Source organism: Streptomyces sp. NPDC101237 (genome assembly GCF_044767465.1).
GTDB lineage: Bacteria > Actinomycetota > Actinomycetes > Streptomycetales > Streptomycetaceae > Streptomyces > Streptomyces gramineus.
Genome location: NZ_JBIWNY010000023.1, coordinates 56,427 through 113,935, shown reverse-complemented (window position 1 = coordinate 113,935; position 57,509 = coordinate 56,427). Strand labels below are relative to the sequence as shown.

Annotated in this window: 48 protein-coding genes (2 of these 48 cut by a window edge); 29 read left to right on the top strand and 19 right to left on the bottom strand. The window is 71.8% G+C overall.

The genetic code is table 11. The annotated features are described in order from the left end of the window. Positions 1-348, top strand: the 3' end of a protein-coding gene (gene recX / locus ACIRQ9_RS30155; RefSeq protein ID WP_404180326.1) for a recombination regulator RecX. Its footprint begins 558 nt before the window's first position; 348 of the gene's 906 nt are visible here — the last part of the coding sequence; the start codon falls outside the window, past its left edge; its stop codon occupies positions 346-348. Between the two features lie 85 nt (positions 349-433). Here recX and ACIRQ9_RS30150 read toward each other — a convergent pair whose 3' ends face one another. The 8 genes from ACIRQ9_RS30150 to ACIRQ9_RS30115 all read right to left on the bottom strand — a co-directional run bounded on the left by ACIRQ9_RS30150 (position 434) and on the right by ACIRQ9_RS30115 (position 6,878). Continuing rightward, positions 434-835 carry a rhodanese-like domain-containing protein gene (locus ACIRQ9_RS30150; RefSeq protein WP_404180323.1) on the bottom strand — a complete coding sequence of 134 codons (402 nt, stop codon included), beginning with the start codon at positions 833-835 and terminating at the stop codon, positions 434-436. Beyond that, positions 832-1,386 carry a cysteine dioxygenase gene (locus ACIRQ9_RS30145; RefSeq protein ID WP_404180320.1) on the bottom strand — a complete coding sequence of 185 codons (555 nt, stop codon included), beginning with the start codon at positions 1,384-1,386 and terminating at the stop codon, positions 832-834. The genes ACIRQ9_RS30150 and ACIRQ9_RS30145 overlap by 4 nt, the downstream gene beginning before the upstream one ends. Positions 1,387-1,461: 75 nt before the next feature. Continuing rightward, positions 1,462-1,533, bottom strand: a complete 72-nt coding sequence (locus ACIRQ9_RS30140) for a putative leader peptide (protein WP_311737274.1) — start codon at positions 1,531-1,533, stop codon at positions 1,462-1,464. 78 nt (positions 1,534-1,611) lie between these two features. Beyond that, complete coding sequence (locus ACIRQ9_RS30135) at positions 1,612-3,246, bottom strand: FAD-dependent monooxygenase (RefSeq protein WP_404180317.1); 1,635 nt, start codon at positions 3,244-3,246, stop codon at positions 1,612-1,614. A 235-nt stretch (positions 3,247-3,481) separates the two neighbouring features. Then, on the bottom strand, positions 3,482-4,393 hold the full coding sequence (locus ACIRQ9_RS30130; protein ID WP_404180314.1) for an amino acid ABC transporter permease: 912 nt from the start codon (positions 4,391-4,393) through the stop codon (positions 3,482-3,484). After that, positions 4,390-5,055: an amino acid ABC transporter permease gene (locus tag ACIRQ9_RS30125; RefSeq protein ID WP_404180311.1), complete on the bottom strand. Its 666-nt coding sequence runs from the start codon at positions 5,053-5,055 to the stop codon at positions 4,390-4,392. The genes ACIRQ9_RS30130 and ACIRQ9_RS30125 overlap by 4 nt, the downstream gene beginning before the upstream one ends. Before the next feature lie 150 nt (positions 5,056-5,205). Further along, positions 5,206-6,042, bottom strand: coding sequence for a glutamate ABC transporter substrate-binding protein (locus ACIRQ9_RS30120; RefSeq protein WP_404180308.1), 837 nt, complete (start codon positions 6,040-6,042; stop codon positions 5,206-5,208). A 59-nt stretch (positions 6,043-6,101) separates the two neighbouring features. Next, a complete protein-coding gene (locus tag ACIRQ9_RS30115; RefSeq protein ID WP_404180305.1) occupies positions 6,102-6,878 on the bottom strand; it encodes an amino acid ABC transporter ATP-binding protein in 777 nt (258 codons plus the stop codon). Between the two features lie 319 nt (positions 6,879-7,197). Between ACIRQ9_RS30115 and ACIRQ9_RS30110 the strand changes: the two genes are divergently transcribed. After that, the gene (locus tag ACIRQ9_RS30110; protein ID WP_404180302.1) at positions 7,198-7,884 is read left to right on the top strand and encodes a response regulator transcription factor; all 687 of its coding nucleotides are present in this window, start codon (positions 7,198-7,200) and stop codon (positions 7,882-7,884) included. A 9-nt stretch (positions 7,885-7,893) separates the two neighbouring features. After that, complete coding sequence (locus tag ACIRQ9_RS30105; RefSeq protein ID WP_404180299.1) at positions 7,894-9,291, top strand: ATP-binding protein; 1,398 nt, start codon at positions 7,894-7,896, stop codon at positions 9,289-9,291. 11 nt (positions 9,292-9,302) lie between these two features. On the opposite strand, the gene ACIRQ9_RS30100 is transcribed toward ACIRQ9_RS30105, so the two are convergent. Further along, positions 9,303-10,301, bottom strand: a complete 999-nt coding sequence (locus tag ACIRQ9_RS30100) for a TAXI family TRAP transporter solute-binding subunit (RefSeq protein ID WP_404180296.1) — start codon at positions 10,299-10,301, stop codon at positions 9,303-9,305. A 93-nt stretch (positions 10,302-10,394) separates the two neighbouring features. Between ACIRQ9_RS30100 and ACIRQ9_RS30095 the strand changes: the two genes are divergently transcribed. Further along, positions 10,395-10,802 carry a hypothetical protein gene (locus ACIRQ9_RS30095; protein WP_404180293.1) on the top strand — a complete coding sequence of 136 codons (408 nt, stop codon included), beginning with the start codon at positions 10,395-10,397 and terminating at the stop codon, positions 10,800-10,802. Positions 10,803-10,968: 166 nt separating this feature from the next. Here ACIRQ9_RS30095 and ACIRQ9_RS30090 read toward each other — a convergent pair whose 3' ends face one another. Further along, the gene (locus ACIRQ9_RS30090; protein WP_404180290.1) at positions 10,969-11,517 is read right to left on the bottom strand and encodes a histidine phosphatase family protein; all 549 of its coding nucleotides are present in this window, start codon (positions 11,515-11,517) and stop codon (positions 10,969-10,971) included. Positions 11,518-11,681: 164 nt separating this feature from the next. Here ACIRQ9_RS30090 and ACIRQ9_RS30085 point away from each other — a divergent pair, with 164 nt between their 5' ends. Beyond that, the gene (locus ACIRQ9_RS30085) at positions 11,682-12,539 is read left to right on the top strand and encodes an isocitrate lyase/phosphoenolpyruvate mutase family protein (RefSeq protein WP_404180287.1); all 858 of its coding nucleotides are present in this window, start codon (positions 11,682-11,684) and stop codon (positions 12,537-12,539) included. Positions 12,540-12,834: 295 nt separating this feature from the next. Here the strand turns inward: ACIRQ9_RS30085 and ACIRQ9_RS30080 are convergent, their stop codons facing one another. After that, positions 12,835-14,190: a beta-1,3-glucanase family protein gene (locus ACIRQ9_RS30080; RefSeq protein WP_404180284.1), complete on the bottom strand. Its 1,356-nt coding sequence runs from the start codon at positions 14,188-14,190 to the stop codon at positions 12,835-12,837. 499 nt (positions 14,191-14,689) lie between these two features. Between ACIRQ9_RS30080 and miaB the strand changes: the two genes are divergently transcribed. Both miaB and ACIRQ9_RS30070 read left to right on the top strand, forming a co-directional pair. Then, a complete protein-coding gene (gene miaB, locus ACIRQ9_RS30075; RefSeq protein ID WP_404180281.1) occupies positions 14,690-16,219 on the top strand; it encodes a tRNA (N6-isopentenyl adenosine(37)-C2)-methylthiotransferase MiaB in 1,530 nt (509 codons plus the stop codon). A 155-nt stretch (positions 16,220-16,374) separates the two neighbouring features. Continuing rightward, positions 16,375-17,082, top strand: a complete 708-nt coding sequence (locus tag ACIRQ9_RS30070; protein WP_404180278.1) for a class III extradiol dioxygenase subunit B-like domain-containing protein — start codon at positions 16,375-16,377, stop codon at positions 17,080-17,082. 237 nt (positions 17,083-17,319) lie between these two features. Here the strand turns inward: ACIRQ9_RS30070 and ACIRQ9_RS30065 are convergent, their stop codons facing one another. Together ACIRQ9_RS30065 and ACIRQ9_RS30060 are read right to left on the bottom strand one after the other, a co-directional pair. After that, complete coding sequence (locus tag ACIRQ9_RS30065; protein ID WP_404180275.1) at positions 17,320-17,592, bottom strand: antitoxin; 273 nt, start codon at positions 17,590-17,592, stop codon at positions 17,320-17,322. Positions 17,593-17,625: 33 nt separating this feature from the next. Next, positions 17,626-17,928 carry a hypothetical protein gene (locus ACIRQ9_RS30060; protein WP_404180272.1) on the bottom strand — a complete coding sequence of 101 codons (303 nt, stop codon included), beginning with the start codon at positions 17,926-17,928 and terminating at the stop codon, positions 17,626-17,628. Positions 17,929-18,107: 179 nt separating this feature from the next. On the opposite strand from ACIRQ9_RS30060, the gene miaA reads away from it, so the two are divergent. The 6 genes from miaA to hflX all read left to right on the top strand — a co-directional run bounded on the left by miaA (position 18,108) and on the right by hflX (position 26,357). After that, complete coding sequence (gene miaA / locus ACIRQ9_RS30055; RefSeq protein WP_404180269.1) at positions 18,108-19,046, top strand: tRNA (adenosine(37)-N6)-dimethylallyltransferase MiaA; 939 nt, start codon at positions 18,108-18,110, stop codon at positions 19,044-19,046. Between the two features lie 106 nt (positions 19,047-19,152). Next, positions 19,153-19,659 carry a hypothetical protein gene (locus ACIRQ9_RS30050; protein WP_404180404.1) on the top strand — a complete coding sequence of 169 codons (507 nt, stop codon included), beginning with the start codon at positions 19,153-19,155 and terminating at the stop codon, positions 19,657-19,659. Positions 19,660-19,876: 217 nt separating this feature from the next. Then, a complete protein-coding gene (gene dapF / locus ACIRQ9_RS30045; RefSeq protein ID WP_404180266.1) occupies positions 19,877-20,740 on the top strand; it encodes a diaminopimelate epimerase in 864 nt (287 codons plus the stop codon). Between the two features lie 295 nt (positions 20,741-21,035). Continuing rightward, a complete protein-coding gene (locus tag ACIRQ9_RS30040; RefSeq protein WP_404180263.1) occupies positions 21,036-23,153 on the top strand; it encodes a RelA/SpoT family protein in 2,118 nt (705 codons plus the stop codon). A gap of 68 nt (positions 23,154-23,221) precedes the next feature. Further along, positions 23,222-24,703 carry a M1 family metallopeptidase gene (locus ACIRQ9_RS30035; protein WP_404180260.1) on the top strand — a complete coding sequence of 494 codons (1,482 nt, stop codon included), beginning with the start codon at positions 23,222-23,224 and terminating at the stop codon, positions 24,701-24,703. A 160-nt stretch (positions 24,704-24,863) separates the two neighbouring features. Then, a complete protein-coding gene (gene hflX / locus ACIRQ9_RS30030; RefSeq protein WP_404180257.1) occupies positions 24,864-26,357 on the top strand; it encodes a GTPase HflX in 1,494 nt (497 codons plus the stop codon). 160 nt (positions 26,358-26,517) lie between these two features. Here hflX and ACIRQ9_RS30025 read toward each other — a convergent pair whose 3' ends face one another. Continuing rightward, a complete protein-coding gene (locus ACIRQ9_RS30025; protein ID WP_404180254.1) occupies positions 26,518-27,735 on the bottom strand; it encodes a trypsin-like serine peptidase in 1,218 nt (405 codons plus the stop codon). A gap of 441 nt (positions 27,736-28,176) precedes the next feature. Here ACIRQ9_RS30025 and ACIRQ9_RS30020 point away from each other — a divergent pair, with 441 nt between their 5' ends. The 4 genes from ACIRQ9_RS30020 to ACIRQ9_RS30005 all read left to right on the top strand — a co-directional run bounded on the left by ACIRQ9_RS30020 (position 28,177) and on the right by ACIRQ9_RS30005 (position 35,852). Further along, positions 28,177-29,829 (top strand): diaminobutyrate--2-oxoglutarate transaminase family protein, encoded by a 1,653-nt coding sequence (locus ACIRQ9_RS30020; RefSeq protein WP_404180251.1) that lies wholly within the window; start codon positions 28,177-28,179, stop codon positions 29,827-29,829. 401 nt (positions 29,830-30,230) lie between these two features. Further along, the gene (locus ACIRQ9_RS30015; RefSeq protein ID WP_404180248.1) at positions 30,231-32,462 is read left to right on the top strand and encodes an IucA/IucC family protein; all 2,232 of its coding nucleotides are present in this window, start codon (positions 30,231-30,233) and stop codon (positions 32,460-32,462) included. A gap of 197 nt (positions 32,463-32,659) precedes the next feature. Further along, the gene (locus ACIRQ9_RS30010) at positions 32,660-33,565 is read left to right on the top strand and encodes a GNAT family N-acetyltransferase (protein ID WP_404180245.1); all 906 of its coding nucleotides are present in this window, start codon (positions 32,660-32,662) and stop codon (positions 33,563-33,565) included. Between the two features lie 310 nt (positions 33,566-33,875). Further along, a complete protein-coding gene (locus ACIRQ9_RS30005; protein WP_404180242.1) occupies positions 33,876-35,852 on the top strand; it encodes an ATP-dependent DNA helicase in 1,977 nt (658 codons plus the stop codon). A gap of 178 nt (positions 35,853-36,030) precedes the next feature. On the opposite strand, the gene lexA is transcribed toward ACIRQ9_RS30005, so the two are convergent. After that, positions 36,031-36,810: a transcriptional repressor LexA gene (gene lexA / locus ACIRQ9_RS30000; protein ID WP_404180239.1), complete on the bottom strand. Its 780-nt coding sequence runs from the start codon at positions 36,808-36,810 to the stop codon at positions 36,031-36,033. A gap of 504 nt (positions 36,811-37,314) precedes the next feature. Here lexA and nrdR point away from each other — a divergent pair. Together nrdR and ACIRQ9_RS29990 are read left to right on the top strand one after the other, a co-directional pair. Beyond that, the gene (gene nrdR, locus ACIRQ9_RS29995; protein WP_404180236.1) at positions 37,315-37,866 is read left to right on the top strand and encodes a transcriptional regulator NrdR; all 552 of its coding nucleotides are present in this window, start codon (positions 37,315-37,317) and stop codon (positions 37,864-37,866) included. A gap of 164 nt (positions 37,867-38,030) precedes the next feature. After that, positions 38,031-40,931, top strand: a complete 2,901-nt coding sequence (locus ACIRQ9_RS29990; protein ID WP_404180232.1) for a vitamin B12-dependent ribonucleotide reductase — start codon at positions 38,031-38,033, stop codon at positions 40,929-40,931. A 75-nt stretch (positions 40,932-41,006) separates the two neighbouring features. Here the strand turns inward: ACIRQ9_RS29990 and ACIRQ9_RS29985 are convergent, their stop codons facing one another. Next, positions 41,007-41,540, bottom strand: a complete 534-nt coding sequence (locus tag ACIRQ9_RS29985; RefSeq protein ID WP_404180229.1) for a TerD family protein — start codon at positions 41,538-41,540, stop codon at positions 41,007-41,009. 151 nt (positions 41,541-41,691) lie between these two features. Between ACIRQ9_RS29985 and ACIRQ9_RS29980 the strand changes: the two genes are divergently transcribed. From ACIRQ9_RS29980 to ACIRQ9_RS29970, 3 genes are all read left to right on the top strand, one after another. Continuing rightward, the gene (locus ACIRQ9_RS29980; RefSeq protein ID WP_404180226.1) at positions 41,692-42,297 is read left to right on the top strand and encodes a YdbC family protein; all 606 of its coding nucleotides are present in this window, start codon (positions 41,692-41,694) and stop codon (positions 42,295-42,297) included. An 85-nt stretch (positions 42,298-42,382) separates the two neighbouring features. Continuing rightward, positions 42,383-43,042 carry a histidine phosphatase family protein gene (locus ACIRQ9_RS29975; RefSeq protein WP_404180223.1) on the top strand — a complete coding sequence of 220 codons (660 nt, stop codon included), beginning with the start codon at positions 42,383-42,385 and terminating at the stop codon, positions 43,040-43,042. Between the two features lie 10 nt (positions 43,043-43,052). Continuing rightward, positions 43,053-43,991, top strand: coding sequence for an ADP-ribosylglycohydrolase family protein (locus tag ACIRQ9_RS29970; protein ID WP_404180220.1), 939 nt, complete (start codon positions 43,053-43,055; stop codon positions 43,989-43,991). Positions 43,992-44,303: 312 nt separating this feature from the next. Here ACIRQ9_RS29970 and ACIRQ9_RS29965 read toward each other — a convergent pair whose 3' ends face one another. After that, positions 44,304-45,851 (bottom strand): MFS transporter, encoded by a 1,548-nt coding sequence (locus ACIRQ9_RS29965; RefSeq protein ID WP_404180217.1) that lies wholly within the window; start codon positions 45,849-45,851, stop codon positions 44,304-44,306. A gap of 191 nt (positions 45,852-46,042) precedes the next feature. On the opposite strand from ACIRQ9_RS29965, the gene ACIRQ9_RS29960 reads away from it, so the two are divergent. The 3 genes from ACIRQ9_RS29960 (at position 46,043) to ACIRQ9_RS29950 (ending at position 48,145) form a co-directional block, all read left to right on the top strand. Continuing rightward, positions 46,043-46,666 (top strand): TetR/AcrR family transcriptional regulator, encoded by a 624-nt coding sequence (locus ACIRQ9_RS29960; RefSeq protein ID WP_404180214.1) that lies wholly within the window; start codon positions 46,043-46,045, stop codon positions 46,664-46,666. Positions 46,667-46,748: 82 nt separating this feature from the next. Beyond that, on the top strand, positions 46,749-47,450 hold the full coding sequence (locus ACIRQ9_RS29955; protein ID WP_404180211.1) for a ribonuclease HII: 702 nt from the start codon (positions 46,749-46,751) through the stop codon (positions 47,448-47,450). Between the two features lie 68 nt (positions 47,451-47,518). Continuing rightward, on the top strand, positions 47,519-48,145 hold the full coding sequence (locus ACIRQ9_RS29950; protein WP_404180208.1) for a hypothetical protein: 627 nt from the start codon (positions 47,519-47,521) through the stop codon (positions 48,143-48,145). A 300-nt stretch (positions 48,146-48,445) separates the two neighbouring features. Here ACIRQ9_RS29950 and ACIRQ9_RS29945 read toward each other — a convergent pair whose 3' ends face one another. Together ACIRQ9_RS29945 and ACIRQ9_RS29940 are read right to left on the bottom strand one after the other, a co-directional pair. Further along, complete coding sequence (locus ACIRQ9_RS29945) at positions 48,446-49,066, bottom strand: hypothetical protein (protein WP_404180205.1); 621 nt, start codon at positions 49,064-49,066, stop codon at positions 48,446-48,448. 285 nt (positions 49,067-49,351) lie between these two features. Next, a complete protein-coding gene (locus ACIRQ9_RS29940; RefSeq protein ID WP_404180202.1) occupies positions 49,352-51,517 on the bottom strand; it encodes a RecQ family ATP-dependent DNA helicase in 2,166 nt (721 codons plus the stop codon). A 129-nt stretch (positions 51,518-51,646) separates the two neighbouring features. Between ACIRQ9_RS29940 and ACIRQ9_RS29935 the strand changes: the two genes are divergently transcribed. The 4 genes from ACIRQ9_RS29935 to ACIRQ9_RS29920 all read left to right on the top strand — a co-directional run. Next, a complete protein-coding gene (locus ACIRQ9_RS29935) occupies positions 51,647-53,206 on the top strand; it encodes a DUF4192 domain-containing protein (protein WP_404180199.1) in 1,560 nt (519 codons plus the stop codon). A 359-nt stretch (positions 53,207-53,565) separates the two neighbouring features. Next, positions 53,566-55,683: a glycogen debranching N-terminal domain-containing protein gene (locus ACIRQ9_RS29930; protein WP_404180196.1), complete on the top strand. Its 2,118-nt coding sequence runs from the start codon at positions 53,566-53,568 to the stop codon at positions 55,681-55,683. Between the two features lie 166 nt (positions 55,684-55,849). Further along, positions 55,850-56,608: an NUDIX domain-containing protein gene (locus ACIRQ9_RS29925; protein WP_404180193.1), complete on the top strand. Its 759-nt coding sequence runs from the start codon at positions 55,850-55,852 to the stop codon at positions 56,606-56,608. An 80-nt stretch (positions 56,609-56,688) separates the two neighbouring features. Then, a protein-coding gene (locus tag ACIRQ9_RS29920; protein WP_404180190.1) for an ATP-binding cassette domain-containing protein crosses the window boundary here: on the top strand, positions 56,689-57,509 show its 5' end (the start). 1,762 nt of this gene lie beyond the right edge of the window; 821 of the gene's 2,583 nt are visible here — the first part of the coding sequence; it begins with the start codon at positions 56,689-56,691; its stop codon lies beyond the right edge, outside the window.

The window sequence follows — 57,509 nt, the reverse complement described above, 5'->3', positions numbered from 1 at the left end:
ATCAACGACAGCGCGTTCGCGGACGCCTGGGTGGAGTCCCGCCATCACGGCCGGGGGCTGGCCCGGCGCGCACTCGCCCGGGAACTGCGGACCAAGGGGGTCGACTCGACGCTCATCGAGGAGGCCGTCGGGCAGCTCGACTCCGAGCAGGAGGAGGAGACGGCCCGCGAACTCGTCGCCCGCAAGCTCCGTACCACCCGGGGCCTCGACCGGGACCGCCGCCTGCGCCGCCTCGCCGGCATGCTCGCCCGCAAGGGATACCCCGAGGGCATGGCCCTCAGGGTCGTCCGGCGAGCCCTGGAGGAGGAGGGCGAGGACACGGACTTCTCTGAGGGCGGGGACTTCTGACGGACCGACGGATCCGGGGCCGTCCCGGATCCCGCACCGGACACACCGGCCGTCGGCACCGCCGTGGGCGCCGTCGGCGGGGGAGTCAGGGAGTGACCGGCAGTCCCGCGCCCTTCCAAGCCTGGAAGCCGCCGATCAGGTCCGTGGCCCGGTGCAGGCCCAGTTGGTGCAGGGAGGCCGCGGCCAGGCTGGACGCGTACCCCTCGTTGCAGATCACGACGACCTGGAGGTCGTGACCGGTGGCCTCGGGAACCTTGTGGCTGCCCTGGGGGTCCAGGCGCCACTCCAGTTCGTTGCGCTCTATGACGAGGGCGCCCGGGATCACGCCGTCCTGCTCGCGCAGCGCCGCGTACCGGATGTCGACCAGCAGAGCCTCTCCGGAGCGCGCCGCCTCGTACGCCTCCCGCGCCGCCACACGCCGGTAGCCGCCGCGGACCCGCTCCAGCAACTCGTCGATGCCCACGGGGTGTTCGGATGCGCCGCTCACTGCCAGTCCTCCGGTCGCTCGACCTGCTCCAGGCGCAGCACCGGCCCGCTGCGGCTGTAGCGGCGGATCCGCGGCAGCGGCGGGTAGTAGGCGTGGACGGAGACCGCATGGTGCTCGGTGGACTCGTTGAGCACCTCGTGGACGTGGTCGCGGCCGAAGGAGCGGCCCTTTCCGGCGGGCAGCCGGCGCTCCCGGTCGACGTCCTCGGAGAGTTCCAGGGTCTTCCAGCCGTCGGTGGGCAGCCGGGTGGCCAGCGAGTTCTCCCGCAGCTCACCCGCGGCGGTGAGGAAGGCGCCGACCGACTCGGCGTGGTCGTGCCAGCCGGTGCCGGATCCGGGCGGCCAGCCGATCAGCCAGGCCTCGCTGCCGCCGGGACCTTCGAGCCGCACCCAGGTGCGGCCCTCCGGGTCGAGCGGGAGCGAGGAGATCAGCTCGGTGTCCGCGGCCGTACGGCGGACGAAATCGAGGAGGTCCGCCTGGGTGGGCGCGGCGCCGGGCGCGGAGGCGGACGGGGAGACGGAGGACGACGGGGTGGAGAGAGAGGCAGACACGTGCACCGTTCCTGATGAAGATTCGCCGAAGGGGGGCGCCGACGGCGCCCCGCGAAGGAGGGAGAGAAAGCGAAATCAGCAGGACGGAAGACACACGCAGCCCGCATAGCGGACCAGGTCGACATGGACCTTCCGCCACAGGCGCACAGTGGTGTCGTTCACGTTGCGGAGTACACCACGCCGGTGTGGACGGGTCAACTCACCGTCAGCATGTGGACCGCATGGTCACCGGGCCCGGGATCCGGCCCCCGCTTCCGCCTCCGTTTCCGGCTCCGCCTCCGTCTTCTCCGGGTCCTTGCCGCCGAGCGTCGCCTCGGCCGCGGCGTACAGATCGGCCGGCCGGACGCCGCTCAGGGCGGTGACCAGATGGCCGTCGGGGCGCACGAGCAGCACGGAGTGCGCCGGGGCGCCCGGGTACTCCTCGGCGACCAGCAGCTCGGCGGGGTGCGGCAGCGCGGTCACGGCCGCGGCGAGCCGCGGCATGACACCGGCGGAGACCCAGTGCTTGCGGTCCCACACCCCCGTGCCGGGCGCGATGAGGACGACGAGCAGCGCACCGCGGCCGAGCCGTGAGCGCAGCTGCACGAAGGTGCCGTCCTCCGCGGTGACCCGGACGTCGGTCACGGGTGCCCCCGGCGGGGTGTCCACCGGGATCTCGTGCTCCAGGTGCCGGGGCGCGAGCGGCGAGCCGGCGTACGTCCCCGGCGCACCGAGCGGGCCGTGCCCCAGGTGACCGTCGGTGAGGAGCGCGTCGTGCCCGCGGGCCGTGCCGGGCACCATGCCGCGCAGCCCGCCGCCGCCGCGCAGCACCGGCAGCACCTGGTCGGCGGCGCGCAGCCGGGCGGCGACCACCGCGCGCCGTTCGGTCTGGTAGCTGTCCAGCAGGGCCTCGTGCGGGCCGTGGTGCCAGGACGGCGCCAGCTTCCAGGCGAGGTTGTCCACGTCGCGCAGGCCCTCCTCCAGCCCGTGCGTGCCGAACGCGCCGAGGAGGTGCGCCGCGTCCCCGGCGACGAACACCCGGCCCGCCCGCCACCGGCGGGCGAGCCGGTGGTGGACGGTGTGCACCCCGGTGTCGAGCAGGTCGTACGGCGGAGTGGTGCCGTCCGTCCAGCCCGCGAGGGTCTCCCGGATCCGGTTCACCAGGAGCTCGGGGGTGACGAGATCCTTCCCGGGCGGCAGCAGCCAGTCCAGGCGCCAGACGCCGTCCGGCAGAGGGCGGGCGGTCACCTCGGCGGCCGGGGGCCCGGACATCCGCCACGGCGGCGTCCGGTGCAGCAACGCCTGTCCGGGCCAGGGCAGTTCCGTGCGCAGGGCGGCGACCGCGTGCCGTTCCACCGCCGTACGGCCCGGGAAGCGGATGTCCAGGAGCTTGCGGACGGTCGAGCGGGGGCCGTCGCAGCCCACCAGGTAACTGCCGCGCCACCACGTGCCGTTGGAGCCACGGGTGTGCGCGGTGACGCCGGAGCGTTCCTGCTCGACGTCGTCGAGCCTGCTGTCCGTGGCGATCTCGACCAGCGGCTGGGCGGCGACGGCGGCGCGCAGCGCGTGGGTGAGCGTGTGCTGGGCGATGTGCAGCGGAGACGGCTCGCTGGCGTCGTCGAAGACGACCTCGCGCATCACCTGCTTGCGGCGCATCGAGCGCCACCCGGTCCAGCGGGTGCCCAGCTCGTCCAGCGGGGCGCCGGACAGCCGTGTCAGCAGGGCCGCGGTGTCCTCGCGCAGCACCACCGTGCGCGCCGGCCGCGGCTCGTCCTTGCCCGGCCCCTCGTCCAGGACGACGGAGGGCACCTCCTGGCGCGCGAGCGCCAGCGCCAGCGTGAGCCCCACGGGCCCCGCTCCTACGATGATCACCGGGTCCACGGCGCGACGCCCCCTGCCCGTACGCGAGTCCCGACGGAGACGGATGAACAGGTCGGTGGAGCAGGGTGCACGATCACAGAACGTATGCAACAGACTGGGCGGCACCCGGTCAAGCGGCGCACCCGGGGACACGTCAGCATGGCGGGCGCGCAGGCCCCGTGGGGCACGGGAAAACGGCGGAGGCGGTGACCGTACGGTCACCGCCTCCGGGCGCGTCGCGCGGGTTGACCCGACGTCAGTGGAGGTTCCCGCCCGCCCCGGTGGCGTAGCTGCCCGGGATCTCGGCCGCGTTCAGTTCGGTGACGTCCTCGGCGCCCAGGACGGCGCCGGTGCCGCGTGTGCTGCGGCGCAGTCGGCGCTCCAGCCAGGACGCGAACGTGGTGAGGGCCAGGTTCAGCAGGATGAAGACGATCGCTACGACGATGAAGCTCGGGATGACGTTGGCGTAGTTGGCGGCCAGGGTGCCGCGCGCGTTGAGCAGGTCGGTGAACTGGAGCATCACACCGCCCAGCGCGGTGTCCTTGACGATCACCACGAGCTGGCTGACGATGGCCGGCAGCATCACGGTGACCGCCTGCGGCAGCAGGATGCCGGCCATCGTCTGCCCCTTGCGCAGACCGATCGCGTAGGCCGCCTCCGTCTGTCCCCTGGGCAGGGCCAGGATGCCGGCCCGGACGACCTCGGCGAGCACCGAGGCGTTGTAGAGCACCAGGCCGGTCACGACCGCGTACAGCGGCCGGTCCTCGCTGGCGACGCCGGTGGAGCGGACGTAGAACTCCATGGCGAACAGCATGAGCAGCAGGACCGGGATCGCGCGGAAGAACTCCACGACGGCGCCGGCCGGGACGCGTATCCACGCGTGGTCGGACATCCGGGCTATGCCGAAGAGCGCGCCCAGCGGCAGGGCGATGACCATGGCGAGGGCCGCGGCCTTGAGGGTGTTGCCGAGGCCCGGCAGGAGATATGTGGTCCACGCCTCGGAGGTGGTGAACGGCTGCCACAGACCCCACTTGAGCTGGCCCTTGTCGTCCATCTTCTGCCAGATCCACCACAGCGCGAGGGCGAGGAGCAGGACGAAGACGACGGAGAGCAGGACGTTGCGCCGTTTGGCGCGGGGCCCGGGGGCGTCGTACAGAACCGAACTCATCGCTTCACCGCCAGGCGCTTGGCGAGCCAGCCGAGGAACAGGCCGGTCGGGAGGGTCAGGACCACGAAGCCGAAGGCGAAGACGGCGCCGATGGCCACCGTCTGGGCCTCGTTCTCGATCATCGTCTTCATCAGGGCGGCGGCCTCGGCGACGCTGATCGCGGCCGCCACGGTGGTGTTCTTGGTCAGCGCGATCAGGACGTTGGCCAGCGGGCCGATCACCGCGCGGAAGGCCTGCGGCAGCACGATCAGACGCAGCGTCTGGGAGAAGTTCAGGCCGATCGCGCGGGCCGCCTCGGCCTGTCCGACCGGCACCGTGTTGATGCCGGAGCGGATCGCCTCGCAGACGAAGGCCGCGGTGTAGGCGACCAGACCGAGCACGGCCAGCCGGAAGCCCTGGACCGCGAAGTCGTGGGCGCCGAGGGTCACGCCGAAGATGTCGGCGAGACCGAGCGAGGTGAAGATGATGATGACGGTCAAGGGGATGTTCCGGACGATGTTGACGTAGGCCGTGCCGAACCCGCGCATCAGAGGGACCGGGCTGACCCGCATCGCGGCCAGCAGGGTGCCCCAGACCAGCGAGCCCACGGCGGAGAAGACGGTCAGTTTCACCGTCGTCCAGAACGCCCCTAGGACGTCGTAGCCTTGAAGAAAGTCGAACACGATTTCCCGCGCTTCCGGGTGTGTGGCATAGGTGGAGGGCATCGCGCGCCGCCGCCAGGGGAAGCGGTGGCGGCGGCGCGCCCGGGGAACCGTGCGGCCTGCCGGAACCCCGCGTCGGCGGTGTTCCGCGGGGCGCCGCGGAACCGCGCCTTACTGGACGATCGCGCCGATCTTCGGGGCGGGCTCGTTCTTGTAGCCGGCGGGGCCGAAGTTGGCGTCGACCGCCTTCTGCCAGGAGCCGTCGGAGACCATCTTCTCCAGCGCCTTGTTGATCTTGTCGAGGGTGGCGGAGTCGCCCTTCTTGACGCCGACGCCGTAGTTCTCGTTGCTCAGCTTCAGGCCTGCGAGCTTGAACTGGCCCTTGTACTTGTCCTGCGCGGCGAAGCCCGCGAGGATCGAGTCGTCCGTGGTCACGGCGTCGACGGAGCCGCTCTGCAGGCCGGCGATGCACTCCGAGTAGGTGCTGACCTCCTTGAGGTTGGCCTTCGGGGCGATCGTCTTCTGGATGTTCTGCGCCGAGGTCGAACCGGTCACGGAACACAGGTTGTTGCCGTTGAGGTCGGCACCCTTGGTGATCTTCGAGTCCTTCTTGACCAGCAGGTCCTGGTGGGCCAGCAGGTACGGGCCGGCGAAGTCCACCTTCTGCTTGCGCTCGTCGGTGATCGAGTAGGTGGCCGCGATGAACTTCACGTCACCGCGCGCGAGCGCGTTCTCGCGGTCGGCGCTCTTGGTCTGCACGAACTGGATCTGGTTCGGCTTGTAGCCGAGCTGTCCGGCGACGTACGTCGCCACGTCCACGTCGAAGCCCGAGAAGGAGCCGTCCGGCTCCTGGAGGCCGAGGCCGGGCTGGTCGAACTTGATGCCGACCTTGATCTTGCCGCCGCCCGAGGAGCTGTCGTCGCTCTTGTCGCTGCCGCCGCACGCCGTGGCGGACAGGGCTAGCGCGAGCACGGCGGCCGAGGCGGCGGTGACCTTGCGGAGCTGCATGTTGAACATCCCTCGTTCGGTGAAGACGACTGTGGAAAGGAAGCGGGCCCTGCCGGGACTCAGTGGTGGAGGATCTTCGACAGGAAGTCCTTGGCCCGGTCGCTGCGCGGGTTGCTGAAGAACTGCTCGGGCGTGGCCTCTTCGACGATCCGGCCGTCCGCCATGAACACCACCCGGTTCGCGGCCGAACGCGCGAAGCCCATCTCGTGGGTGACGACGATCATCGTCATGCCGTCCCGGGCCAGCTGCTGCATGACCTCGAGGACCTCGTTGATCATCTCGGGGTCGAGGGCCGAGGTCGGCTCGTCGAAGAGCATGACCTTCGGGTCCATCGCCAGCGCCCGGGCGATCGCCACGCGCTGCTGCTGGCCGCCGGAGAGCTGGGCGGGGTACTTGTCGGCCTGGGTGCCCACGCCGACGCGGTCGAGCAGGGTGCGGGCCTTCTCCTCGGCCTGCTTCTTGTCCGCCTTGCGGACCTTCACCTGACCGAGCATCACGTTCTCGAGCACCGTCTTGTGCGCGAACAGATTGAAGGACTGGAAGACCATGCCGACGTCGGCGCGCAGCCGGGCCAGCTCCTTGCCCTCCTGGGGCAGCGGCTTGCCGTCGATCGTGATCGTCCCGGAGTCGATGGTCTCCAGGCGGTTGACGGTGCGGCACAGGGTCGACTTGCCGGACCCGGAGGGTCCGATCACCACGACGACCTCGCCGCGGGCGATCGTCAGGTCGATGTCCTGGAGCACGTGCAACGCGCCGAAGTGCTTGTTGACGCTCCTCAGGACGACCAGTTCGCCGGTCGCGGCCACGTCTTCCTCGGCCGCCGATACTTCGGTCATCGCTCTCGGGCTCCGTCCTCCTCGGTTTCGGAGGAATGTAGTGAGCGCGCGTGATCAGCGTCATCACATCTGAGGGAGATCTGAGCATCACGATCCGATAGCATTCGGGTACATGTCGTAGCGGTCGTGACCTGTGCGCGTATCGGCCGGGTAACGGAACCCGCGTGCCGCCTCATCTCACTTGACGTCGTCGTCGTACATCGGCGTGACTGCCATCGTGCACGCGCGCGTGCGCGCGATTTCTACAAGGCGCGGGTTCTGCGCAGGCAAGCCGAGAGCGAACCAGCGCGATACGACCGCTGAACCGGAGGGGGCCGGGATGAGACTGCTGCTCGTCGAGGACGACAACCACGTCGCCGCGGCGCTCTCCGCCGTCCTGGCCCGGCACGGGTTCGCCGTCACCCACGCCCGCAGCGGCGAGGAGGCCCTCCGGGCGCTCGTCCCGGAGAGCGACGGCTACGACGTCATCCTGCTCGACCTCGGCCTGCCCGACCAGGACGGCTACGAGGTCTGCGGCAAGATCCGCAAGCGCACCGCCACGCCGGTCATCATGGTCACCGCCCGCTCCGACGTCCGCTCCCGCATCCACGGCCTGAACCTCGGCGCGGACGACTACGTGGTGAAGCCCTACGACACCGGGGAACTGCTCGCCCGGATCCACGCCGTCAGCCGGCGCACCCACCACGAGGACGGCACGGCCGACGGCGACGACGCGCTCCGCCTCGGCGCCGTCCACATCGAACTGCCCACCCGCCAGGTCAGCGTGGACGGCAAGGTCGTCCAGCTCACCCGCAAGGAGTTCGACCTGCTGGCGCTGCTCGCCCAGCGGCCCGGGGTGGTCTTCCGCCGGGAGCAGATCATCAGCGAGGTCTGGCGCACCAGCTGGGAGGGCACCGGCCGCACCCTGGAGGTGCACGTCGCCTCCCTGCGAGCCAAGCTGCGCAGGCCCGCGCTCATCGAGACGGTACGAGGCGTGGGATACCGGCTCGTCGCTCCGGCCGCGTAGCGGGGACGGGTGCGCACACGCCTGCTCCCGCTGCTCATCGTCCTGATGGCGGCCGTCCTGCTCGCGCTCGGCGTGCCTCTCGCCGTCAGCGTGGCCGCCGCCCAGCAGCAGAAGGTCGTCGTGGACCGCATCGACGACACCGCGCGGTTCGCGGCCCTCGCCCAGTTCGTCGACGGCACACCCAGCGCCTCGCGCCCGACGCGCACCGACGACCGCCAGGAGACCCTGCACCGCGAACTCATCAGCTACTACGAGGTGTACGGCATCCGTGCCGGCGTCTTCTACCGCAACGCGTCCTCCATGGCCAACGCCCCCGACGACTGGGTGCTGCCGAAGACGGGCGAGGTGCGCGCCGCCTACGACGAGGCACTGCTCAGCCGGCGCAGCCACGACCCGCAGCAGGTGTGGCCCTGGCAGCGCAACCGGCTCGTCGTGGCCTCCCCGGTGATCCGCGACGGTGACGTCGTCGCCGTGGTGGTCACCGACTCGCCCACCGGACCGATGCGGTCACGGACCCTGCGCGGCTGGCTGTTCATCGGCGCCGGCGAGATCGCCGCGATGCTGCTCGCCGTCGGCGCCGCACTGCGGCTGACCGGGTGGGTGCTGCTGCCGGTACGGGTCCTGGACGCCACCACCCACGAGATCGCCAGCGGCCGGCTCAAGTCCCGGGTCGCCGCGGCGGGCGGTCCGCCGGAACTCAGACGGCTGGCCCACGCGTTCAACGAGATGGCGGACAACGTCGAGGAAGTCCTGGAGCAGCAGCGCGCCTTCGTCGCCGACGCCTCCCACCAGCTGCGCAACCCGCTGGCCGCGCTGCTCCTGCGCATCGAACTGCTCGCCCTCGAACTCCCCGAGGACAACGAGGAGATCGCCTCGGTCCGCACCGAGGGCAAGCGGCTCGCCACGGTGCTGGACGACCTGCTCGACCTGGCGCTGGCCGAGCACGCCGAGGCGGACCTGATGCTGACGGACATCGGGCGGCTGGCGGCGGAGCGCGTCGCCGCGTGGGCACCGGCCGCCGCGGCGAAGGGCGTCCGGCTGAGCGGACAGTGCCCGGCGACCACCGCGTGGGCCGACCCGATCACCCTCTCCAGCGCGCTGGACGCGGTGATCGACAACGCGGTGAAGTTCGCACCCGACGGAGGTTCGGTGGACGTGGAGGTCGCGGCCGAGGGCGACGTGTCGAAGGTCGTGGTCACCGACACGGGCCCGGGGCTCACCGACGAGGAACTCGCCCGCGTGGGCGACCGGTTCTGGCGCAGCGGGCGTCACCAGAACGTGAAGGGATCGGGGCTGGGCCTGTCGATCACCCGGTCGTTGCTGGCGGCGGGCGGCGGCTCGCTGTCGTACGAGCACCACGAGCCGCGGGGCCTGCGGGTGACCGTGTCGGTGCCGCGGAGCGGCTGACGGGACCGGCCTCAGGGCTTCACGGAGCGGTAGTACCGCCTCGCGCCCTCCTGCAGCGGCAGGGGATCCGTGTAGATCGCCGTGCGCAGGTCCACCAGCTGCGCCGAGTGGACGTGGGCGCCGATGTCGTCCCGGCTCTTGATGACCGTGCGGGTCACCCACTCGATGAGGCGCGGATCCATGTCCTCGCGGGTCATCAGCAGGTTGGAGACCGCGATCGTCGCCACCGACGTGCCCTGCTGCACCGACGGGTACGCCGACTCCGGCATGTCGGTCGCCCGGTAGTAGAGCGCCGCCTCGCTCTTGGAGTGCAGCTTGGCCACGAGAGCGCCGTCTATCGGCACGAACCTGAAGCTGAACGTCCGCGCGAGGTCCCGCAGGCCTTTGGTCGGCAGTCCGCCCGACCAGAAGAACGCGTCGATCTTGCCGTCGCGCAGTCGGTCCGGGCCGGTGTTTATGCCGTCGGCCAGCGGCGTGATGTCCTTCGTGGGATCGATCCCGGCGGCCCTGAGCACCCGGTTGGCGATCAGCCGGACCCCCGAGTCGGGCAGCCCTATCGCCACCCGCCTGTGCCGCAGTTGCGCCACGCTGGAGATGCCCGAGTCGCGGGCGACGACGAGCTGCACGTAGTCGTCGTACAGACGTGCCACCCCACGCATCCGGTCGGCACCGCGGCCGCCGTTGAGTTCGTACGTCTCCACCGCGTCGGCCGCCGCGATGGTGAAGTCGGCCTCGCCGGTCGCCACCCGCTGGACGTTCTCGTACGACCCCGCGCTCTGGACCAGGTTCACCTTCAGACCGGGCATGTCCCGGCTCAGCTCGGTGCGCAGCCGCGTGCCGTACTCCTGGTAGACCCCGCGCAGCGTCCCCGTGCTGAAGGTGATCGTCCCGGACGGCGGCTTGTCGCCGAGCGGCAGCAGCCACCACAGCAGCAGGCCGAACGCGACGACGGCCGCGGCCGAGCCCTGCAGGGCACGGCGCCTGCCGATCCGGGGAAACACCTTTGGCATGCGCGCGATCCTGCCAGCCGGTCCCCTTCCTGACCAGGGCCGGGGTACGGCGGCGGACCGGGACTGTCGGTGACGGCGGCTACAGTCGTCCGCATGACCAGCTCCTCGCCCGCCCGCCTCGTCCGAGAGTTCCACCACGCCTTCGGTCTGGACATCCGCACCACGCCGACGGAGATCTCCCCCGAGCTGGCCGCGCACCGGGGAGAGCTGCTCGCCGAGGAGGCGGCGGAGGTCGCCGAGGTGGCCGTCGGGCCCCTGGACCGGCTCGCGCACGAACTGGCGGACGTCGTCTACGTGGCGTACGGGACCGCTCTGGTGCACGGCGTCGACCTGGACGCGGTGATCGCCGAGATCCACCGTTCCAACATGAGCAAGCTGGGGCCCGGCGGACAGGTCGCCCGCCGGGCCGACGGCAAGGTGCTCAAGGGCGAGCACTACCGGGCGCCGGACGTCTCGGCGGAACTGCGCCGCCAGGGCTGGACCGCGGGCGGCGCGTCCTGACCCGGGCTCAGAGCGAGCCGTCCGCCGGCTTCCACGCGCGGTGCGGGACGGGCTCCGGGCGCCGTGGGCCCGCGCACCGGGGGTCGCGGAGTCGGCGGTGACGGTGCCGGAGGCCCCGCCGCGCGGCTAGGGCGTCAGGTCGCCCGCGGCGCCGTGGGGCCGGGCGCTACCTGCCCGCCTGGCCGAGGCGGAGGTTCCAGCGGCCGGGGCCGCCCGTGATCTCCGTCGCGGCGAGCGGTGGCACGTCCACGCGCCAGAACGCCGCCTCGGGCGCCCCGAGCGCGTGCAGCACCACGGCCCGCACCACCTCGGGCTCCACGACCGCGACGGTCCGGCCGGCGGTGCGGCCCGTGCTCTCCAGCCAGTCGGTGACGCGTGAGCGGAACTCCCGTACCGACTCGCCTCCGTGCGGCGCCGCCGCCGGGTCGGACAGCCAGTGGACCAGCGCCTCGGGCTCGGCGGCGCCCACCTCCTCCAGCGTCCGGCCCCGCCAGCGGCCCGCGTCGAGGCCGGCGAGGCGGGGCTCCGCGACGGCGTCGAGCCCGAGCGCGGCGGCCGTCTCACGGCAGCGGACGCTCGGAGAACTGACCGCCCGGCCCGCGGGCAGCGACAGCGCCACCGCTTCCGGATTCTCGATGGAGTCGCCGTCGTCGAAGCGGGCCCGCCGCAGCGAAGGGGTGATCGCCGGGGCTACGAGGATGACGCGGCAGGTCACGGAGCGGATCCTCCTGGGATGTTCCTCGGGCGCGTGGGGGTGTCGGACGCGCACGACAGTACGCCCTCCGCCGGAGGCCGCCGGAGCCGGTCACCGGCACCGTCGCGCACCCGCCCGCGGCGCGCAGGAGCCTCGCTGTCGGTGGCTCCTGCCAGACTGGCGCCGTGGACACTCAGCGTCGGGAACTGGCCGCACGTTTCGTCGAACTGCACCGCGAGGGCTGCTTCCTGCTGCCCAACGCCTGGGACGCGGGAAGCGCGCGCGTCCTGGAGTCGGCCGGGTTCCCGGCCGTGGCCACCACCAGCGCGGGCGTGGCCTTCTCCCTGGGCCGCCCGGACCACGACTACGCCGACGAGGGATCGGCCGGGGACCGCGTGGACGGTACGACCATGATCCGCCGGATCGGCGAGATCGCCGCCGAGGTACGGATCCCGGTGAGCGCGGACCTGGAGGACGGGTTCGGCGAGGCGCCCGCGACCGTGGCCGAGACGATCTCGATGACCCTCGCCGCGGGAGCCGCCGGCGGCACCATCGAGGACTTCACCGGCGACCGCTCCCGCCCGCTGTACGACGCGGAACTGTCGGCGGACCGCATCCGTGCCGCCCGGGAGGCTGTCGACGCGTCGGGTGAGCCGTTCGTCCTGCTCGGCCGCACCGACGTGCTGCTGACCGGAGGCCCGCTCGACGAGGCGGTCCGGCGGGCCAACGCCTTCCTGGCGGCCGGGGCGGACTGCGCGTTCGTGCCGGGAGCGGCCGACGCGGACACGATCGGCACCCTGGTCCGCGAGATCGACGGCCCGCTGAACGTCGTCATGGGTCTGACCGGCGCCGCCCTGTCCCTGGCCGACCTGCGCGACCTGGGAGTACGCCGGGTCACGGTCGGCGGCAGCATCGCCCGGGCCATGTACGCGCACCTGCTCGGCGCGGCGAGGGAACTCAAGGACCGGGGCACCTTCTCCTACGCCGAACACCAGATCGCGCAGACGGACCTGAACGATCTGTTCCGGCGCACGACCGAGTGACGATGGCGGACATCCGCCCCCGCTACGGACGGCCGAGGCCCTGCGGAAGCGCTGGGGCGAGGCGATCGCGGGCGGCCACGCCGCGGACGACGCGGTCTCGGCCATCACGGTCGCGGGCCCGGCCCGGCGGTGAACCGGGCGGCGAATGGCCGGCGTGGCAGGCTCAGGGTGGCCGACGCGGCCCCGGCCGGTCGGACGGGCCCGGCGCCGGCCACGGCCCGTCCCCGGATGCCGGAGACGGGCCGTGGTGGTGCGGTGGGTCAACGTGCGAGCGAGAGCCGGGAGGCCGGGGCGGCTACCAGCCGACGGCGACCAGGAGCCATTGCGGGTCGGCGTGGGAGATGAACGAGGACTGGCCCGCCACGTCGTCGTAGGGGAAGCCGTAGGCGAGGTGGTTGATGGCGTTGTCGTGCCAGAACTTGGCGTAGTAGTTCGCCGGAGCCGCCGTGTAGAACCGGCTGGGGTCGGACTGCTGGGAGGCCGGCAGGGTGGCGACGTGCCGGTTGAGCGCGGCGCACATGTCCGGGTTGGAGGCCAGGGAGGCCGCGCAGCCGAAGATGTCGGAGGTGGCCGCGTTGAAGCCGACCGACTGGGCGTAGGAGGTGAAGTAGTTCGCGTTGGCGCCGCCCGCGCGGAAGCTCGGGTCGCTGCCGGGCGCGATGATCCGGTAAGGGGCCTGGGTCTGGGCGAGGACCTTGAACTGGTCCGGCACCGCGTTGGTGAAGCGCTGGAAGGTGGTCGCGCGGTCCTCGGCGAAGGTCTGCCGGTTCTCGCCGACCTCCGTGTCGAAACCGTCCTTGCTGTGCAGGCGCATGGCCAGCTTCAGGCCGAAGGCGTCGACGCGGGTGGTGTTGCCGTTGAAGACGTTGTTGCCGACCGTGAACTCGATGAAGTCGTAGTACGCGCTGTTCGGTGAGCCCAGATAGAAGTACATGCGGCCGGCGGAGTTGGCCGGCATGTCGAGGTAGGGCTGCTCGGCGATGGAGTGCGTCTGGCCGTTGAAGCTCCAGTACACCTGGCTGTCGGGGTACTTGCCGTTGGTGCGGTTGAGGATCTTCACCTCGACGGCGTTGTGCGCGGCGGGGATGTCGCTGGTGCTGCCCCAGAAGTCGTCCGGCGGGGTGGTGGAGCCGGGGCCATAGACCTGGAACTCCCACAGGGAGTAGCCGTAGGGGGTGGCCCGGGCGGTGCCGTAGAGACGGACGTAGCGGCCGCTGCCGCTGACCGTCAGGTTCTGGGTTCCGCCGGTGGCGGTGCTGGTGGAGTAGACGGTGGTCCAGGTGGCCGCGTCGGTGGAGGTCTGGATCTGGAAGGCCGTCGCGTAGGCCGCCTCCCAGGTCAGGCTCACCCGGCTGAGCTGCTGGACCGACCCGAGGTCGACCTGCAGCCACTGGGGGTCGGAGAAGGCCGAGGACCAGCGCGTACCGGTGTTGCCGTCGACCGCCGCGCTCGCGGGGAAGGACGCGTTCTCGGTCGAGGAGGCGGTGGCCGGCCTGCCCTGGGACAGCAGCTGGTCCGCCGCGTGCGCGGGGGTGGGGGCGAGGACCGCGAAGAACGCGGCGATCAGGACGACGACCAGTCCGAGAGCCGTGCGCGGCCGCACGGCACCTGACGGTGGTCTGCGGGTGGGCACGCCGGCGTAACTCTGCATGCGGGTCTCCTCAAGCCGGTTCGGCGTTGGTGGGGATGGAGCAACAGCAGATCTGAGAGCGCTCCCTCGGGTTGTAGACCCAGCGGTGTCCGCCGTCAACAACTGAAGCCGAAATCAACGAAGTTGCCGCCGATGCGGCGACACGAGGCCGATCCGGGCACAGCCATCCCGCGCCGGGCGGCCGCCGTCTTCGGTTCCCGACCGCTCGACCCGCTCCGGATCACCTCGCTTCTACAACCCTTGACGCAGCCGGTACGGACCTTTCCGCGCGCCGGGTCGGCGTCCGAGGAGATCGCGGGCAGCGAGGCCCGAGGGAGGGGGAGCGGGGGAGCGGCGAGGGGGTCGGGAGCGGCCGGCTCTCGCGTCGGGTGCGCCACACGGCTGCCGCTGCCCCTGCCGGTGCCGGTGCCGGTGCTTGGGACGTACGGGCGACCGTGCCGGGCGGGGCCCGTCCGGCGGTCCGGGCCGGGGTGTCGGCGGGACCGCCTACCCTTTAGTCATGACCAGCAACAGCGACCGGAGCCCGGCTGTGGACCCTCGTTCATCTAAAACCTACGAAATCCGCACTTATGGGTGCCAGATGAACGTCCACGACTCCGAGCGATTGTCCGGACTGCTGGAGAACGCCGGGTACGTGCGCGCGCCCGAGGGAGCGGACGGCGACGCCGACGTCGTCGTCTTCAACACCTGCGCCGTCCGGGAGAACGCCGACAACCGCCTCTACGGCAACCTCGGCCGCCTCGCCCCGATGAAGACGAAGCGCCCCGGCATGCAGATCGCCGTCGGCGGCTGCCTGGCGCAGAAGGACCGCGACACCATCGTGAAGCGGGCCCCCTGGGTCGACGTCGTCTTCGGTACGCATAACATCGGCAAGCTGCCCGTCCTCTTGGAGCGCGCCCGCGTGCAGGAGGAGGCGCAGGTGGAGATCGCCGAGTCGCTGGAGGCCTTCCCCTCCACGCTCCCCACCCGCCGCGAGAGCGCCTACGCGGCCTGGGTGTCGATCTCCGTCGGCTGCAACAACACCTGCACCTTCTGCATCGTCCCGGCCCTGCGCGGCAAGGAGAAGGACCGGCGCACCGGCGACATCCTCGCCGAGATCGAGGCCCTGGTCGGCGAGGGCGTCTCCGAGATCACCCTGCTCGGCCAGAACGTCAACGCGTACGGCTCCGACATCGGCGACCGTGAGGCCTTCAGCAAGCTGCTGCGCGCCTGCGGGCAGATCGAGGGCCTGGAGCGCGTCCGCTTCACCTCGCCGCACCCGCGCGACTTCACCGACGACGTGATCGCCGCCATGGCCGAGACGCCGAACGTGATGCCGCAGCTGCACATGCCGCTGCAGTCCGGTTCGGACACCGTGCTCAAGGCCATGCGCCGCTCGTACCGGCAGGACCGGTACCTCGGGATCATCGAGAAGGTGCGGGCCGCGATCCCGCACGCGGCGATCACCACCGACATCATCGTGGGCTTCCCCGGCGAGACCGAGGAGGACTTCGAGCAGACCATGCGGGTGGTCCGCGAGGCCCGCTTCGCCCAGGCCTTCACCTTCCAGTACTCCAAGCGTCCCGGTACCCCGGCCGCCACCATGGACGACCAGATCCCCAAAGAGGTCGTCCAGGCGCGCTACGAGCGCCTCGTCGCCCTCCAGGAGCAGATCTCCTGGGACGAGAACAAGAAGCAGGTCGGCCGCACTCTGGAGCTGATGGTCGCCGAGGGCGAGGGCCGCAAGGACGGCGCCACCCACCGCCTCTCCGGCCGCGCCCCCGACAACCGGCTGGTCCACTTCACCAAGCCGGACCAGGAGGTACGGCCCGGCGACGTCGTCACCGTCGAGATCACCTACGCCGCCCCGCACCACCTGCTCGCCGAGGGCGCCGTCCTGGACGTGCGCCGCACCCGCGCGGGCGACGCCTGGGAGAAGCGCAACGCCGCGGAGGCCGCCAAGCCGGCGGGTGTGCTGCTCGGGCTGCCGAAGATCGGCGTGCCGGAGCCGCTGCCGGTGGCCGCGGGAAGCGGCTGCGGCTGCGACTGACCGAACGGGACCGTCACGTCGGCCGTGATCCCTCGTCGTACCGGGCACGGTCCCCGTGGAATCGGACCCGCCGGGTCCGCGACGGTCCCGGCGGCCCGTGTGACCGGCTGAGCCGAGGGCGGTCCCGGACGGTCGTCACGACTACGCTGCCGGTCATGCTTGTCGCCGCAGCAGTCTGCCCCTGCCCGCCGCTCCTCGTGCCCGAGATCGCCGCGGGCGCCGCCCCCGAGCTGGACGCCGCGCGGGCCGCCTGCGCCGACGCGCTGGGCGTACTCGCCGCGGCGAGGCCCGACCTGCTGGTCGTGGTCGGGCCGGCCGACCCGTCCGGGCGGGGCGTGTTCCCGCAGGGCAGCCGGGGCTCCTTCCGGGGCTTCGGCGTCGACGTCGGCGTACGGCTGGGCAGCGGCGAGGCCGCCGAGCGGGAGCTGCCCGCTTCGCTCGCGGTCGGCGCCTGGCTGCTGGAGCGCACCGGGTGGGCCGACGCGCCGATCGAGGGGCTGGGGGTGGGCGAGCCTCTGGGGGCCGAGCGGTGCGTCAGCGCGGGCCGGGAGATCGCCGGGCGAGCCGCACGGGTGGCGATGCTCGTCGTGGGCGACGGCAGTGCCTGCCGCACCCTGAAGGCGCCCGGTTACCTCGACGAGCGGGCGGCCCCGTTCGATGCCGAGGCGGCCCGCGCGCTCGGCACCGCGGACCTCACGGCGATCAAGGCACTCGACGCCGACCTGGCCGCCGAGCTCCAGGCCTCGGGCCGGGCCCCCTGGCAGGTCCTGGCCGGTGCGGCCGAGGGCGCGGGCCTCGCCGGTGCGCTCCTCCACGAGGACGCGCCGTACGGCGTCTGCTACCTCGTGGCGACCTGGTCCTGAGCCCTCGGGCCGCGCGGCGCCTGCGCGCAATGACTCCTCCGCGCAACGACTCCTCCGCGCAACGACTCCTCCGCGCAACGACTCCTCCACGCGACCGCACCGCGTGCACCTTCGCCCTCGCCCCCAGCCGTGCTTCCGCCCACCCTCGCGCACCGGCCGGAATCCCCGGCAGATCGGCGGACGGCCGGGAGTCGGGTGACTCTCGGCCGTCCGCCGATCTGCGGGGTCCCGTCCGGCTCAGGGGGCCGGTGGCGGATCCCCGGGCCGGGTCGGGGCGGTGGGGTCGGTCGCATCCGGGTGCACAAACCGGTCCATGGCGTCCTTGGCCTTGCCCGTGCCCGTCTGGATTTTGTCGCTGTACTTGCCCTTGGTCTTCTCGTCGACGACCCGCGCGGCCTTGTCGATGCCGTGCTGGAGCTTGTCGATCTTGTCCTCGTGCTGCTGCGCGAGGTCGGAGACCCGGTCCCTGGCCGGGCCGAGCTTGGCCTTCAAATTGTCCATCAGACCCATGGCTACCTTCCCTGTGGCTTCCCTCGCGGACCGCTATGTGCGGACGCCCTCGCCGACCTCGTTGTCGGCGGCCTCCTTGGCGGACTGCTGCCTGGGGATCTCGGTGCTCTCGGCGGCGCCGGCCGCGACCGGCGCCGGCTGCGCCGGTGCCGCCGCGCTCTCGCCGCCGTCCGCGTCCGTGCCTTCGGTCACCGAGGCCCCTGCGGTCTCCTCCGCCGTCTCCTTCACCGCGTCCCGGGCCGCCGACCCGTCCGGCTCGACGGAGGCCGGGGCCTCGGTGACCGGCTCCTCCGTGGTCTTCCGCTTCTTTCCGAGGAACCGTGCAAAAACGCCCATATCCACTCCATACGTTACTCGTGCGAGCGAAATCCCGCGTGACCCGGTGCACACGACTGCGCCACCCCGGTCACCGCCTCTCGATGGCGGCGGGAACCTCGCAACGGGCAACGAAGGCGGACACGGACTGTCACGTAACTCGTTCGAGACCCGCCGCCGAGGTTTGCGAGACTGGTGCGGTGAGCAGCGCACCCCTCGCCCCCCGTGTCATCGCCGTCGTCGGCCCCACCGCGGCCGGAAAGTCCGACCTCGGCGTCTTCCTGGCCCAACGGCTGGGCGGCGAGGTCGTCAACGCCGACTCCATGCAGCTGTACCGCGGGATGGACATCGGCACCGCCAAGCTGACGCCCGAAGAGCGCGCCGACGTCCCGCACCACCTGCTCGACGTCTGGGACGTGACCGTCACGGCCTCCGTCGCCGAGTACCAGCGGCTCGCCCGGGCCCGCATCGACGCGCTGCTCGCCGAGGGCCGCTGGCCGATCCTGGTCGGCGGCTCCGGGCTGTACATCCGCGGCGCCGTCGACAACCTGGAGTTCCCCGGCACCGACCCCGAGGTCAGGGCCCGCCTGGAGGAGGAACTCGCCCTGCGCGGCTCCGGCGCCCTGCACGCCCGGCTGTCCGCCGCCGACCCCGAGGCCGGCCGCGCCATCCTGCCCAGCAACGGGCGTCGCATCGTCCGGGCCCTCGAGGTGATCGAGATCACCGGCCGGCCCTTCACCGCCAACCTTCCGGGCCACGACTCGGTCTACGACACCGTCCAGATCGGCGTGGACGTGGCCCGCCCCGAGCTGGACGAGCGGATCGCGCTGCGCGTCGACCGGATGTGGGAGGCCGGACTTGTGGACGAGGTGCGCGCCCTGGAGGCGCACGGACTGCGCGAGGGCCGTACCGCGTCACGGGCGCTCGGCTACCAGCAGGTCCTCGGGGCGCTCGCCGGTGAATGCACGGAAACGGAGGCGCGGAACGAGACCGTCCGCGCCACCAAACGCTTCGCGCGCCGGCAGGATTCGTGGTTCAGGCGGGACCCCCGGGTGCACTGGCTGAGTGGGGCCGCGGCGGATCGCGAGGAACTTCCGCGACAGGCCCTGGCGTTGCTCGAACGACCGGTCACAGCCTGATCACGTGATGGCATCGGGATGCGCCACCGGTCATCGGGGCCTTCGGCGCCGTGCCATCATCGAGCTTCGATCGCAAGTGGAGTCCTAGTTGGGAGGGCGCGTGGCGATGGAGGCCGGCCCTCGCGACACCGCGCGAGACACCGAGTACGTGGCCGTGGAACCGGGTGATCCGGACGAGGGTGCGGACCGGCTGACGCCTGACGGTCCGGACGACACGGTGGGCGGCGGAGTGACCGCCGACGGCCCCGAGCCGGAGGAGATGTTCGCCGGCGGCCCCGAGGTCGAGGTCGAGCTCCGTCCGCAGCGGCGCCTGCGGCTGTGGCAGCTGGCCCCGATCGTGGGCCTGGCCGCGATGGGCTCCCTGATGTTCGCCTTCCCGCTCGCCTTCGACTTCGGCGACAGCGGCGCGGTGATCGCGATGCTGGGCCTGCTGATCTGCTCGTGCGCGGCCGGCTGGGGCATGATGGCGGCCCGCAGGGTGGGCTACACCGTGCCCGGGTTCCCCGCCAGGGGCTCGGACCGCAGGCCCGACTGGCGCGTGGTGATCGGATACGTCGTCCTGGTCGCGATCGTCGTCGTACTGGCCGTCTGGCGCGTGGCCCGGCTGCGCTGAGCCGCGTACCGCGCGGCCGCCCCGAGTGGTGACCGCGCCCACCGCGGCGCGCCGGAGACGGGTCCCCAAGAACCGTGGCGCCCCCGGAGGCGGGTCCCCGGAAACCGCGGGGCGCACCCGGCAGCCGCTCCCGGAGAACCGCGCGACCAGCCACGACGTGCCCTCGACCGGCCCTGGCCGGCGCCGTTCCCGAGAGCCGTTCCCGTACGATCTAAGAATGCGCATCCCCTTCCTCAAGGGCCACGGCACCGAGAACGACTTCGTGATCGTCCCGGACCCGGACAACGCCCTGGACCTCACCCCGGCCGCCGTGGCCGCCCTGTGCGACCGCCGGGCGGGGATCGGCGCCGACGGCGTGCTGCACGTCGTCCGGTCCGCCGCGCACCCCGAGGCCAAGGGGATGGCCGCCGAGGCGGAGTGGTTCATGGACTACCGCAACGGCGACGGGTCGATCGCCGAGATGTGCGGCAACGGCGTCCGCGTCTTCGCCCGCTACCTCCAGCACGCCGGGCAGGCTCCGGCGGGCGACCTCGCCGTCGCCACCCGCGGGGGGATCAAGGCCGTCCACATCGCCAAGGACGGCGACGTCACCGTCGGGATGGGCCGTGCCCTTCTCCCCGGGGTCGACGTCGCGGTGAGCGTCGGGGACCGCATCTGGCCCGCCCGGAACGTGAACATGGGCAACCCGCACGCCGTCGCCTTCGTCGACGACCTCGCGGACGCCGGGGACCTGCGCACCCCGCCGCCCTTCAGCCCGGCCTCGGTCTACCCCGACGGGGTCAACGTCGAGTTCGTCGTCGACCGCGGCCCGCGCCATGTCGCCATGCGCGTGCACGAGCGCGGCTCCGGCGAGACCCGCTCCTGCGGCACCGGCGCCTGCGCGGTCGCCGTGGCCGCCGCCCGCCGCGACGGCACCGACCCCGCGGTCACCGGAAGCCCGGCCACCTACACCGTCGACGTGCCCGGCGGACGTCTCGTCATCACCGAGCGGCCCGACGGCGAGGTCGAGATGACCGGCCCCGCCGTGATCGTGGCCGAAGGGGAGATCGACTCCGAGTGGCTGGAAAACGCCACCCGCTGAACCGGTCACCCACCGAGAACCGTGGTCCGGGGCGCCGTCCAACACCCCGATCCACGGCTCGTGTTGCCGCCGACGGCGAGAAACGTCGGCCACCCCCCGAACAGGTGGCGCAAAATCGTAAACCTCCAAGTCGTCGCTCGAATGGGTGATCCGTTTCACGCTGGGCGAGAGGCGGTCAGTCGGGTGTGTTGGGCTCGATAGCATCAAGCACCGGCACGGACGGGGGAACGCCACCGATCCCTGAGCCTCGTATGCCCTGGGGCCCCGCCCGCCGGTTCACGAGCCGGAGGTGCCCATGAGTGCGGAGGCCACGAACCCTGCGACGCCCGGACCTGTAGTGCCCACAGCGGCCCGCAGGAAGGCCCGCCCCCGGATCGATCTGCGTCGGCTCGGCCGGGCCGCGCTGCTCGGCAACGCCGCACGCGGCAAGCTCCCCGACGCCATCGGCCACGTCGCCGAGGCCCACCGCGCCCACCACCCCGACGCCGACCTCGAACCCCTGCGCCGCGCCTGGGTGCTGGCCGAGTCCTCGCACCGCGGGCAGATGCGCAAGAGCGGCGAGCCCTACATCACCCACCCCCTCGCGGTCACCCTGATCCTCGCGGAACTCGGAGCCGAGACCACGACCCTGACGGCGTCCCTGCTCCACGACACCGTCGAGGACACCGACGTGACCCTCGACCAGGTCCGGGAACAGTTCGGCGAGGAGGTCCGTTACCTGGTCGACGGGGTGACGAAACTCGAGAAGGTCGACTACGGGGCCGCCGCCGAACCCGAGACGTTCCGGAAGATGCTCGTCGCCACCGGCAGCGACGTCCGGGTGATGTCGATCAAGCTCGCCGACCGTCTGCACAACATGCGCACCCTCGGCGTGATGCGCCCCGAGAAGCAGGAGCGCATCGCCAAGGTCACCCGCGACGTCCTCATCCCGCTCGCCGAACGGCTCGGCGTGCAGGCCCTGAAGACCGAGCTGGAGGACCTGGTCTTCGCCATCCTGCACCCCGAGGAGTACGCGCACACCAGAGAGCTGATCGCGCGGAACGCCGCCCGCGCCGACGACCCCCTGGCCGAGATCGCCGACGAGGTGCGCGGAGTGCTGCGCGAGGCCGACATCCCCGCCGAAGTCCTCATCAGACCGCGCCACTTCGTCTCCGTCCACCGCGTCGGCCGCAAACGCGGCGAACTGCGCGGCGCAGACTTCGGCCGGCTGCTCGTGCTGGTCAACGAGGACGCGGACTGTTACGCCGTCCTCGGTGAACTGCACACCTGTCTCACCCCGGTCGTCTCGGAGTTCAAGGACTTCATCGCCGTACCGAAGTTCAACCTCTACCAGTCGCTGCACACCGCGGTGGCCCGCGCCGACGGGCAGGTCGCCGAAGTCCTCATCCGCACCCACCAGATGCACAAGGTCGCCGAGGCCGGCGTCGTCGCCCTCGGCAACCCCTACGCCCCGGCAGGCGAGGCACTTCCCGCCGACGCCCCGGACGACGGCGAGCGCGCCGACCCGACCCGCCCCGGCTGGCTCTCCCGCCTCCTCGACTGGCAGAAGGCCGCGCCCGACACCGACACCTTCTGGTCCACCCTCCGCGAGGACCTCGCCCAGGACCGCGAGATCACCGTCTTCCGCCCCGACGGCGGCACCCTCGGCCTCCCGGACGGCGCCACCTGCGTCGACGCGGCCTACGCCCAGTACGGCGAGGACGCCCACGCCTGCATCGGCGCCCGCGTCAACGGCCGCCTCGCCACCCTCAGCACCGTCCTCAAGGACGGCGACAGCGTCCAGCTGCTGATGGGCCAGGACCCGGCCTCCGAACCCTCCCGGGAATGGCTGGACCACGCCCACACGCCCGCCGCGCGCATCGCCATCCAGCGCTGGCTCGCCGCCCACCCGGACAGTGCCGACGAGCCGCACACCCCGGTGACCGTGCCCACCCGCCCGGTCCCGGAACCCCAGGCCGCCGCGCCCCGCACCGCCAGCGCCGTGGTCGTCGACCGGCCCGACGCGACCGTACGGCTGGCCGGCTGCTGCACGCCCGTACCGCCCGACGAGGTCACCGGCTTCGCGGTCCGCGGGGGAGTGGTCACCGTGCACCGCCTGGCCTGCGCCTCGGTCGCGCACATGAAGGGCAGCGGACGCCCCGAGACCGCCGTCAGCTGGGGCGACAGCACCGGCTGCCGGGTCACCCTGGTCGCCGAATCGTTCGGCCGCCCGCACCTGCTGGCCGACCTCACCGAGGCGATGGCCCAGGAGGGCGCGGAGATCGTCTCGGCGACCGTGGAGCCGCCCAGCCAGCAGCGCGTCCGCCACACCTACACCGTCGAGCTGCCCGACGCCGCCCACCTGCCCGCCCTGATGCGCGCGATGCGGAACGTGCCCGGTGTGTACGACGTGGACCGAGCGCAACATCAGTAGGCACCCGTTCGAGTGAACCGGACGCGAGGCGTCACCGCGGGCCGGGAGCGCGCTGGTAGCGGTGGTCCATGTCGCTCATCCTCCGCGTCCGTCGGCCCCGGCGCCGGCACGTCGCGCTGCTCGCCTCCGCCGTGTCCGTCGCCCTGCTCGGCGCGAGCGCCCCGCCGGCGCCGCTGGGCATCGGCGACCGGCTCTTCCCCTACCTCGGAAACCCCGGGTACGACGTGGCGTCGTACGACCTCTCCTTCACCTACCCCGGCCGCAACGACAAGCCGCTCCAGGCCGTCACCACCATCGACGCCTGGACCACGGCCGACCTGAACCGCGTCAACCTGGACTTCGCGCACGGCAAGGTCGAGTCCGTCGAGGTCGACGGCCGGCCCGCCGCCTTCGCGAACGCCGGCGAGGACCTGGTCGTCACACCGGACCGGCCGCTGCGGCAGGGCAGCTGGACGCGGATCACCGTGAAGCACACCAGCGACCCGGTGGCCGCCAAGGGACAGGACGGCGGCTGGGTGCGGACCACCGACGGGCTCGCCATGGCGAACCAGGCCGACGCCGCCCACCTGGTCTTCCCGTGCAACGACCACCCGTCGGACAAGGCGATGTTCACCTTCCACGTGACCGCACCGAACGGCTACACCGTGGTCGCCAACGGCATCCCCACCGACTCCGCCAGGATCGGGCGGCAGACCACCTGGACCTATCGCACCGAGCACCCCATGGCCACCGAGCTGGCCCAGGTCTCCATCGGCCGCTCCGCCGTACTGCGCCGCAAGGGCCCGCACGGCCTCCCCGTCCGCGACGTCGTCCCGGCCGCCGACACCAAGGCCCTCGAACCGTGGCTGGCCAAGACCCCGGACCAGATCGCCTGGCTGGAGAGCAAGGTCGGGCCCTACCCGTTCGAGACGTACGGCGTGCTCATGGCACAGGCGGCCACCGGCTTCGAGCTGGAGACCCAGACCCTCTCCCTCTTCGAGAAGGGCCTGTTCACCGAGCCCGCCTATCCCAAGTGGTACATCGAGTCGATCATGGTGCACGAGCTGTCCCACCAGTGGTTCGGCGACAGCGTCAGCCCGCGCGTCTGGTCGGACGTCTGGCTGAACGAGGGCCATGCGACCTGGTACGAGGCGCTGTACGCGGAGGAGAAGGGCAAGCAGCCCATGGTCAACCGGATGAAGGCCGCCTACGGCGCCTCCGACCGCTGGCGCGCCGCCGGCGGACCGCCCGCCCGGCCCAAGGTGCCCGAGCCCGGCCAGAAGATCAGCATCTTCCGCCCCAGCATCTACGACGGCGCCGCCCTCGCCCTCTACGCCCTGCGCCAGGAGATCGGCAGGCCCGCCTTCGAGCGACTGGAGCGGATCTGGGTGCAGCGGCACAGGGACTCCACCGCCACCACCGCCGACTACGTCCGGCTGGCCTCGGCGGTCGCGAACCGCGACCTCACCGGCTTCTTCGACGCCTGGCTGTACGGCGCGAAGACCCCGCCGATGCCCGGCCACCCGGACTGGAAGCAGGTCGCGGCCCCGGCCAAGCAGTCCAAGAAGTGACGGCGGGACGGCCCCCGGAATAACACGATGCCGGGGCGGCCCGTACCGTGCGACCATCATGGGGTCGGCGCGGTACGGGTCGCGGGGAATCTCCCGGGGTACTCGTACGTTGAGTGAGAGCGAACGCCGATTTCGGCATCCCCATCGACGTAAGGACCCAATGACCTCCTCTTCTTCCCCTTCCCAGGACACCAGGCGCCTCGCGCAGGACTACCCCGAAGGTCTTCGGGCCGATGCCCTGATGGAAGAGGACGTCGCCTGGAGCCACGAGATCGACGGAGAGCGGGACGGCGACCAGTTCGACCGCTCCGAGCGCGCGGCCCTGCGCCGCGTCGCCGGTCTCTCCACCGAGCTCGAGGACGTCACCGAGGTCGAGTACCGCCAGCTCCGCCTGGAGCGGGTCGTGCTGGTCGGGGTGTGGACCTCCGGCACCGTGCAGGACGCGGACAACTCCCTCGCGGAGCTGGCCGCCCTCGCCGAGACGGCGGGCGCACTGGTGCTCGACGGCGTCATCCAGCGCCGTGACAAGCCCGACGCGGCCACCTACATCGGCTCAGGCAAGGCCCTTGAGCTGCGCGACATCGTCGTCGAGAGCGGCGCGGACACCGTCATCTGCGACGGTGAGCTGAGCCCCGGCCAGCTGATCCAGCTGGAGGACGTCGTCAAGGTCAAGGTCATCGACCGGACCGCCCTGATCCTGGACATCTTCGCCCAGCACGCCAAATCCCGAGAGGGCAAGGCGCAGGTCGCGCTCGCGCAGATGCAGTACATGCTGCCGCGACTGCGCGGCTGGGGTCAGTCGCTGTCCCGGCAGATGGGCGGCGGCTCGGGCGGCGGTCTCGCCACCCGTGGTCCCGGTGAGACCAAGATCGAGACGGACCGGCGTCGGATCCGCGAGAAGATGGCGAAGATGCGCCGGGAGATCGCGGAGATGAAGACCGGCCGCGACATCAAGCGCCAGGAACGCAAGCGCCACAAGGTGCCGTCCGTCGCCATCGCCGGATACACCAACGCCGGCAAGTCCTCCCTGCTCAACCGCCTCACCGGCGCCGGTGTCCTGGTCGAGAACGCCCTGTTCGCGACCCTGGACCCGACCGTCCGCCGCGCGGAGACCCCGAGCGGCCGCCTCTACACGCTGGCGGACACCGTCGGCTTCGTGCGCCACCTGCCCCACCACCTGGTCGAGGCGTTCCGCTCCACCATGGAGGAGGTCGGCGACGCCGACCTGATCCTGCACGTGGTCGACGGCTCCCACCCGGTACCGGAGGAGCAGCTGGCCGCCGTGCGCGAGGTGATCAGGGACGTCGGTGCCACCGACGTACCCGAGGTCGTGGTGATCAACAAGGCGGACGCGGCGGACCCGCTGGTCCTCCAGCGGCTCCTGCGCAACGAGAAGCGGTCCATCGCCGTCTCGGCCCGCACCGGCCAGGGCATCCAGGAACTCCTCGCCCTGATCGACGACGAGCTGCCCCGCCCGTCGGTCGAGATCGAGGCCCTCGTCCCCTACACCCACGGCAAGCTCGTCGCCCGCGCCCACAACGAGGGCGAGGTGCTCTCCGAGGAGCACACCGCCGAGGGCACCCTGCTCAAGGTCCGGGTGCACGAGGAACTCGCGGCGGAACTCACGCCGTACGTGCCGGCCCCGGCCGCATGACGAGCACCGCCTGACGAGCACCGCGTAAAGGGCCGGCCCCCTCCCAGGGGGCCGGCCCTTCGGCTTTGCCGGTGCGCGGAAAGCCTCACGGTCAGCCGCTACGGCAGGCCGGCCGCCGAAGCACTTCCCTCACGGGGCGCGACGGCGGCAACCACCCCGCTCACTGCCCGGCGAACTCCTTGCTGAGCCCCTCGTACACGTCCTTCGCCACGTCACCGAACCGCGGTCCGGCCAGCCAGCCCGAACTCACCGGCCCGATCGACGTGTTGGACACCAGCGCCGGCTTGCCGTCGGCACCCGTCTCCACCCAGCCGCCGCCCGACGCCCCGCCGGTCATCGTGCAGCCGATCCGGTACATCGTCGGCGCCGACGCGTCGACCGACAGCCGCCCCGGCTTGTCCGCGCACTGGTACATCAGCGACCCGTCGTACGGCTTCGCCGCCGGATACCCGGTGGCCGTGATGCTCGGCACCTTCGGCACGGCAGGCCCGGCGAAGTTCACCGGCAGCGCCGAACCGACAGTCTCTTCCAGGGACTTGCCGCCACTTCCCTGCTCGGGCGTCACATGGATCACGGCGTAGTCGTACGAGGCGCCGTTACCGCCCGTCTCCCCGCCCTGGTCGATCCACTGCTGCGAGGTCTGCGCCCCGTCACCCCACCAGACCCCGTAGGGCGCGATCCGGGACCGCGCCGCCTGCGCGAGCGCCGTACCCGTCAGTCCCTGGTCGTTGTACGACGGCACGAACGCGACGTTGCGGTACCAGCCGCCCTTCTTGCCCGCGTGCACGCAATGGCCGGCCGTCCACACCAGGTTGGACTTGCCCGGGTGCGCCGGATCCTCGACGACCGTCGCCGAGCAGACCATCGTGCCCTCGGGGGAGTCGAAGAACACCTTCCCGGCGGTGGCCGCGTTGGCGTGGTACGACGGCCGCACGGCCTTCGCCTGGACCGGGGCCGGCGTCGGATCCGTCACGCCCTGGTCACCGGAGAGATCGTTCTCGTCGACGCCGTTGCCCTGGTTCGGGTCGTCGGCGTTCCGCATCCGCTTCGGGTCCCACAGGCCCTTGATGATGGGATTGACGAAGTCGTTGGCCTCACGCAGCCAGTCGGCCCTGTCCCAGTTCTTCCAGGCGCCGTTCTTCCACTTGTCTATGTCTATCCCGTGCTCTTTGAGCTTGTTCTTGATGTCGTCCGGGATCTTGATCTTGCCGTCGCCGGTGTCGGCCGTGGCGGACGCGGACGCCGGGCCGCTCGCGTTGTCGTCGCCGGAGCTGTCGCAGGCGGTGGCGGTCAGCGCCAGCGCCGAGGCGAGGGCGACGACCGCCAGCGCCCGGGGCGCGCCCCCTCGACGGGTGAACGACGGCCGGATGGATCGCATGCTGGTGACTCCCCCTGTTGGTAAGGAACTTCGGCGTCACACTAGGCGCTCGCCGTGCGGGCCCGCCCATGGGAGGGCAACGGTTTGGCTACGGGCCCCGGGACGGCGACACCCCACGCTCCACGCGGCCCACCGGTCTCGCCGGGGGCCGAGGGGCGGTCTGGCGGCCCTGCCCGTATCGGCCTCCTCCGGTCTGCCGTGACGGTCCGGACGGGCCGGCTGTGAGGCCCCGGAAGGGGGTGGGGCGTGCTGCCGTCGCCGGAGTGTCAGGCAGGCGCGTGGGCGCCGCTGCCGGTGTCCCTCGGTACGGCCCAGGTAATGATCTTGGGGCAACCCGTAACCCACCGGCCGGTCCGGGGTTGGTAGCGGTGGGGGTTCCGCTGCCTGTGCCCGGTGCCCGCCGATCAACTCGCCTCTGGACAGCGGGGAGGACAGCGAGCCGTGGCCGTGACGGAGTCGGTGACCGGGGAGACGTCCGGGGGAGCGCGCGAGGCGCACGAGGGGATCCTGAGACGCCAGTCGGCGCGCGAGTCGCGGGCCCGGACCTACGCCCGCGCCCTCCCCATCGTGCCGGTGCGAGCCCGCGGCCTGACCATCGAAGGTGCCGACGGCCGCCGCTACCTGGACTGCCTCTCCGGTGCCGGCACCCTCGCGCTCGGGCACAACCATCCCGTCGTGCTGGAGGCGATCCGCAAGGTCCTCGACTCCGGCGCCCCGCTCTCGATCCTCGACCTGGCGACCCCCGTCAAGGACGCCTTCACCACCGAACTGTTCCGCACTCTGCCACCCGGCCTCGCCGACCGCGCCCGCGTCCAGTTCTGCGGGCCCGCCGGCACGGACGCCGTCGAGGCCGCCTTCAAACTGGTCCGGGCCGCCACCGGCCGCACCGGGATGCTCGCCTTCACCGGCGCCTACCACGGCATGACCAGCGGTGCGCTGGCCGCTTCCGGCGGGGCCGGTGACGTGCGGGTCGCCCGGCTGCCCTACCCGCAGGACTACCGCTGCCCGTTCGGAGTCGGCGGCCCCGGCGGCGCCGAACTCGCCGCCCGCTGGACCGAGTCCGTCCTCGACGACCCCAAGTCCGGCGTCCCGCTGCCCGCCGGCATGATTCTCGAACCCGTCCAGGGCGAAGGCGGGGTACTTCCCGCGCCCGACGTGTGGCTCCGCCGGATGCGGCAGCTGACCGCCGACCGCGGCATCCCCCTGATCGCGGACGAGATCCAGACCGGGGTCGGCAGGACCGGCGCCTTCTGGGCCGTCGAGCACAGCGGCGTCGTCCCCGACGTGATGGTCCTGTCCAAGGCCATCGGCGGCAGCCTGCCGCTCGCCGTCGTCGTCTACCGCGACGACCTCGACGTCTGGGAGCCCGGCGCCCATGCCGGAACGTTCCGCGGCAACCAGCTCGCCATGGCGGCCGGCACGGCCACCCTCGCCCACGTCCGGGAGAACGGCCTCTCCGAACGCGCGGCCCTGCTCGGCTCCCGCATGCTCTCCCGATTGCGCGCTCTGCAGGACGAGTTCGCGTGCGTGGGCGACGTGCGGGGACGGGGCCTGATGATCGGGGTCGAGTTCGTGGACCCGGAAGACGAGCGGAGCACGGCGGCCGCGCGAAACGGACACGCGCGGCCCGCGGGCGAGTCGAAGGACCACCCGGGGAGCCGGTGGGACGGCGACGGTGGGTTCCGCGGCTCGGTGCCGGACACGGTGGTGGAGCCACGGGGTGCCGCCGTGGAGGGAGTCGACACGGTCCGCGAAACCGGAGGCGGGAGCAGCGTCGGCGCCCTCGTGAGCGGAAGGGACGGCGGCGCGCTGAGCGGGTGGGACGACGGGAGCCGTTCCCGGCCGCACCCGGCCGCTCCCGAACTGGCCTCCGCCGTCCAGCGAGCCTGTCTGGAGCGCGGACTGATCGTCGAACTCGGCGGCCGTCACGCCGGTGTCGTGCGGCTCCTGCCGCCGCTGACCATCACCGACGAACAGGCCGCGGCCGTCCTGGACCGTCTCGCCGACGCCGTGGCGGCGGTCGCCCGCGACCCGGTGGCCCACGGCGTGCGACCACCCCGCCGACCGGACGGGCGCGACGAGCCGTCCGGCTAGGCGACCCACCCGTAACAGGCCGCCCGGCCACCGCGCCCAAGGCGGCCGAGCCGAGCGGACGCCCCGGAGCGCATCGGCCCGCCGGACCACCCACGAGCCACGCCCTCCAGGGAACGCGGCCTGCCTCCCGGTGTCCCGGCACCGCCGGACCATCGCCGTAGGCGCACCGTCCCCTCGGTGCCGACGGCGACGCCGAGTCCGACGCACCCCGTCGCTCACCCCACGGGCCGTCATCGACTCACCCGGCCCGACCGGGCCACGCCTCGAACTCCACATCGTCCACTCCTCTTCCGTCAGGACAACCACCCCCCGATCCGCACCCCCCGGCCGGCCGAATCGCCGCAGGCGACGGGCGACGACCACCGGCCGGTACCGCACCGCCCAAGCCCCGAGGAACCGCCTTGAACGCCACCCCCGCCCCCGACGACCACGGCGACCACGGTCCGCAGGGACACCCCGTTCCGCTCGCCGAGGCGGTTCCCCAGCAACGCGGCCGCACCGACCCGCCCGAGCCGCACCGGGACGACACAACGGACCTCCTGGAACACCCGGACCCGCACGTCGCCGCCCAGGCCGCCGCCGTGGAGAACCTGCTGCGCTGCTGGGCACGCGAGACGAACCTCCCCGCCCCCGACACCGGCGCCCTCCACATCCCGCTGCCCGCCAGCGGCACCGCGCTGATCACCCCGGTCCGCCACTGGTCCCCGACCGGCTGGCACCGCTTCGGCCCACCGCGCCTGGCAGGGGCCCCGGACACCGCCCCGCCCGTCGACGCCCTCACCCTCGCCGCACTCCTCGGCAGGGAGACGACCGGAGCGGCGAGGGCGACAGCGGCCCAGCGCGAGAGCGTACCGGCTCAGGCCGAGCGCGATAGCGGGCCTGTGCCGGTGCACGGCAGTACTGGCCTGGCCGAGGGCAGCGCGGGCCAGGCTCCCGGCGCAACCGATCTGGTCGAGGACAGCAGCGGCCCCGACGAGAGCGGCATCGCCGAACAGCGCGGCGACACCAGCCCGGTCCACAGCGGCACCAGCCCCGGCGAGGGTTCCGGTGGCCCGGTCGCGAGCGCCGTTGCCGAAGCCGGCGGCAACCGATCCCGCCTCGGCGGAGACTCCCCGCGCCCCGACGCGCCGTCCCGCCCCGCCGACGGCGCCGTCCGTACACCGGTAGCTCCCGCCGCCGGTGACCTGGTGGCTCGCGTAGCCGACTCCCTGCGCCGTACGGCCACCTTCATCGCGGACAGGCGGGCCCACCCGGCCGACGGGCCCGACCGCTTTCTCTCCGCCGAACAGGCGCTCCTCCTCGGTCACCCGCTGCACCCGACCCCGAAGAGCCGCGAGGGCCTGACCGACGCCGAAGCCCGGCTCTACTCACCGGAGCTGCGCGGCTCCTTCCCCCTGCACTGGATGGCCGTCGCCTCCTCCCTCCTCGCCACCGACTCGGCCTGGACCGAGCGCGGCCGTCCCGTCCCCGCCGCGCACCTCATGGAAAGCCTGGCCGGCACGGCTCTCCCCCTGCCCTACGGCTGTGCCGCCGCCCTGCCCCTGCACCCCTGGCAGGCCCGCGAGATCCGCCACCGCAGGACGGTCGCCGCCCTGCTCGACGCCGGCCTCCTGCGCGACCTGGGCCCCCTGGGCGCCCCCTGGCATCCCACCTCCTCCGTACGGACCGTGCACCGCAGCGGCGCCCGCGCGATGCTCAAGCTGTCTCTCGGCCTGCGCATCACCAACTCCCGCCGGGAGAACCTGCGCAAGGAACTCCACCGCGGTGTGGAGGTGCACCGGCTGCTGCGCACCGGACTCGCCGAGCGCTGGCAGGCCGCCCACCCCGGCTTCGACATCGTGCGCGATCCCGCCTGGCTCGGCGTGGACGGCCAGGACGGCCGGCCCGTGCCCGGACTCGACGTGATGATCCGGCACAACCCGTTCACCTCCGCCGAAGACGTGTCCTGCCTCGCCGGACTGGCCGCACCCGTCCCCCTCGACCTCCCGGCCGCGAAAGGCGGTCCACGCCCGTACCGGTCCCGGCTCGCCCGGGTGGTCGCCAGGCTCGGCGAACGCTGCGGCCGCCCCGTCGGCGCCGTCAGCGCCGAGTGGTTCCTGCGCTACCTGGAGCAGGTCGTCCGCCCGGTGCTCTGGCTCGACGGCGAGGCCGGAATCGCCCTGGAGGCACACCAGCAGAACACCCTGCTCCTGCTGGACGCCGACGGCTGGCCCGCCGGTGGCCGCTACCGGGACAACCAGGGCTACTACTTCCGTGAGTCCCGGCGGGCGGAACTCGACGCCCGGCTGCCCGGTATCGGCGAGCACAGCGACACCTTCGTCCCCGACGAGGTCGTCGACGAACGCCTCACCTACTACCTCGCCGTCAACAACGTCCTCGGCCTGATCGGCGCCTTCGGCTCCCAACGGCTCGCCGATGAGCGTGTGCTGCTCGCGGCCTTCCGTCGATTCCTCGCCGACGTGGCCTCCGGACCCGCCCGGCTGCGCACCTCTCTGCCCGGCCGACTGCTCGACTCACCCGTCCTGCGCTGCAAGGCCAACCTCCTGACCCGGCTGCACGGACTCGACGAACTCGTCGGTCCGGTCGACACCCAGTCCGTCTACGTGACCATCGCCAACCCCCTCCATTCCTGACCGTCCGACCGTCCGACCGTCCGACCGCCCGGCCGCCCGGTCGGCACCGGCTTCGGCGCCGGCCCTCCAGCCTTCGGTCGCCGACTGCCTCACCGGCCACCGTCGACCGACATCTCTCCACGGATCTCTGTCCATCGCCCTCCGTTCACCTCCCGACCGAGGAACATGCCCCACCTCGTCTCCTGAAGGAGCGCACCATGCCTCCCACCGACGCGAGCGCCGACGCAGGCCCCGTACCGGTCCACCCCGTCCACCCCGGCGATCCGGCGCACTTCGGCCGCCCGGGTCCCGCCGAGGACACCCGCGACTGCGAGGACACCCTGGATCTCCGGCTTCCCGCCGATTTCCTCGCTCTCCTCTCCCAGAAGGGGCCCGCCCCCGACCACGGCAGTGGAGACCTCCCCGCACCGGCAGCCCCGGAACGAGCCGCCGCCCACGACCGGGCCGCCACGCTCGACGACGACCGCTCCGCCGAGCCCGGTCACGACCGGCCGGTCTCCGTCCACGACCAGCTAGGCCCACTCGACACCCTCGACCTGCTCGACCAGCCGGCCGGCTGGGCTCCCACGGAGACCCCCGTCGGCACCTTCCACCTCGTGCCGCTCGACCTCGAACGCGACCTGCCGGTCATCAGCCGCTGGATGAACGACCCCGCGGTGGCCGCCTTCTGGCAACTGGCCGGCTCACCGGCACGGACGGAGGACCACCTGCGTGCCCAGCTCGCCGGGGACGGACGCAGCGTGCCCTGCCTGGGCAGCCTCGACGGCACCCCGATGAGCTACTGGGAGATCTACCGGGCCGACCTCGACCCGCTCGCCCGCCACTACCCCGCGCGCCCGCACGACACCGGACTCCACGTCCTCATCGGCGAAGCGGCCGACAGGGGCCGTGGGCTGGGGTCCGTCCTGCTTCGAGCCGCTGCCGATCTCGTACTCGACCACCGCCCCGCCTGCGCACGTGTGGTCGCGGAGCCCGATCTTCGCAACACCCCCTCCGTGGCCGCCTTCCTCGGCGCGGGCTTCCGCTACGCCGCCGAACTCGACCTGCCTGCCAAACGGGCCGCCCTCATGATCCGGGACCGGCCCCTACGTCATCTGATGTAGCGCTGAGTGATGGCGCGTACACATGTAGTACGAAGCGGCGGCCGATCAAGTTCCCGGCCCACGAAGAAATTCGGAAGCCTCGGCTTGCGGCCGCACAGCATGACGAAGAGTCCCTGCTTGCGGGCCGCGCGTATAAGGAAAGGACACGGGTGTCGCCCTCGCCTGCTCCGCGCCCGGCCCGGCTTTCCAGTGCTCCGGACCTGACCCGCCCGGACCCGACCCGCCCGGTCCCGGCCATCCCGCCCGGTCCCGGCCCTCGTCCCGCCGTGATAGCCCGTTTGTCAGTGCCGGGCCGTAGGGTGGTCGCGCTATGACGAAGCCCTCACTCCCTGAACTCCTGCACGCCGCGGTCACAGCTGTCGGCGGTACGGAGCGCCCCGGCCAGGTGACCATGGCCGAATCGGTCGCCGAAGCGATCGACGACGGATCCCATCTGCTGGTCCAGGCCGGTACCGGCACCGGAAAGTCCCTCGGCTATCTGGTGCCCGCGCTGGCCCACGGGGGGCGGGTCGTGGTGGCCACGGCGACCCTCGCTCTGCAGAGACAGCTCGTGGAGCGGGACCTGCCGCGTACCGTCGACTCCCTGCACCCGCTGCTGCGCCGCCGCCCGGAGTTCGCGATGCTCAAGGGCAGGTCGAACTACCTGTGTCTGCACCGGCTGCACGAGGGCGTACCGCAGGACGAGGAGGAGGGCCTCTTCGACCAGTTCGAGGCGGCGGCGCCGACCAGCAAGCTCGGCCAGGACCTGCTGCGGCTGCGGGACTGGGCGGACGAGACCGACACCGGTGACCGTGACGGCCTCACCCCGGGCGTCTCCGACAAAGCCTGGGCGCAGGTGTCGGTCTCCTCGCGGGAGTGTCTGGGCGCGTCCAAGTGCGCCTACGGCGCCGAGTGCTTCGCCGAGACGGCCCGCGAGCGCGCGAAGCTCGCGGATGTCGTCGTCACCAACCACGCGCTGCTGGCGATCGACGCCATCGAGGGCGCCCCGGTGCTCCCGCAGCACGAGGTGCTGATCGTGGACGAGGCACACGAACTGGTCTCCCGTGTCACCGGCGTCGCCACCGGCGAGCTCACCCCGGGTCAGGTCAACCGGGCGGTCCGGCGTGCCGCCAAGCTGGTCGACGAGAAGGCCGCCGACCAGCTCCAGACCGCCGCCGAGGGCTTCGAGCGGCTGATGGAGCTGGCCCTGCCGGGCCGCCTTGAGGAGATCCCGGAGGATCTGGGCTATGCCCTGGCGGCTCTCAGGGACGCCGCCCGTACGGTGATCTCCGCCATCGGCACCACCCGCGACAAGTCGGTCCAGGACGAGGACGCGGTCCGCAAGCAGGCACTGGCCTCGGTGGAGGGCGTGCACGACGTGGCGGAGCGGATCGTGAACGGCTCCGAGTGGGACGTCGTCTGGTACGAACGCCACGACCGCTTCGGCGCCTCCGTGCGGGTCGCCCCGATGTCCGTATCGGGCCTGCTCAGGGAGAAGCTCTTCGCGGACCGCTCGGTCACCCTCACCTCGGCGACGCTCAAGCTCGGCGGCGACTTCAACGGCGTGGGTGCCTCCCTGGGGCTCGGCCCGGAGGGCGCCGAGGGCGACGACCTGCCGCAGTGGAAGGGGGTCGACGTCGGTTCGCCGTTCGACTATCCGAAGCAGGGCATCCTCTACGTCGCCAAGCATCTGTCGCGTCCCGCGCGGGACGGCGACCGCGCCGACATGCTCGACGAACTGACCGAGCTGATCCAGGCGGCCGGCGGCCGCACCCTCGGTCTCTTCTCCTCGATGCGGGCCGCCCAGCAGGCCGCCGAGGAACTGCGCGTCCGGATCCCCGAGTTCCCGGTGCTGCTGCAGGGTGAGGAGACCCTCGGCGAACTGATCAAGAACTTCGCCGCCGACCCGCGGACCTGTCTCTTCGGCACGCTGTCCCTGTGGCAGGGCGTCGACGTGCCGGGCCCCAGCTGTCAGCTGGTGGTCATGGACAAGATTCCGTTCCCGCGCCCGGACGACCCGCTGATGAGCGCGCGGCAGAAGGCCGTCGAGGACGCCGGCGGCAACGGCTTCATGGCGGTCGCGGCCACGCATGCCGCGCTGCTCATGGCCCAGGGCGCGGGCCGGCTGGTCCGGGCGTCCGGCGACCGGGGCGTGGTGGCCGTGCTCGACCAGCGGCTGGCGACGGCGCGGTACGGCGGCTATCTGAAGTCGTCACTGCCCGACTTCTGGTACACGACGGACCGTAACCAGGTCAGGCGGTCGCTGGCCGCCATCGACGCGGCGGCGCAGCAGGCGGAGGCGCAGTGATCGCGGGTTAGCCTGACCCGGAGCCGGGTCAGGCTAACCCGCGATCGAGAAGAGACGGGCGCCAGGGGTCTGGGGCGAGGTGGTCCGGGCGGTTCCGGACAGTGCAAGACCCCGGAACCGGCGCAGGGGTCCCGGGGCCCGATCGGAGGGCGGGCGGAGTGGCCGCCCGCCGTCGGCGTCAGACGCGCCGCAGTACCGCGACGACCTTGCCCAGGATGGTCGCGTCGTCGCCGGGGATCGGCTCGTAGGCCGCGTTGTGGGGGAGGAGCCAGACATGGCCGTCCTCGCGCTTGAAGCGCTTGACGGTGGCCTCGCCGTCCAGCATGGCCGCGACGATGTCGCCGTTCTCGGCGACCGGCTGGCGGCGGACGGTGACCCAGTCGCCGTCGCAGATCGCGGCCTCGATCATGGAGTCCCCGACGACCTTGAGCACGAACAGCTCGCCGTCGCCGACCAGCTGCCGGGGGAGAGGGAAGACGTCCTCGACCGACTCCTCGGCGAGGATCGGGCCACCGGCGGCGATCCGGCCGACCAGCGGGACGTAGGACGCGGCGGGCTTGCCGGCGGTGTCCGTGGGCTGCACGCTCACGGCCTGGTCCGAGCCGCGCACCTCGTACGCGCGCGGGCGGTGCGGGTCGCGGCGCAGGAAGCCCTTGCGCTCCAGAGCCATCAACTGGTGCGCCACCGAGGACGTGCTGGACAGCCCGACGGCCTGGCCGATCTCGCGCATCGACGGCGGGTAGCCCCGGCGCTGCACCGAATCCCGGATCACCTCGATCACCCGCCGCTGCCGGTCGGTCAGGCCCGAGCTGTCGGCCCGGATGCCTGGAGGTCGGCCCGGCAGGGACCGCTTGTGTCCCTCGGGGTTCACGGCTTCGTTCACGGCATGCACCGGGTCGAGTCGGCCCTGGGAGCGGTCCTGGGCGGTGATGGTGGCACTGTCTGCGGTCGTGGTCACGTCGGCCCCTCTCGATGGTCTCCCTGCTGGACAACGGTAGTTGCTTTCGAAAGGTTGCGCCAAACACACGTTCGAGTGAAAAAACGCGGTTCACCGTACGCGACCACATGTTTGGGTGTATGGCTCATGCGGCACCCAGCGGACAAAAGGTTCCATTGCTGTACTCTTCACCGCCGGGCCGATGGCCTTGTGGGTGTGCCCAGTCTGCCATCAGGACCGCCGCCCACCGGGGCCGCTGTCCCCATCTGCGTCGGAGTCGCACGTGACCTCCGTGCGGCGCCCACGGTATCTCCGTATCCGCGGTAGCGGTACGTGTGCGACACGCGCAACCTGGCGATGTATCAGCCAATCACCACATCTAGTGGTTGGATTCCGGAGGCGGCCCACAAGTTGTGGTCCCCCGGGTCTCCGGCGGCTCTGAGATCGCCTATGCTTGGGGCTGCTTCGCGGGGCCCGAGTGGCCTGGCGAGGTCATCGAGTCTGCTGTGAGGAGGGTTGGAGATCATGCACTGCCCCTTCTGCAGGCACCCCGACAGCCGTGTGGTCGACAGCCGTACGACCGACGACGGCACGTCGATCCGCAGGCGCCGCCAGTGTCCCGACTGCTCCCGTCGTTTCACGACCGTGGAGACGTGCTCGCTCATGGTGGTGAAGCGGTCCGGAGTCACCGAGCCGTTCAGCCGTACCAAGGTCATCAACGGCGTGCGCAAGGCGTGCCAGGGGCGGCCCGTCACCGAGGACGCGCTCGCGCTGCTCGGCCAGCGGGTCGAGGAGGCGGTGCGGGCCACCGGAAGCGCCGAGCTGACCACCCACGACGTGGGCCTGGCCATACTCGGCCCGTTGCAGGAACTCGACCTCGTCGCCTACCTGCGGTTCGCCTCCGTCTACCGGGCCTTCGACTCGCTCGACGACTTCGAGGCCGCGATCGCGGAGCTCAGGAAGGCGGCACAGGACCCCGCCGCGGACGACGAAGACGCGGGCGCGGGGAGCCAGAAAGGCGATCACGGGCCGGGCGGAGGCACCCGTACGCCCGAGCCCGTCCACATCACCGGCTGACGGGCGGACCGGAACCGGGCGGAGGGCTCGGATCCGGTTGTCGAACGGCGATCCAGGACTTGTCGCGGATGGCAGCTGAGGGTGTCCGCGGCGTGACTACAGAACAGCGTGTCACGGGAACATCGTGGCATTTCAGGGCGTTTTCGCCCGTAGAGGGAGGCGGCATGACAGAGACGGCGAGCGGTCCGGCACGGAGTTCCCGCGCGAAGGGAACCAAGGCCACCAAGGGACTGCGCATCGAGCGCATCCACACCACTCCCGGCGTGCATCCGTACGACGAGGTGAGCTGGGAGCGCCGTGACGTCGTCATGACCAACTGGCGCGACGGCTCGGTCAATTTCGAGCAGCGTGGCGTCGAGTTCCCCGACTTCTGGTCGGTGAACGCGGTCAACATCGTCACCAGCAAGTACTTCCGGGGCGCCGTCGGCACCCCGCAGCGCGAGACCGGCCTCAGGCAGCTGATCGACCGCATCGTGAGGACGTACCGGAAGGCCGGCGAGGACCACAAGTACTTCGCCTCGCCCGCCGACGCCGAGATCTTCGAGCACGAGCTGGCCTACGCCCTCCTGCACCAGATCTTCAGCTTCAACAGCCCCGTGTGGTTCAACGTGGGCACGCCGCAGCCCCAGCAGGTCTCCGCCTGCTTCATCCTGGCCGTCGACGACTCCATGGAGTCGATCCTCGACTGGTACAAGGAAGAGGGCATGATCTTCAAGGGCGGCTCCGGCGCCGGCCTGAACCTCTCCCGGATCCGTTCCTCCAAGGAACTGCTCTCCTCCGGCGGCAACGCCTCCGGTCCGGTCTCCTTCATGCGGGGCGCGGACGCCTCCGCCGGCACCATCAAGTCGGGCGGCGCCACCCGCCGCGCCGCCAAGATGGTCATCCTGGACGTCGACCACCCCGACATCGAGGACTTCATCAAGACCAAGGTGACGGAAGAGGAGAAGATCCGCGCCCTGCGCGACGCGGGCTTCGACATGGACCTGGGCGGCGACGACATCACGTCCGTCCAGTACCAGAACGCCAACAACTCCGTCCGTGTGAACGACGAGTTCATGAAGGCGGTCGAGCAGGGCGGACAGTTCGGTCTGCGTGCCCGCATGACCGGCGAGGTCATCGAGGAGGTCCAGGCCAAGAGCCTGTTCCGCAAGATGGCCGAGGCCGCCTGGGCCTGCGCCGACCCGGGCATCCAGTACGACGACACGATCAACCACTGGCACACCTGCCCGGAGTCCGGCCGCATCAACGGCTCGAACCCCTGCAGCGAGTACATGCACCTGGACAACACGTCCTGCAACCTCGCCTCGCTGAACCTGATGAAGTTCCTGAAGGACGACGGCAAGGGCACCCAGTCCTTCGACGTCGAGCGCTTCGCGAAGGTCGTCGAGCTGGTCATCACCGCGATGGACATCTCCATCTGCTTCGCGGACTTCCCGACCCAGAAGATCGGCGAGAACACCCGCGCCTTCCGCCAGCTCGGCATCGGCTACGCCAACCTCGGCGCCCTGCTGATGGCGACCGGCCACGCCTACGACTCCGACGGCGGCCGTGCGCTGGCCGGTGCCATCACCTCCCTGATGACCGGCACGGCGTACAAGCGCTCCTCCGAGCTCGCCGCGGTCGTCGGCCCGTACGACGGCTACGCCCGCAACGCGGACGCCCACAACCGGGTCATGCAGCAGCACGCCGACGCCAACGCCGTGGCCGTCCGCGTGGACGACCTTGACACCCCGGTGTGGGCCGCCGCCACTGAGGCCTGGCAGGACGTGGTCCGCCTCGGCGAGAAGAACGGTTTCCGTAACTCCCAGGCGTCCGTTCTCGCTCCCACCGGCACCATCGGTCTCGCGATGTCCTGCGACACCACCGGTGTCGAGCCCGACCTGGCGCTCGTGAAGTTCAAGAAGCTGGTCGGCGGCGGCTCGATGCAGATCGTCAACGGCACCGTTCCGCAGGCCCTGCGCCGCCTGGGCTACCAGGAGGAGCAGATCGAGGCGATCGTCGCTCACATCGCCGAGAACGGCAACGTGATCGACGCCCCCGGCCTCAAGCCGGCGCACTACGAGGTCTTCGACTGCGCCATGGGCGAGCGCGCCATCTCCCCGATGGGCCACGTCCGCATGATGGCCGCGATCCAGCCGTGGATCTCCGGTGCCATCTCCAAGACGGTCAACATGCCGGAGACGGCGACCGTCGAGGAGGTCGAGGAGATCTACTTCGAGGCCTGGAAGCTCGGCGTCAAGGCGCTCGCGATCTACCGCGACAACTGCAAGGTCGGCCAGCCCCTCTCCGCCAAGACCAAGGAGAAGGAGAAGACCGAGGTCACCGAGAAGGCCGAGGCGACCATCCGCGAGACGGTCGAGAAGGTCATCGAGTACCGCCCGGTCCGCAAGCGTCTGCCGAAGGGGCGTCCCGGCATCACCACGTCCTTCACCGTCGGCGGCGCCGAGGGTTACATGACGGCCAACTCCTACCCGGACGACGGCCTGGGCGAGGTCTTCCTGAAGATGTCCAAGCAGGGTTCGACCCTCGCGGGCATGATGGACGCCTTCTCCATCGCGGTCTCCGTAGGCCTCCAGTACGGCGTGCCGCTGGAGACGTACGTCTCGAAGTTCACCAACATGCGCTTCGAGCCGGCCGGCATGACGGACGACCCGGACGTGCGGATGGCGCAGTCGATCGTCGACTACATCTTCCGTCGCCTGGCGCTGGACTTCCTGCCGTTCGAGACGCGCTCCGCCCTCGGCATCCACTCCGCCGAGGAGCGCCAGCGGCACCTGGAGACCGGCTCGTACGAGCAGTCCCTGGAGGACGGCGACGTCGATGTCGAGGGGCTGGCCCAGTCGGCGCCGCGCGCCCAGGAGCTGAAGGCCGTGGCGGCCCCGAAGGTCGAGGCCGCGGTTGCCGAGCCCGCCCCCAGGCAGGCCCACACCAGCGCCGAGCTGGTGGAGATGCAGCTGGGCATCCAGGCGGACGCTCCGCTCTGCTTCTCCTGCGGTACGAAGATGCAGCGGGCCGGTTCCTGCTACATCTGCGAGGGCTGTGGCTCGACCAGCGGCTGCAGCTGACGCGTTGACATGAGATGAGGTAAGGGGCGTCGGCCACGGCCGACGCCCCTTACCGCTGCTCCGGTTCCCTTCCCGTCACGGCCGGCCGAGGCCGCCCATGGCACGGGTGAAGACCTCGGTGTCGTCCTCGAAACCGTGCAGGCCGGGCCGGAAGCTCCAGGCGCCGGAACCGTCGCGCACGAACTCCGCGACGGCGGCCGCGGTCGCCCCGAGGACTGAGCCGAAGTCGTTCTCGGCCAGCACGTTGTAGCCCTCCCGCACGCGTACCTCCGGGTTCAGGACGTTCACGAACGTCCGGTGCGCGGAACGCTGCTGGATGACGGCCCCGACCACCACGCGGGCGTACCGGGCGTCGAGCCGGTCGAGTTCGAGCGTCATCACCTCGTCCCAGCCGAAGCCCTTGCCGTCCTGGCTGTCCCGGTTGAGAAAGATCGTCCCGTCGGGCGAGCGGCTGTCGAAGTGCACGAGGTACGCGGCGGTCCCGTAGGGATCGTCCGCCGTGTACGTACCGGCGATGATGTCGAGATCCGTGGGCGGCTGCCCGGACGGGCTGGGATCCCACTTGAGCGCGACCTCGACCTTGCCGATCGCCTTGCTGAAACCGCTCATCACGTGTCCCCTTCCCCCGGGAGATCAACTACCCCAACTACTGGGCTGCCAAGGCTCTTTGTCCATCGTGCCACGTGCGCGGGGGCGCGTGCGCGGGTGATCTCCGCCGGAGCGTGACCGGCGCCACGTCCCATGGCCGTACGATGGCGCGGTGCTGGTCAAGTGGATTCGCTGCACCGTGGTGGACCGCCGCGGCTTCGAGCGGGGGCAGCGGAAATGGGCGGGGCTTCTGGGGGAGCCGGGATTTCGGGGACAAGGCGGTGGCTGGAGCCGGCGGCGGGCCGGAGTGGCGCATACCTTCGCCTTCTGGGAGAGCCGTGCCTTCTACGACTCCTTCATGGCGCGTTCGCACGACCGTCTGGCCGCGTCCCAGGCCGGTACGTTCAAGGACCAGCAGGTCAGGCTGTTCGAGTACCGGTTCGACGTGAAGACCGGTTTTGAACCGCGCTTCACGGACTCCGACCTCGTCAGGGTCGCCCACTGCCGGGTGCGCGAGGACCGCGTCGAGCACTTCACGCTGATGCAGGAGAAGGTCTGGAACCCGGCGATGGCGGGCTCACCCGGCATGATCCGAGGCATGTTCGCGGAGGCCCCGGCGAACGAGTTCATGATCCTCTCGATGTGGCGGGCCGCCGCCGAACACGGCAAGTACCGCACCGAGCGAGTGGAGCGTCTGGCGCTGCGCGCCCAGACGGAGACCGACATCACGGCCCTGACGGGCGACATCGTGGAGCTCGAACCGAGCTGGATCGTATGAACCTCCAACCCGGATATGTGTGACCTACGCCGTATGGGGCCCTTCCGAGTGCTCGATTTTCCGCCACTCGCTCTAGGGTTTTGGCATGGCACGACCACGGCGCATCGTCCTTGTCCGGCACGGCGAGTCAACCGGCAATGTCGACGACTCCGTGTACGAGCGGGAACCCGACCACTCACTGCCCCTGACCGAGCGGGGCTGGCGGCAAGCCGAAGAGACCGGAAAACGTCTCCGGGAGATCTTCGCCGAGGAACCCGTCAGCGTGTACGTCTCCCCGTACCGCCGCACGCACGAGACGCTCCGCGCCTTCCACCTCGACCCGGATTTCATACGCGTGCGCGAGGAGCCCCGGCTGCGCGAGCAGGACTGGGGAAACTGGCAGGACCGCGACGACGTACGGCTGCAGAAGACCTACCGGGACGCCTACGGCCACTTCTTCTTCCGCTTCCCCCAGGGTGAGTCAGGGGCCGACGTCTACGACCGGGTCGGCGGCTTCCTGGAGAGCCTGTTCCGCAGCTTCGAGGCACCGGACCATCCGCCCAACGTGCTCCTGGTGACCCACGGCCTGGCGATGCGGCTGTTCTGCATGCGGTGGTTCCACTGGACGGTCGCGGACTTCGAATCGCTGTCCAACCCGGGGAACGCCGAGATGCGCATGCTCGTTCTCGGGGAGGACGGCAGGTACACGCTCGACCGGCCGTTCAGCCGCTGGCGGGACCCGGAGGTCAACTGGATGAGCGGCTAGGCTGGCCGCGATGACCTTTTCCTCCGAATTTCCGAACGCCGGGCGCCTGGAGCGCGCCCTGGCCAGCCTGCGCGGGCTCGCGACCGGCGACGCGCTGGGCTCCCAGTTCTTCGTCCCCGTGAACTACCCGCTGCTCCAGCGCCGCGAGCTGCCACCCGGCACCTGGCAGTGGACCGACGACACCGAGATGGCCTGCTCCGTCGTCGCCGTCCTCGCCGCCCACCACCGCGTCGACCAGGACGCCCTGGCCCACTCCTTTGCCGCGCACCACGACTTCGACCGGGGCTACGGTCCCGCCGTCAACCGCCTGCTCCGGCTCGTCAGGGAAGGCGGCGACTGGCGCGAACTGGCCGCCGCGCTCTTCAACGGGCGAGGTTCCTGGGGCAACGGCGCGGCGATGCGGATCGCGCCCTTGGGTGCCTGGTACGCGGATGATCCGGAGCAGGCCACCCATCAGGCCGAGATCTCGGCCTACCCCACGCACCAGCACCGCGAGGCCGTGGTCGGTGCCATGGCGGTCGCCGCGGCGGCGGCCCTGGCGGCGGCACCCGACGGCCCGCCCGGCCCCGAGGAGCTCCTCGACGGGGTCGTGGCACTCGTTCCCAGGAGCGCCGTCGGCCAGGGCCTGCGACGCGCCCGCGACATGCTCGACTACGACGACGCGGGCACCGTGGCGGCCGTCCTCGGCTGCGGACGGCGCACCAGCGCCCACGACACCGTCCCCTTCGCCCTCTGGTCGGCGGCACGGGCTCTCGGCGACTACGAGACGGCGTTCTGGACGACCGCCGGCGTGGGCGGCGACGTGGACACCACGTGCGCGATCGTGGGCGGCGTGCTCGCCGCCGGTGCGGCGGGAGCGCCCCCGGCCGCGTGGACCGAGCGGACGGAGGCGCTGCCGCAGTGGGCGCCGACGGGCGCCGAGGTCGGCGGGAGAAGCGCGTCGGCGTAGTGCCGATTGTGCCGGCGCACTTGGGAATCGGAACTCTCCGTGCTTGCCGGGAACTCTGCGTGACCTCTGGCCGTTTTTCCGGTGTCCCCTCCGTGCTCCGTCCGAGTGCGGAGGTCGGAGGGCGAAGGGGAGAGCCGGGTCGCGGGGGAGGTGTCGGCGGTGGGTGTCGTGTTGGCTTCGCTGATGATGTTCGTGGCCCGGGTCGCCTGGAGGTGGTCCGTCGTGGGGCGGACGGCCGGACCGCCGCCTCCGCCGTCTGTGCTCTGGTGGCGGTCCGGTCGTCCACGACTTCGCGCGAACCGGGCGGGGCCGTCAGCCCAGGCCGGGGCCGGCCGTGCCCGCGAGGGCTTCGAGGTCGCTCTTCCGGACCTTGATCACCAGCCAGGCGGTGAGCAGGCCGAGGCCGGCCATGACGGCCGCCGGGACGAACGCGGTCGAGATCCCGTGCGCGAGCACCTCGTGCCCCCAGGGCGCCGGCAACTGATGGGACTTGGCGAACTCCGCCTTCTGCTCCGGCGAGCCGCCGGCGAGGAACTTCGGCAGTTGCTTGTTCGCCTCGTCCTTGCTGGCCGAGCCGAAGACCGTGGTCAGGATCGACAGACCCAGCGAACCGCCCACCTGCTGCATGGCGTTGAGCAGTCCGGAGGCGGCTCCGGCCTCGTGCTGGGCCACCCCGGAGACCGCGGTGACGGTCGCGGTCACGAAGTTCAGGCCCATGCCGAAGCCGAAGACGAGCATGGGTCCGAGAATCCCGCCGAGATACGAGCTGTCGGGCTTGATGAACGTCTGCCAGGTGAGGCCGACGACCACGAGCGCGGAGCCGGTCATCATGAACGGCTTGGGGCCGAGCCTGGGCAGGAACCGCTGCGACAGGCCGGCGCCGACGGCGATCGCCACCGTCACGGGCAGGAAGGCGAGGCCGGCCCGGATCGGGCTGTAGCCCAGCACGTTCTGCACGAACAGCACGATGTAGAAGAACATGCCGAACATCGCGGCGGCCAGGCTCAGCATGATCACGTAGGTGCCGGAGCGGTTGCGGTCGGCGAACATCCGCAGCGGGGTGATGGGTTCCTTCGCCCTGGCCTCGATGAAGACGAACGCCAGCAGCAGGACCACCGCGACAGCGAAGGACCCGAGAGTCAGCGAGTCGCGCCAGCCGTCTTCCGCGGCCCGGATGAAGCCGTACACCAGCGAGACCATGCCCAGTGTGGAAGTCATCGCGCCCACGATGTCGAACCGTCCGGGATGCCGCTGGGACTCGTTGATGTACTGCGGGGTCAGGGCGACGATCAGCAGTCCGATCGGCACGTTCACGAAGAACACCCAGCGCCAGTCGAGCCAGTCGGTGAGCATGCCGCCGGCCAGCAGACCGATGGCACCGCCACCCGCGGAGACGGCGGCGAACACTCCGAACGCGCGATTGCGCTCGGGCCCCTCCGGGAAGGTGGTGGTGATCAGCGCCAGCGAGGTCGGCGACGCGATCGCGCCGCCCATGCCCTGCAGGGCGCGTGCGGCCAGGAGCTGCCAGGGTTCCTGGGCGAGACCGCCGAGGAGCGAGGCGAAGGTGAAGAGCAGGATGCCGGTCATGAACACCCGGCGCCGGCCGAGGATGTCACCGGCCCGCGCACCGAGCAGCAGCAGGCCGCCGAAGGTGAGCGTGTAGGCGCTGACCACCCAGGTGAGGTCCGTGGTGCTGAACTTGAGGGCGTCTTGAATGTGCGGGAGCGCGATGTTCACAATCGTCGCGTCGAGTACGACCATCAGCTGGCAGGCGGCGATCACGGCGAGCGCGATGCCGGGGCGCCCCTGCCTTCGGGCCGCTCCGGATTTCTGATCGGGTATCAATTGAGAGGTTGTCACTGTGGATCCCCCACGAAGGTGTTAGTGAACGCCCGCGTTCACTGTCCCGTCAACGGTAGTGAGTCCCCGGTAGAGAACGCAAGCGTTCACTTAACGCGCGTCGCGCGCCGCGTCCCCCCTGTGTCGTCGCGTGCCGTGCCCGATCTCCGCTCCGCAATCCCCGCCACCCCTCGCTCGCTGGAGAAACTCAGATGGATACCTCGCGCTGGACTGCCGCCCCTCCCCAGGCGGCGTCCCCTCGTCGGCGCGGCGCGGTCCTCGAACGCGCGATCCTGGACGCCGCCTTGGAGCAGCTCAGTACGGTCGGCTGGAACGGCCTCACCATGGAGGGCGTCGCCGCCGGTGCGCAGACCGGGAAGGCCGCGGTCTACCGGCGCTGGTCCTCGAAGGAGGAGCTGGTCGCCGACGCGTTGCAGGCGGGTCTGCCGCGTCTGGAGGAGGCGCCCGACCTCGGAAGTGTGCGCGCCGACCTGTTGGCCCTCTGCCGGCAGGCCCGGGACGCGATGTTCTCGCGGCCCGGGTTCGCGCTGCGGTCGGTCATTCACGAATGCGATCCGACGCAGGTCGAGCGGTTCCACGGCGTGATCTTCGACGGTGTCGTGGGGCCGACCACCAGGTTGATCGGTGACATCGTCGGCCGTGGTATCGAGCGGGGCGAGGTGCGTGCGGACGCGGCCAGCGACTACGTTCTCGACGCCATTCCGGCGATGATGATGTACCGCAACAAGATTTCTGGAAGCGAATGGAATGACCAGGATCTTGAGCGGATGATCGACCAGTTCATGCTCCCGCTGCTCCTGTCGCGCGAGGCCTGATCCATCGCTCCGGCGGCCCGCCGGTCCGAAGTGGAAGCCGGGGTGTCGCTCGGGGATCGGCGCGGCGTACCCTGAGGTCGCCATGCCGTACGAACCGCCTACACACACTGTCGAGCGCTCTCTCCGCGCCACGACCGGAGCGAAGGTCATCGCCGGTGTCGACGAAGTGGGGCGCGGCGCCTGGGCCGGGCCCGTCACCGTCTGTGCCGCGGTCACCGGTCTTCGCCGACCTCCCCAGGGTCTCACCGACTCCAAGCTGCTGACCGTCAAGCGCCGCAGGGAACTCTCCGAGGTGCTGCGGACATGGGTCACGGCCTACGCCTTGGGCCATGCCTCGCCGGAGGAGATCGACAGCCTCGGGATGACGGCCGCGCTGCGGCTGGCCGCCGTCCGCGCGCTGGAGGCCCTACCGGTCCGTCCGGACGCGGTCATCCTCGACGGGAAGCACGACTACCTCGGTAGGCCGTGGCAGGTGCGTACGGTCATCAAGGGTGACCGGTCGTGCGTGGCCGTCGCGGCGGCCTCGGTGATCGCCAAGGTTCAGCGCGACAAAATGATGGCCGAACTGGGTATCGACCATGCAGACTTCGGATTCGCGGACAACGCCGGGTATCCGTCGCCTGTGCACAAGGCCGCACTGGAGGAGCGGGGACCCACCCCGTACCACCGGTTGTCGTGGGCGTATCTTGATGCGCTGCCCCAGTGGCAGCACCTCAAGAAGGTCCGCAGCTGGGCGGAGGGAAGCGTTCCGGAGATCGAGGGTCAGCTCGGCTTCGATTTCTGACGTTCCAGTCGCACTGTTGTGCCACCCAGTTCACGTGACCTGCACCAACGTTTGATAGATATCAGCTCATGCCTCTCATTCCCGAGGAGCCTCAGATTCACGAGAGTGCCCAGGGTCCCCGCGCCGCTTCGGCCAGTGGCCGTACCGCGCCGACCCCCCGCCCCGTACCCGGCCCCCGCCCCGTGGCTCCGCCGCGTCCCGGTCGTCCCGGCCCTCTGCGGCCCACGCCGCCGGTGCAGCGCACGCCGCGTGACATGGCCAAGCCAGGGCCGTCCGGCCCGGCCGTGCCCGCCGCAGCAGCGGCGGCCCCGCAGATCCAGGTGATCCCGGCATCGGTCGAGAGTGCTCTCGACTCCGCCGAGGAGGCAGTGGACCTGCTTCTCGACTCGGGCCGTGCTCCCGGTGACGTGCTGGTGATCACCACCGGCACGCAGCATCCGTGGGCCGACCACGAGCTGTCCTTCGGTGAAGCCGCCTACTGGGCGCAGCACGACGCGGGCGACGACGTCTTCTACGCGGACGCCGCCGTCGCCTCCCGTGCCGCGACCCGCCCTGTCGTCGTGGTCGCCGTCAACGGCGGTTCCGACGACGTCGCCGCCACCGCCCTGCCGCTGGCCCTCTCGCGGGCCGGTGCCCTGCTGATCGTCTGCGGCGACCCGCAGCGGATCAACTCGGTCCTCGGCGTCGGCGTCTGAGCCACCCCCGGCGCCTCCGGGACTCCGGAGGTACCCGAGGGTGCTCGGTGACGGACTCGCACAGTGGTGCCTTCGCCATGCCCGGACACTTGGCGAGGGTCACGGGCACCCGGGACGCGGCTGTTCGACGGGCGGAGGATCCGGAGCATGGGCGCCGGCCGGATCCGCCGAACGGCCGGACGAGCCCGTGGCCTTCCGGAGCCAGGAGATCGCTGTGTCATTCCGCCGAGCATTTCGCGGCCCGCTCGGGCCGTGCCCGGCGATGCGTGCTCGGCCGGTGCCCCCGCGTGGGGGCCGGCTTCAGCGGGCGGCCGCGCGCCGCAGTACCTCGGAGGCGGCGCCTCCGGTGCGCGGTGACAGGGGCGGAGCCTGGGACAGGGCGAGTGGTTCGGGAGGCGAGTCGGCGTTCGGGCGCCGCCCGCCGCGTCCCTCGCCGAGCACCTGCCAGCCGTCACGGGTCAGCGTGATGTACGACCCGCAGCGCAGCCCGTGCAGGGTGCAGGCGTCCCGCAGCCCCCACATCCAGGCGCCGTCCTCCTCCGTCCAACGCGCGTCCCCCTCGCGGCAGTAGAGCAGCACGGCGGTCCGCACCGGGGTGCGGCGGCGCAGGTCGTGCGGGATGACCCGGCGCAACTGCGCCAGCAGCGCGTTGCGGAACATCCAGCCGTCGGCGGGTGCCGGGCGCCTGATGAACGAGGCGCTGGCACAGAGACGTTCCTCCGGGTCGAGGACGGCCACGATCGCCGTCGCCGGCTTGGGACGGTGCCTGGCGTGCAGCCCGCTGACCACCTCACGGGGGTTGCGCAGCAGCGGTATTCCGGCATCGGCCCACTCCGCCGGTTCGAGCAGGCGACTGGCGGAAGCGGCGGACGCGGACGTCGACAACGATGCTGTCGAGGACGGAGCGAATCCGAAGGTCACGTTCCTCCCTTCGGCTACGCGCCCACACAGCGGGCGAGATCGGATTCGGGGGAGCGCGCACCGCAGTAGGGCCCAACCGGATCACGGACGAGCCGTGCGGGGAGCGGACTTCAATTCTTCCTGTCGAACTTGATTGCGGCAACGAGCAAATGGGGCCACCGACTGTTATCTGGCGGTCCGTGACTTATATCCCTACCCACTGAGGCGCCCGAGGACGCAGCGGCGTCCGAGCGGGACCCGTACGGACACCGCACGCGATCCCCTGTGCGAACAGAACCGGGCCGGTCATCCCTGAACGGCCAGGACCAGCGGCAACACTCCGCGCGCCCCCGACCTGCGCAGCAGACGGGCCGCGACCGCCAGCGTCCAGCCGGTCTCCGTGAAGTCGTCCACCAGCAGCACCGGCCCTTCGGCCGCGGCGAGCGCGGCGGACAGGGCGGGGGGCACGGTCAGCGCGCCGTCCAGGGCCTTGAGACGCTGGGCACTGTTGCTGCGCGAGAGATGCGGAGCCTCTCCGGCGTACTCCACCGAACCCAGCAGGGGCAGTCGGCCGATCTCCGCGATGCGGGCGCCCAGAGAGTCGATCAGGAGAGGCCGGGAGCGTGAGGAGACGGTGACCACACCGACGGGGCGCGGCTGCGCGTCGGCCGCGCCCGGGGCCCATCCGCCCGGACCCTTCGCCCAGTCGGCCAGAACGTCGACCACGGCGCGGGCGACATCGTCCGGCACGGCCGTGTCCGGGGCCTGGGGCGCGAGCAGCGGCCGCAGCCGATTTCCCCAGCCGATGTCCGACAACCGTCCCAGGGCCCGCCCCGGCGCTGCCTGTTCACCGGCCGGAATGCGGCCCTTGAGGTCGATACCGATGGCCGGCAGGCCCGTCGGCCACATCCGGCGGGGCTCCACCTCGACACCCGCGCGACCGAGGTCCACCCGCGCGGCGTCCAGCGCGGCGGTCGAGGTGTCCGCGGTGAACCGCGGCGTCGCACAGTTGTCGCACCGGCCACAGGGCTTCGCACCCTCGTCGTCGAGCTGGCGCTGCAGGAATTCCATCCGGCAGTCCGTGGTGGCCGCGTACTCACGCATCGCCTGCTGCTCGGCCGCCCGCTGCCGGGCCACCCAGGCGTAGCGCTCTGCGTCGTACGTCCACGGCTGACCGGTCGCGATCCACCCGCCCTTGACCCGCTTGACCGCGCCGTCCACGTCGAGAACCTTCAGCATGGTCTCCAGCCGCGAGCGGCGCAGTTCCACGAGCGGTTCCAGCGCGGGCAGCGACACGGGGCCCGCGGCCCGGGAGAGGACGTCCAGGGTGCGGCGCACCAGCTCCTCCGAGGGGAAGGCGAGCGAGGTGAAGTACTCCCAGATGGCCTCGTCCTCCCGGCCCGGCAGGAGCAGCACCTCGGCGTGCTCGACACCGCGTCCCGCACGGCCCACCTGCTGGTAGTAGGCGATGGGGGAGGAGGGCGAGCCGAGGTGCACCACGAACCCGAGATCGGGCTTGTCGAAACCCATGCCGAGGGCCGAGGTGGCGATCAGGGCCTTGACCCGGTTGCCGATGAGGTCGTCCTCGGCCTGCTGCCGGTCGGCGTTCTCCGTCTTCCCCGTGTAGGACGCCACCGTGTGCCCACGCTGCCGCAGGAAGGCGGTGACCTCCTCGGCGGCGGCCACGGTGAGCGTGTACACGATGCCGGAGCCCGGCAGATCGTCCAGATGATCCGCGAGCCACGCCATCCGGTGCGCGGCGTCCGGCAGCCGCAGCACACCCAGGCTCAGGCTCTCCCGGTCCAGCGGACCGCGCAGCACCAGCGCGTCCGACCCGCCACCGGTCCCGAGCTGTTCGGCGACATCGGCGGTCACCCGGGCGTTGGCCGTGGCGGTGGTCGCCAGCACCGGCACGCCCGGCGGCAGCTCGGCGAGCATGGTGCGCAGCCGCCGGTAGTCGGGACGGAAGTCGTGACCCCAGTCCGAGATGCAGTGCGCCTCGTCGACGACGAGCAGTCCGGTCGCCGCGGCGAGCTTGGGCAGGACCTCGTCGCGGAAGTCCGGGTTGTTGAGACGCTCCGGGGAGACGAGCAGGACGTCGACCTCGCCGGCCGCGATCTCCGCCTGGATCGCCTCCCAGTCCTCGGTGTTGGAGGAGTTGATGGTCCGGGCGTGGATGCCCGCCCGGGCCGCCGCGCCGACCTGGTTGCGCATCAGCGCGAGCAGCGGAGAGACGATCACCGTGGGACCGCTGCCCGCGGCGCGCAGCAGCGAGGTCGCCACGAAGTACACCGCGGACTTGCCCCAGCCGGTGCGCTGCACCACCAGGGCCCTGCGCCGGTCGGCGACCAGTGCCTCGATCGCCCGCCACTGGTCCTCGCGCAACCGGGCCTCGCCCGTGTCGTCGCCGACGAGACGGGCGAGGACGGCATCCGCCCGCGTCCGGAGTTCCGCGTTGCTCGTGTGCTCCATGCGTCCATACAACAGGACGGGACCGACAGCCGGGCGGCCTGAGGACGAGCGGGACGGCTTTGTCGTGTCCCTGATACGACTTGTCCACAGGGCAAACCGGAATGTGGTGATCCGCGAGATCGTCGGCGCATGACGAATCACAGCGAAACCGCCGGACCCTCCGAAAACGGCGACATCACCGGGGCCGCTGACCCCCTCGGCCGTTCCGCCCACGGCACTCAGATCACCCTGCGCACCCCGGGCGAGCTGGCCGACGCGCTGCCCTACCTGCTCGGCTACCGGCCCGAGGAGAGCATGGTGCTGGTGGCCCTGCACGACCGGGGCGGCCGCGGCCGGTTCGGCGGCCGTGCCCGGCTCGGCATCCCCGCGACCACGGACGACTGGGAATCGGCCGCACGCCAGCTCGCCCAGGGCCTGGTGGCAGGCAGCGAACGGCGCGGGACCCGGCCCGAGCGGATGGTCGCCTACGTCTGTCAGGAGCCGTCGCCGGGCGAGACGGGCCGGGACGTCATGCACCGGCTCGCCCCACTGGCCCAGCTGCTGCGCACCGAGTGCGGCCGCCTCGACGTACCGGTGATCGAGGCGCTGTGCGTGTCCGAGGGCCGCTACTGGTCGTACTGCTGCCCTGCGGACGAGTGCTGTCCTCCGGAGGGCTCGCCCATGGGCCTGCCCGGCACCTCCGTCCTCGCGGCGGCCGCCACCTACGCCGGGATCCAGGTGCGCGGCACCCTGCGCGAGCTGCGGGCCAGGCTGCAGCCCTGGGAGAGCGGCGCCGCGCCGGAGCAGGAGACCGCCCTGGACCGCGCCGGAATGGCCATGGTGCCGCGCATTCTCGACGAGGCGTCGCGCGCGGAAGTGGCCGACGAGACACTCGCCCTCGCCGAGCAGCTCATGGACCGGTACGCGGCGGCGGTCCCGGTGTCCGGCATCCACCAGGCCGACCTCCGCGACGACGCCCTGCTCGCCCACGGTGAGGCCGCACGGCTGATCCTCGGACTGCAGGACCGCGTCACCCGCGACCGGGCGGCCGCCTGGATGGAGGGCGAACAGGCCGGACCCGCCCTGCGTCTGTGGCGAGCCCTCGCCCGCCGCTGCGTCGGCTCGTACGGCGAACATGCCGCGGCGCCCCTGACGCTGGCCGGCTGGGTCGCCTGGTCGACCGGCGACGAACTGGAGGCGCGGGAGGCGCTGGCGATGGCCCTGGGCGCGGATTCCGACTACCTCTTCGCCCGCCTGCTGCACCAGGCCTGCAACGAGGGCCTGGACCCGGAGTCGATCCGCCGCTGCCTGCGCACGGGATCCACGGCCCGCGAGCCGGCGGACAGCGCGGCAGCCGCCGACGCCACGGTCGCGGTCGACGCCGAGGACCCCCGACACCCGGCCGATCGGGTCGAACCGGCCGATGGTCTCGATCCGGTCGACGGTCTCGATCCGGCCGCGCCCGCCGTGCCCGGAGGCCGACGCCGCCGCCGTCCGCGCCCGGAGGGCGCCCCCGATTCGCGGCTGCCGCGGCCGCAGAGGTCCCGCCCGCGCCCGACAGGAGCGGGACCCGTCCGTACCCACCCCGGGTCGTCCGGACCCGGCGCGGGCACGCGCAGCCGAAATGCGGACAAGACCCCCCTCCGAGGCGGCCGGGCCGCGAGGGAGGACTCACCCGCCCGTAAGGGCCGCGGTGAGGAGGACGAATGAACGGGGGTCGATCGTGGGCGGCACAGGGACGGACCTGGGGCGGTGCTGTCGGTCGCTGGGCACGGATTCTCGTCGGACCGGAGCGGTTCCGCGAGCACTCGCCTCTCGGCCGGCGCGGTGGCGGACCGTCGGTCCTCGGCGCCCGCAGGCAGCGGCGAACCGACCTGTCGGGTGCAGCCTCGCACTGCCGTCCGACCGGCTTCGGCGGGCGAGTGCGTGACCAGGAGGAGCCCTGCGCCGTTCACCTGAGTGGCGGAACGCCTGGACGGGTCGTGCCGCCGCCCGTCCCTTGTTCCTCCGGAGCCCTCCGCCCGGCGCCCGGCACGTCCCGGGCGCACGGAGCGCGGAAGGAGCCTTCCATGCAGCACCTGACTCAGCCCTCCGTCGCCGACGACGCGCATCGATTCCGAGACGGGCCCCGGCCCCGGCTCCCGGCCGCCGCGGAAAGCCTTCCGGGACAGCCGCGCGGCCGCATCGCTCGTCCCGGCCCCCCACAGCCCCGTCAAAGTGCTCAGGGCCCGGGGCCGGCCGGCGGCCTGCCGCCGACGCACACCGCGCTGATCTGCGTCGCGCTGCCCGGCCTCGCCATCTCCACGGAGCACGGCCAGTTGAACGGCCACGGCCTGGAAGGGTTCTACCGGGCCGGACGGCGACTGCTCGCACGCTGTCAGGTCCGGGTCGCCGGGCGCGAACCGCTCCCGGTGCTGGCGCGCATGACGGGCGCCGACCGTGCCCGTTTCGTGGGTGCCCTGCGGGTTTCCCCGGCAGCAGGCCCGGATCCGGACGTCGTCGTGGAACGCGTTCGCCACGCCGAGGGCACCGAGCGCATCACCCTGCGCAGCTCCGCGCGCCACCCACTGCGTCTCCCTCTGGAGGTGGCCCTCGGTACCGACCTCGCGGAGCTGAGCGCCATCGCCTCCGGCGGTCCCAGCCCCGAAGTCGCCGCCAGCGTCCACGCCTCCGGACTGCGCTGGAGCACCCCCACCGGAACGTCGTCCGTCACGGCGGACCCGTCACCGGCCGACGCACTGGCGTCCGCGGGGCTGCTGCGCTGGGAGTTCGAACTGCCACCGGGCGGCACGGTGAGCGTGGAACTGCGGGTGCGTGCGGACAGCACAGGTCCGCTGAGGGCCGTGGGGCGCGCCGCCACCAACCCGCTGGCACCCGCCAGGGCCACCGGCGACGACCCGAGAGCCGCGGCGCTCCTGAGGACCAGCGTCGAGGATCTCCAGGCCCTGCTGCTCCGCGACCCCGCCCACCCCTCCGACACCTACCTCGGGGCCGGGGCGCCCTGGCGCTGTGGTCTGGCCCCGGCCGAGGCACTCGCCGCCGCCCGGATGACCCTGCCCCTGGGCACCCGACTCGCCGCGGGCACCCTGCGCACCCTCGCCCGCACCCAGCTGCGCGGCCCGGGACCGCAGGCGGGAATGATCCCCGGCCCGCGCCGCGACGCCGGAGCGCATCTGCCTCCTGGCTGTACAGGCACGGAGGCCACGCTGCTCTTTCCCGTACTGCTGGCGGAGGCCCGCCGATGGGGGCTCCCGGACCAGGAGATCCGGGAACTGCTGCCCGCGGCCGAACGCTGCCTCACGTGGCTGCGTGCCTCAGTGGGCGACCGCCTCTACCTCCGCGACCCGCAGCCGGAAGGCCCGGCGCGCTGCGAGACCCAGGCCCACGCCCACCGGGCCGCGCTGCTCGGTGCGGATCTCCTCGACGTGTACGACCGTCCGGCCGGTACCGGGCTGCGGCAGTGGGCGAGTGAGCTCAGAGCGGCGTTCCGGACGGACTTCTGGACCGCGGACAGAGGCGGCGGCCGCCCGGTGGCGGCGCTGACATCGGACGGCCGGCCCCTGACCCACCTGGGCTCCGCCGCCGTCCATCTGCTCGACACCGGCCTGCTCGGCGCCGGCGAACCGGCCGTCGGCCTGCTCGACAAGGCGCAGACCGAACAGCTCGCCCGGCTGCTCGGTGGTCCGGCCATGGACTCGGGATGGGGGCTGCGCGGACTCGGGGCCAAGGAGGCGGGTCACAACCCGTTCGGCCACCGAGCCGGAGCCGTCCGGGTCCAGGAGACGGCAGTCGCCGTCGCCGGACTGGCCGCCGCGGGCTACGAGAAGGAGGCGAGCGGGCTGCTGCGCGGCCTGCTGGCAGCGGCCGAGCACTTCGGCCACCGGCTGCCCGAGATGTTCGCCGGTGAGCAGCGCACCGACGGGAGCGCCCCCCTTCCGCATCCCGCGGCCTGCCGCCCGGCGGCGACGGCGGCCGCCTCCGGGGTGCTGCTCCTCACCACGCTCGCCGGTATCCGTCCCGATGTCCCGGCCGGGACCGTCACCCTCCGGCCCGTCCGCAGCGCACCGCTGGGCGAACTGGGGCTGACCGGCCTGCGGGTGGCCGGCGCACCGTTCGCGATACGGGTCAGCCGACTGGGCCTTGCCATGGTCGAGGAGGCGGCGAACGGCCTGCAGTTGGGGGCGTGACCAGAGCCGACCTGAGCGACGCGGCGGCGGCGACGGACGGGCGGCTGCCGCGTGCGGACGGCCGCAGGAAAGAACCGGGAGGGGCATACCGGAGCGAAGTGGATCAGCTGTCGAAGCGAGCTGCGAAGGGAGTGTTTATCGTCAGGCAGACGACTATGATCACCGCATGCCCTACGACCCGTCAGCTTTTCCGCCCTTCGCCGTCACCGTGGACCTGGTCGTGCTGACTGTGCGCCGCCACGCCCTGTGTGCGCTGGCGGTACGCAGAGGCGAGCAGCCCTTCCAGGGGCGCTGGGCGCTGCCGGGCGGCTTCGTACGGGCCGACGAGGATCTCTCGCAGGCGGCGGCGCGGGAACTCGCGGAGGAGACCGGGCTGCGCGCCGATGACCCGGCGGCCTCCGCCCAGGACGGCGGAGCCCATCTGGAACAACTGGCGACCTACGGCGATCCCAAGCGCGATCCCCGGATGCGCGTGGTCAGCGTGGCCCATCTCGCCCTCGCTCCCGACCTGCCCGCACCCCGAGCGGGCGGCGACGCCAGCAACGCGCGCTGGGCGCCGGTCGAGGAACTGCTCGCGCAGTCCAGCTACGAAGGGGACGGTGAGCCCGTCGCACCGCTCGCCTTCGACCACGCCCAGATTCTCTCCGACGGAGTGGAGCGCGCCCGTTCCAAGATTGAATACTCGTCCCTGGCCACCGCGTTCTGTACGTCCGAATTCACGGTCGGTGAACTGCGCCGGGTCTACGAGGCGGTGTGGGGCGTGGCGCTCGACCCGCGCAACTTCCATCGCAAGGTGACGGGAACCCCCGGCTTCCTCGTCCCCACCGGCGGCACGACGACCCGTCAGGGAGGCCGTCCGGCCCAGCTTTTCCGCGCCGGTGGTGCCACTCTCCTCAACCCGCCGATGCTGCGTCCGGAGGTCTGACCGCCCGACCGCGCGAACACCGCCGAGATTAAACCCTTCCATAACTGGAAAAACGGTCATTCCGCGCTATCTTCCCTAAGGTGATCGAGGCCTTCGGACTGACCAGCAATCCCCGTAAGGCGCACCCGCCCGCCGTCGACGACGTGACCTTCGAAGCGCGCGCGGGCCGCGTCACCGCACTCCTGGGCGAGGCGGGTGCGGGAAAGACCACGGCGCTCAGACTGATGCTCGAACTCCAACAGGGCCGTGGACTCACCTACTTCAAGGGTCGCCCCCTGCACCGCATCGCCCACCCCTCACGTGAGGTCGGCGTTCTCCTCGGTGACGTCCCCGGCCACCCGGCCCGCTCCGTCCGAGGGCATCTGCGCATGCTGTGCGCGGCGACCGGAGTCCCGGCCCGGCGTGCCGACGAAGTACTCGAAGCGGTCGGGCTCGTCAGCCTGCGCGAGGAGCGCCTGGGCACGTTGTCGCGCGGTGTGGACCGCCGGCTCGGCCTGGCGTGCGCCCTGCTGCCCGACCCGCACACCCTCGTCCTGGACGAACCCGCTCAGGGTCTCTCCAGCCGGGAGGGACAGTGGCTGCACCGCATGCTCCGGGCGCACGCCGCGCAGGGAGGCACGGTCCTGTTCGCCACCTCCGACCCCAAGGAGGCCGCTCGCGCGGCCGACCGAGTGGTCACCCTGGAGGCCGGCAGGCTCGTCGCCGACCAGGAGGCCACCGACTTCGCCCGCACCCGCCTGCGCCCGCGCGTAGCCGTTCGCAGCCCGCACGCGGCCCGGCTCGCCGCCCTCCTCACCAAGGAGGCCCGCACGGCGCACCGCTCGGTGGAGGTCGTCAGCGAAGGCGGCAACCGCCTGTCGGTGTACGGCAGCACGACGGCGGAGGTCGGCGAGGCCGCGTT

Coding starts and splice junctions, on each gene's coding strand:
- ACIRQ9_RS30110 (WP_404180302.1), top strand. CDS start 7,198: ATGAGACTGCTGCTCGTCGAGGACGACAACCACGTCGCCGCGGCGCTC.
- ACIRQ9_RS29935 (WP_404180199.1), top strand. CDS start 51,647: ATGACGAATCACAGCGAAACCGCCGGACCCTCCGAAAACGGCGACATC.
- ACIRQ9_RS29975 (WP_404180223.1), top strand. CDS start 42,383: ATGGCACGACCACGGCGCATCGTCCTTGTCCGGCACGGCGAGTCAACC.
- ACIRQ9_RS29960 (WP_404180214.1), top strand. CDS start 46,043: ATGGATACCTCGCGCTGGACTGCCGCCCCTCCCCAGGCGGCGTCCCCT.
- ACIRQ9_RS29930 (WP_404180196.1), top strand. CDS start 53,566: ATGCAGCACCTGACTCAGCCCTCCGTCGCCGACGACGCGCATCGATTC.
- ACIRQ9_RS29925 (WP_404180193.1), top strand. CDS start 55,850: ATGCCCTACGACCCGTCAGCTTTTCCGCCCTTCGCCGTCACCGTGGAC.
- ACIRQ9_RS30080 (WP_404180284.1), bottom strand. CDS start 14,190: ATGCAGAGTTACGCCGGCGTGCCCACCCGCAGACCACCGTCAGGTGCC.
- ACIRQ9_RS30065 (WP_404180275.1), bottom strand. CDS start 17,592: ATGGGTCTGATGGACAATTTGAAGGCCAAGCTCGGCCCGGCCAGGGAC.
- ACIRQ9_RS29955 (WP_404180211.1), top strand. CDS start 46,749: ATGCCGTACGAACCGCCTACACACACTGTCGAGCGCTCTCTCCGCGCC.
- dapF (WP_404180266.1), top strand. CDS start 19,877: ATGCGCATCCCCTTCCTCAAGGGCCACGGCACCGAGAACGACTTCGTG.
- ACIRQ9_RS30005 (WP_404180242.1), top strand. CDS start 33,876: ATGACGAAGCCCTCACTCCCTGAACTCCTGCACGCCGCGGTCACAGCT.
- ACIRQ9_RS30095 (WP_404180293.1), top strand. CDS start 10,395: ATGACCAGCTCCTCGCCCGCCCGCCTCGTCCGAGAGTTCCACCACGCC.
- ACIRQ9_RS30025 (WP_404180254.1), bottom strand. CDS start 27,735: ATGCGATCCATCCGGCCGTCGTTCACCCGTCGAGGGGGCGCGCCCCGG.
- ACIRQ9_RS30130 (WP_404180314.1), bottom strand. CDS start 4,393: ATGAGTTCGGTTCTGTACGACGCCCCCGGGCCCCGCGCCAAACGGCGC.
- ACIRQ9_RS29970 (WP_404180220.1), top strand. CDS start 43,053: ATGACCTTTTCCTCCGAATTTCCGAACGCCGGGCGCCTGGAGCGCGCC.
- ACIRQ9_RS30100 (WP_404180296.1), bottom strand. CDS start 10,301: ATGCCAAAGGTGTTTCCCCGGATCGGCAGGCGCCGTGCCCTGCAGGGC.
- ACIRQ9_RS30010 (WP_404180245.1), top strand. CDS start 32,660: ATGCCTCCCACCGACGCGAGCGCCGACGCAGGCCCCGTACCGGTCCAC.
- ACIRQ9_RS30120 (WP_404180308.1), bottom strand. CDS start 6,042: ATGCAGCTCCGCAAGGTCACCGCCGCCTCGGCCGCCGTGCTCGCGCTA.
- ACIRQ9_RS29950 (WP_404180208.1), top strand. CDS start 47,519: ATGCCTCTCATTCCCGAGGAGCCTCAGATTCACGAGAGTGCCCAGGGT.
- hflX (WP_404180257.1), top strand. CDS start 24,864: ATGACCTCCTCTTCTTCCCCTTCCCAGGACACCAGGCGCCTCGCGCAG.
- miaB (WP_404180281.1), top strand. CDS start 14,690: ATGACCAGCAACAGCGACCGGAGCCCGGCTGTGGACCCTCGTTCATCT.
- ACIRQ9_RS30035 (WP_404180260.1), top strand. CDS start 23,222: ATGTCGCTCATCCTCCGCGTCCGTCGGCCCCGGCGCCGGCACGTCGCG.
- ACIRQ9_RS30060 (WP_404180272.1), bottom strand. CDS start 17,928: ATGGGCGTTTTTGCACGGTTCCTCGGAAAGAAGCGGAAGACCACGGAG.
- nrdR (WP_404180236.1), top strand. CDS start 37,315: ATGCACTGCCCCTTCTGCAGGCACCCCGACAGCCGTGTGGTCGACAGC.
- ACIRQ9_RS30070 (WP_404180278.1), top strand. CDS start 16,375: ATGCTTGTCGCCGCAGCAGTCTGCCCCTGCCCGCCGCTCCTCGTGCCC.
- ACIRQ9_RS29990 (WP_404180232.1), top strand. CDS start 38,031: ATGACAGAGACGGCGAGCGGTCCGGCACGGAGTTCCCGCGCGAAGGGA.
- ACIRQ9_RS30050 (WP_404180404.1), top strand. CDS start 19,153: ATGGAGGCCGGCCCTCGCGACACCGCGCGAGACACCGAGTACGTGGCC.
- ACIRQ9_RS29940 (WP_404180202.1), bottom strand. CDS start 51,517: ATGGAGCACACGAGCAACGCGGAACTCCGGACGCGGGCGGATGCCGTC.
- ACIRQ9_RS30115 (WP_404180305.1), bottom strand. CDS start 6,878: ATGACCGAAGTATCGGCGGCCGAGGAAGACGTGGCCGCGACCGGCGAA.
- ACIRQ9_RS29985 (WP_404180229.1), bottom strand. CDS start 41,540: ATGAGCGGTTTCAGCAAGGCGATCGGCAAGGTCGAGGTCGCGCTCAAG.
- ACIRQ9_RS30040 (WP_404180263.1), top strand. CDS start 21,036: ATGAGTGCGGAGGCCACGAACCCTGCGACGCCCGGACCTGTAGTGCCC.